The 55,689-nt window shown below is 63.5% G+C and carries 54 protein-coding genes and 1 tRNA gene (2 of these 55 running past the window's edge); 34 read left to right on the top strand and 21 right to left on the bottom strand.

What is annotated here, in order from left to right; translation table 11 throughout:
• From ACFFP0_RS04205 to ACFFP0_RS04195, 3 genes are all read right to left on the bottom strand, one after another.
• On the bottom strand, positions 1-672 hold the 5' portion of the coding sequence (locus ACFFP0_RS04205; protein ID WP_377256693.1) for a T6SS phospholipase effector Tle1-like catalytic domain-containing protein. It extends 540 nt beyond the left edge of the window; only the first 672 of its 1,212 coding nucleotides appear in the window; its start codon is at positions 670-672; its stop codon lies off the left edge, out of view.
• Positions 673-799: 127 nt separating this feature from the next.
• Positions 800-4,285 (bottom strand): carbamoyl-phosphate synthase large subunit, encoded by a 3,486-nt coding sequence (gene carB / locus ACFFP0_RS04200; protein ID WP_377256690.1) that lies wholly within the window; start codon positions 4,283-4,285, stop codon positions 800-802.
• 164 nt (positions 4,286-4,449) lie between these two features.
• Positions 4,450-5,256 (bottom strand): LytTR family DNA-binding domain-containing protein, encoded by an 807-nt coding sequence (locus ACFFP0_RS04195; protein WP_377256686.1) that lies wholly within the window; start codon positions 5,254-5,256, stop codon positions 4,450-4,452.
• 162 nt (positions 5,257-5,418) lie between these two features.
• Here ACFFP0_RS04195 and ACFFP0_RS04190 point away from each other — a divergent pair, with 162 nt between their 5' ends.
• The 3 genes from ACFFP0_RS04190 (at position 5,419) to ypfJ (ending at position 8,279) form a co-directional block, all read left to right on the top strand.
• Positions 5,419-5,901: a DUF2306 domain-containing protein gene (locus ACFFP0_RS04190; protein ID WP_377256683.1), complete on the top strand. Its 483-nt coding sequence runs from the start codon at positions 5,419-5,421 to the stop codon at positions 5,899-5,901.
• Between the two features lie 149 nt (positions 5,902-6,050).
• Entirely contained in the window at positions 6,051-7,262 is a 1,212-nt protein-coding gene (locus tag ACFFP0_RS04185; protein WP_377256679.1) for an MFS transporter, read from the top strand.
• Positions 7,263-7,376: 114 nt separating this feature from the next.
• A complete protein-coding gene (gene ypfJ, locus ACFFP0_RS04180; RefSeq protein WP_377256676.1) occupies positions 7,377-8,279 on the top strand; it encodes a KPN_02809 family neutral zinc metallopeptidase in 903 nt (300 codons plus the stop codon).
• An 808-nt stretch (positions 8,280-9,087) separates the two neighbouring features.
• On the opposite strand, the gene ACFFP0_RS04175 is transcribed toward ypfJ, so the two are convergent.
• Entirely contained in the window at positions 9,088-9,570 is a 483-nt protein-coding gene (locus ACFFP0_RS04175) for an SRPBCC family protein (RefSeq protein WP_377256673.1), read from the bottom strand.
• Between the two features lie 46 nt (positions 9,571-9,616).
• On the opposite strand from ACFFP0_RS04175, the gene ACFFP0_RS04170 reads away from it, so the two are divergent.
• Positions 9,617-9,940 (top strand): ArsR/SmtB family transcription factor, encoded by a 324-nt coding sequence (locus ACFFP0_RS04170; protein ID WP_377256670.1) that lies wholly within the window; start codon positions 9,617-9,619, stop codon positions 9,938-9,940.
• Positions 9,941-9,942: 2 nt separating this feature from the next.
• Here the strand turns inward: ACFFP0_RS04170 and ACFFP0_RS04165 are convergent, their stop codons facing one another.
• Together ACFFP0_RS04165 and ACFFP0_RS04160 are read right to left on the bottom strand one after the other, a co-directional pair.
• Positions 9,943-10,422, bottom strand: a complete 480-nt coding sequence (locus ACFFP0_RS04165) for a DUF2938 domain-containing protein (protein WP_377256668.1) — start codon at positions 10,420-10,422, stop codon at positions 9,943-9,945.
• Between the two features lie 158 nt (positions 10,423-10,580).
• Positions 10,581-11,576 carry an aldo/keto reductase gene (locus tag ACFFP0_RS04160; RefSeq protein WP_377256665.1) on the bottom strand — a complete coding sequence of 332 codons (996 nt, stop codon included), beginning with the start codon at positions 11,574-11,576 and terminating at the stop codon, positions 10,581-10,583.
• Positions 11,577-11,686: 110 nt separating this feature from the next.
• On the opposite strand from ACFFP0_RS04160, the gene ACFFP0_RS04155 reads away from it, so the two are divergent.
• The 3 genes from ACFFP0_RS04155 (at position 11,687) to ACFFP0_RS04145 (ending at position 15,497) form a co-directional block, all read left to right on the top strand.
• Positions 11,687-12,592 (top strand): LysR family transcriptional regulator, encoded by a 906-nt coding sequence (locus ACFFP0_RS04155; RefSeq protein ID WP_377256662.1) that lies wholly within the window; start codon positions 11,687-11,689, stop codon positions 12,590-12,592.
• A gap of 138 nt (positions 12,593-12,730) precedes the next feature.
• Positions 12,731-13,990: a TCR/Tet family MFS transporter gene (locus ACFFP0_RS04150; protein WP_377256659.1), complete on the top strand. Its 1,260-nt coding sequence runs from the start codon at positions 12,731-12,733 to the stop codon at positions 13,988-13,990.
• Positions 13,991-14,117: 127 nt separating this feature from the next.
• Positions 14,118-15,497 carry an MATE family efflux transporter gene (locus ACFFP0_RS04145; protein ID WP_377256656.1) on the top strand — a complete coding sequence of 460 codons (1,380 nt, stop codon included), beginning with the start codon at positions 14,118-14,120 and terminating at the stop codon, positions 15,495-15,497.
• Between the two features lie 45 nt (positions 15,498-15,542).
• On the opposite strand, the gene ACFFP0_RS04140 is transcribed toward ACFFP0_RS04145, so the two are convergent.
• A complete protein-coding gene (locus ACFFP0_RS04140; RefSeq protein WP_377256653.1) occupies positions 15,543-15,893 on the bottom strand; it encodes an antibiotic biosynthesis monooxygenase in 351 nt (116 codons plus the stop codon).
• A 107-nt stretch (positions 15,894-16,000) separates the two neighbouring features.
• Positions 16,001-17,224, bottom strand: coding sequence for a glutamine-hydrolyzing carbamoyl-phosphate synthase small subunit (carA, locus tag ACFFP0_RS04135; protein ID WP_377256650.1), 1,224 nt, complete (start codon positions 17,222-17,224; stop codon positions 16,001-16,003).
• A 319-nt stretch (positions 17,225-17,543) separates the two neighbouring features.
• On the opposite strand from carA, the gene ACFFP0_RS04130 reads away from it, so the two are divergent.
• From ACFFP0_RS04130 to rpoD, 4 genes are all read left to right on the top strand, one after another.
• Entirely contained in the window at positions 17,544-17,996 is a 453-nt protein-coding gene (locus ACFFP0_RS04130) for a GatB/YqeY domain-containing protein (protein ID WP_377256646.1), read from the top strand.
• A gap of 477 nt (positions 17,997-18,473) precedes the next feature.
• Positions 18,474-20,471, top strand: coding sequence for a DNA primase (dnaG, locus tag ACFFP0_RS04125; RefSeq protein ID WP_377256643.1), 1,998 nt, complete (start codon positions 18,474-18,476; stop codon positions 20,469-20,471).
• Positions 20,472-20,561: 90 nt separating this feature from the next.
• Positions 20,562-20,909 (top strand): GFA family protein, encoded by a 348-nt coding sequence (locus ACFFP0_RS04120; RefSeq protein WP_377256640.1) that lies wholly within the window; start codon positions 20,562-20,564, stop codon positions 20,907-20,909.
• 415 nt (positions 20,910-21,324) lie between these two features.
• Positions 21,325-23,385 carry an RNA polymerase sigma factor RpoD gene (gene rpoD / locus ACFFP0_RS04115; RefSeq protein ID WP_377256637.1) on the top strand — a complete coding sequence of 687 codons (2,061 nt, stop codon included), beginning with the start codon at positions 21,325-21,327 and terminating at the stop codon, positions 23,383-23,385.
• Between the two features lie 67 nt (positions 23,386-23,452).
• On the opposite strand, the gene ACFFP0_RS04110 is transcribed toward rpoD, so the two are convergent.
• From ACFFP0_RS04110 to ACFFP0_RS04100, 3 genes are all read right to left on the bottom strand, one after another.
• Complete coding sequence (locus ACFFP0_RS04110) at positions 23,453-23,692, bottom strand: DUF2798 domain-containing protein (protein WP_377256634.1); 240 nt, start codon at positions 23,690-23,692, stop codon at positions 23,453-23,455.
• Positions 23,693-23,876: 184 nt separating this feature from the next.
• On the bottom strand, positions 23,877-24,221 hold the full coding sequence (locus tag ACFFP0_RS04105; protein WP_377256631.1) for a DMT family transporter: 345 nt from the start codon (positions 24,219-24,221) through the stop codon (positions 23,877-23,879).
• Positions 24,218-24,790, bottom strand: a complete 573-nt coding sequence (locus ACFFP0_RS04100) for a TetR/AcrR family transcriptional regulator (RefSeq protein WP_377256628.1) — start codon at positions 24,788-24,790, stop codon at positions 24,218-24,220. Before ACFFP0_RS04100 ends, ACFFP0_RS04105 begins: the two co-directional genes overlap by 4 nt.
• A 129-nt stretch (positions 24,791-24,919) precedes the next feature.
• Between ACFFP0_RS04100 and ACFFP0_RS04095 the strand changes: the two genes are divergently transcribed.
• From ACFFP0_RS04095 to ACFFP0_RS04065, 7 genes are all read left to right on the top strand, one after another.
• Complete coding sequence (locus ACFFP0_RS04095) at positions 24,920-26,104, top strand: DUF930 domain-containing protein (RefSeq protein WP_377256625.1); 1,185 nt, start codon at positions 24,920-24,922, stop codon at positions 26,102-26,104.
• Positions 26,105-26,413: 309 nt separating this feature from the next.
• A complete protein-coding gene (gene recQ, locus ACFFP0_RS04090) occupies positions 26,414-28,273 on the top strand; it encodes a DNA helicase RecQ (protein ID WP_377256622.1) in 1,860 nt (619 codons plus the stop codon).
• A gap of 69 nt (positions 28,274-28,342) precedes the next feature.
• Positions 28,343-29,383 carry a zinc-dependent alcohol dehydrogenase family protein gene (locus tag ACFFP0_RS04085; RefSeq protein ID WP_377256619.1) on the top strand — a complete coding sequence of 347 codons (1,041 nt, stop codon included), beginning with the start codon at positions 28,343-28,345 and terminating at the stop codon, positions 29,381-29,383.
• A 104-nt stretch (positions 29,384-29,487) separates the two neighbouring features.
• Entirely contained in the window at positions 29,488-29,865 is a 378-nt protein-coding gene (locus ACFFP0_RS04080; protein WP_377256616.1) for a DUF427 domain-containing protein, read from the top strand.
• A gap of 117 nt (positions 29,866-29,982) precedes the next feature.
• Positions 29,983-30,336, top strand: a complete 354-nt coding sequence (locus ACFFP0_RS04075) for a DUF1428 domain-containing protein (protein ID WP_377256613.1) — start codon at positions 29,983-29,985, stop codon at positions 30,334-30,336.
• A gap of 50 nt (positions 30,337-30,386) precedes the next feature.
• A complete protein-coding gene (locus ACFFP0_RS04070) occupies positions 30,387-30,809 on the top strand; it encodes a secondary thiamine-phosphate synthase enzyme YjbQ (RefSeq protein ID WP_377256610.1) in 423 nt (140 codons plus the stop codon).
• A 138-nt stretch (positions 30,810-30,947) separates the two neighbouring features.
• Positions 30,948-31,301: a hypothetical protein gene (locus ACFFP0_RS04065; RefSeq protein ID WP_377256607.1), complete on the top strand. Its 354-nt coding sequence runs from the start codon at positions 30,948-30,950 to the stop codon at positions 31,299-31,301.
• A 31-nt stretch (positions 31,302-31,332) separates the two neighbouring features.
• On the opposite strand, the gene ACFFP0_RS04060 is transcribed toward ACFFP0_RS04065, so the two are convergent.
• Positions 31,333-31,408 (bottom strand) — tRNA-Ile (locus tag ACFFP0_RS04060).
• A gap of 245 nt (positions 31,409-31,653) precedes the next feature.
• Between ACFFP0_RS04060 and ACFFP0_RS04055 the strand changes: the two genes are divergently transcribed.
• Both ACFFP0_RS04055 and ACFFP0_RS04050 read left to right on the top strand, forming a co-directional pair.
• Positions 31,654-32,400 carry an SIMPL domain-containing protein gene (locus tag ACFFP0_RS04055; RefSeq protein WP_377256604.1) on the top strand — a complete coding sequence of 249 codons (747 nt, stop codon included), beginning with the start codon at positions 31,654-31,656 and terminating at the stop codon, positions 32,398-32,400.
• Between the two features lie 253 nt (positions 32,401-32,653).
• Entirely contained in the window at positions 32,654-33,253 is a 600-nt protein-coding gene (locus ACFFP0_RS04050; RefSeq protein WP_377256601.1) for a hypothetical protein, read from the top strand.
• Positions 33,254-33,317: 64 nt separating this feature from the next.
• On the opposite strand, the gene ACFFP0_RS04045 is transcribed toward ACFFP0_RS04050, so the two are convergent.
• Positions 33,318-34,232, bottom strand: coding sequence for a DUF6282 family protein (locus ACFFP0_RS04045; protein ID WP_377256598.1), 915 nt, complete (start codon positions 34,230-34,232; stop codon positions 33,318-33,320).
• 174 nt (positions 34,233-34,406) lie between these two features.
• On the opposite strand from ACFFP0_RS04045, the gene ACFFP0_RS04040 reads away from it, so the two are divergent.
• From ACFFP0_RS04040 to ACFFP0_RS03980, 13 genes are all read left to right on the top strand, one after another.
• Positions 34,407-35,387: a Bug family tripartite tricarboxylate transporter substrate binding protein gene (locus ACFFP0_RS04040; protein ID WP_377256595.1), complete on the top strand. Its 981-nt coding sequence runs from the start codon at positions 34,407-34,409 to the stop codon at positions 35,385-35,387.
• 75 nt (positions 35,388-35,462) lie between these two features.
• Positions 35,463-36,389 (top strand): DUF6282 family protein, encoded by a 927-nt coding sequence (locus ACFFP0_RS04035; RefSeq protein ID WP_377256592.1) that lies wholly within the window; start codon positions 35,463-35,465, stop codon positions 36,387-36,389.
• Positions 36,382-37,194, top strand: coding sequence for an amidohydrolase family protein (locus ACFFP0_RS04030; protein WP_377256589.1), 813 nt, complete (start codon positions 36,382-36,384; stop codon positions 37,192-37,194). The genes ACFFP0_RS04035 and ACFFP0_RS04030 overlap by 8 nt, the downstream gene beginning before the upstream one ends.
• 15 nt (positions 37,195-37,209) lie before the next feature.
• Positions 37,210-37,707 (top strand): nuclear transport factor 2 family protein, encoded by a 498-nt coding sequence (locus tag ACFFP0_RS04025; RefSeq protein WP_377256586.1) that lies wholly within the window; start codon positions 37,210-37,212, stop codon positions 37,705-37,707.
• Positions 37,708-37,752: 45 nt separating this feature from the next.
• The gene (locus tag ACFFP0_RS04020; RefSeq protein WP_377256583.1) at positions 37,753-38,238 is read left to right on the top strand and encodes a tripartite tricarboxylate transporter TctB family protein; all 486 of its coding nucleotides are present in this window, start codon (positions 37,753-37,755) and stop codon (positions 38,236-38,238) included.
• Between the two features lie 7 nt (positions 38,239-38,245).
• Positions 38,246-39,757: a tripartite tricarboxylate transporter permease gene (locus tag ACFFP0_RS04015; RefSeq protein WP_377256580.1), complete on the top strand. Its 1,512-nt coding sequence runs from the start codon at positions 38,246-38,248 to the stop codon at positions 39,755-39,757.
• 215 nt (positions 39,758-39,972) lie between these two features.
• On the top strand, positions 39,973-41,196 hold the full coding sequence (locus ACFFP0_RS04010; protein ID WP_377256577.1) for an MFS transporter: 1,224 nt from the start codon (positions 39,973-39,975) through the stop codon (positions 41,194-41,196).
• A gap of 124 nt (positions 41,197-41,320) precedes the next feature.
• On the top strand, positions 41,321-42,205 hold the full coding sequence (locus ACFFP0_RS04005; protein WP_377256574.1) for a helix-turn-helix domain-containing protein: 885 nt from the start codon (positions 41,321-41,323) through the stop codon (positions 42,203-42,205).
• Positions 42,206-42,296: 91 nt separating this feature from the next.
• Positions 42,297-43,178: a beta-keto acid cleavage family enzyme gene (locus tag ACFFP0_RS04000; RefSeq protein WP_377256571.1), complete on the top strand. Its 882-nt coding sequence runs from the start codon at positions 42,297-42,299 to the stop codon at positions 43,176-43,178.
• Complete coding sequence (locus ACFFP0_RS03995; protein ID WP_377256568.1) at positions 43,178-43,648, top strand: PaaI family thioesterase; 471 nt, start codon at positions 43,178-43,180, stop codon at positions 43,646-43,648. Before ACFFP0_RS04000 ends, ACFFP0_RS03995 begins: the two co-directional genes overlap by 1 nt.
• 111 nt (positions 43,649-43,759) lie before the next feature.
• Positions 43,760-44,527 (top strand): HpcH/HpaI aldolase family protein, encoded by a 768-nt coding sequence (locus ACFFP0_RS03990; RefSeq protein ID WP_377256565.1) that lies wholly within the window; start codon positions 43,760-43,762, stop codon positions 44,525-44,527.
• Between the two features lie 23 nt (positions 44,528-44,550).
• On the top strand, positions 44,551-45,465 hold the full coding sequence (locus tag ACFFP0_RS03985) for a cupin domain-containing protein (protein WP_377256562.1): 915 nt from the start codon (positions 44,551-44,553) through the stop codon (positions 45,463-45,465).
• 35 nt (positions 45,466-45,500) lie between these two features.
• Positions 45,501-46,415, top strand: coding sequence for a DUF6282 family protein (locus tag ACFFP0_RS03980; protein WP_377256559.1), 915 nt, complete (start codon positions 45,501-45,503; stop codon positions 46,413-46,415).
• A 19-nt stretch (positions 46,416-46,434) separates the two neighbouring features.
• Here ACFFP0_RS03980 and ACFFP0_RS03975 read toward each other — a convergent pair whose 3' ends face one another.
• The 8 genes from ACFFP0_RS03975 to ACFFP0_RS03940 form a co-directional block, all read right to left on the bottom strand.
• Positions 46,435-47,613 carry an alanine racemase gene (locus ACFFP0_RS03975; protein ID WP_377256556.1) on the bottom strand — a complete coding sequence of 393 codons (1,179 nt, stop codon included), beginning with the start codon at positions 47,611-47,613 and terminating at the stop codon, positions 46,435-46,437.
• A gap of 66 nt (positions 47,614-47,679) precedes the next feature.
• A complete protein-coding gene (locus tag ACFFP0_RS03970; protein ID WP_377256553.1) occupies positions 47,680-49,548 on the bottom strand; it encodes an adenine deaminase in 1,869 nt (622 codons plus the stop codon).
• A complete protein-coding gene (locus tag ACFFP0_RS03965) occupies positions 49,545-50,204 on the bottom strand; it encodes a helix-turn-helix domain-containing protein (RefSeq protein WP_377256550.1) in 660 nt (219 codons plus the stop codon). The genes ACFFP0_RS03970 and ACFFP0_RS03965 overlap by 4 nt, the downstream gene beginning before the upstream one ends.
• A 14-nt stretch (positions 50,205-50,218) precedes the next feature.
• Entirely contained in the window at positions 50,219-51,154 is a 936-nt protein-coding gene (locus tag ACFFP0_RS03960) for an N-carbamoyl-D-amino-acid hydrolase (protein ID WP_377256547.1), read from the bottom strand.
• A gap of 3 nt (positions 51,155-51,157) precedes the next feature.
• Positions 51,158-52,243: an ABC transporter ATP-binding protein gene (locus ACFFP0_RS03955; protein WP_377256544.1), complete on the bottom strand. Its 1,086-nt coding sequence runs from the start codon at positions 52,241-52,243 to the stop codon at positions 51,158-51,160.
• Between the two features lie 4 nt (positions 52,244-52,247).
• Positions 52,248-53,036, bottom strand: coding sequence for an ABC transporter permease (locus ACFFP0_RS03950; RefSeq protein ID WP_377256541.1), 789 nt, complete (start codon positions 53,034-53,036; stop codon positions 52,248-52,250).
• Positions 53,037-53,043: 7 nt separating this feature from the next.
• Positions 53,044-53,880, bottom strand: a complete 837-nt coding sequence (locus ACFFP0_RS03945; RefSeq protein ID WP_377256538.1) for an ABC transporter permease — start codon at positions 53,878-53,880, stop codon at positions 53,044-53,046.
• Positions 53,881-53,910: 30 nt separating this feature from the next.
• Positions 53,911-54,936 carry an ABC transporter substrate-binding protein gene (locus tag ACFFP0_RS03940; protein ID WP_377256535.1) on the bottom strand — a complete coding sequence of 342 codons (1,026 nt, stop codon included), beginning with the start codon at positions 54,934-54,936 and terminating at the stop codon, positions 53,911-53,913.
• A gap of 161 nt (positions 54,937-55,097) precedes the next feature.
• On the opposite strand from ACFFP0_RS03940, the gene ACFFP0_RS03935 reads away from it, so the two are divergent.
• Positions 55,098-55,689, top strand: the 5' portion of a protein-coding gene (locus tag ACFFP0_RS03935; protein ID WP_377256533.1) for a GFA family protein. 122 nt of this gene lie beyond the right edge of the window; 592 of the gene's 714 nt are visible here — the first part of the coding sequence; its start codon is at positions 55,098-55,100; its stop codon lies beyond the right edge, outside the window.

Raw genomic sequence — 55,689 nt, 5'->3', positions numbered from 1 at the left:
GTGCCGGACATATTCGACACTGGGATTCTTGCGGGTGAAGGGGTGCGTCTTGAACTGCGGATACCATTTGCCCGGCTCGATGACCGAAGCCACCGTATCGAAAAGCCCGAGCAGCTTGATCGGCGGCCGGTCGTTGCGGAGCATCCGCTCGTAGAGCCGCATGCTGAGGAAGGCGGATGGCGCGTCGCCTTCGCCGGCAGCATCTCCGCCGTTCCGCTCTTCCATGGCCGGAATGCCCTTGTAGGTCCGGTAGGCATAGTCGAGCAGGTTGAGATGGTATTTGCCGGTCAGGCCGAAGGCATGGATGAACCCCGCAAGGACGCGCGCCGAATATGCCCCACGGCTGAAGCCGAAGATGTAGATGCGATCTCGGTCCGGATGGCGGCCGTTGGCGTCGGCAGGCCCCCGGTCGTAGTTCTCGACGAGAAAGCGGTAGGCTTCCTTGACATTCTGGTCCAGGCCCCAGCCGGTGGCGAGCCCCCAGACTTCGAAGGATTTGCGGTAGAAGCGCGACCAGGCGTTGGCCGCGCCGAAGGTCCCGACGCCGGGGTCGTAGTAGACGATCTGTTCGTCCGACCGCTTGAGCGTGCCGAACAGCCTGAGAACGTTGGTGCGGCCGGCCGCGATTTCGTTCGACGTGCCGTCGAAGAGAATGACGATATTCTTGGACATGTCTCCCCCCGAATGCCCTGTCTAACCGTAGCATCCGAGGCGGTGAAATTCAATTCAAGGTAGGCTTTCCGCTGGAAGGCCAGCATCTCTTGCGATGCAGGCCTTTCGCAGGAAGCCTCGTGTTCGCTCAGAAGTAGTCCTGTAGTGGCCGGACTTCGAGGTTGCCGGCCTTGAGCGCCTTGATGGCCATGGCTGCGGCCTCGGCGCCGGCCATGGTGGTGTAATAGGGCACCTTCTGCATCAGCGTGGCGCGGCGCAGCGACTTCGAATCCGAGATCGCCTTGTTGCCGTCCGTCGTGTTGATGACGAGCTGGACCTGGCGGTTGCGGATCGCGTCCTCGATATGCGGACGGCCTTCCAGAACCTTGTTGATCTTGGCTGCGGTGATGCCGTGCTCGCCGAGGAAGCGGGCCGTGCCGCCGGTCGCGAGAACCTTGAAACCGATCTCGGTCAGGATGCGGATCGCCGGGAGCACGCGAACCTTGTCCTCGTCGCGGACGGAGACGAAGACCGTTCCGTCGCGCGGCAGTTCGACATTGGCGCCGAGCTGCGACTTGGCAAACGCGAGCGCGAAATCGGTGTCGAGGCCGATGACCTCGCCGGTCGAGCGCATTTCCGGGCCGAGCAGCGTATCGACGCCGGGGAAACGGGCGAACGGGAAGACGGCTTCCTTGACGGCGATGTGTTTCAGCGCGCGCGGATCGGGTTTCGTGCCGTAGGCGGCGAAGACCGGATCGAGCTTTTCGCCGGCCATGACACGGGCGGCGATCTTGGCGATCGGCGCGCCGATGGTCTTGGCGACGAACGGGACGGTGCGCGAGGCGCGGGGGTTCACTTCCAGCACGTAGATCGTGCCGTCCTTGATGGCGAACTGCACGTTCATCAGGCCGCCGACATTGAGCGCCTTCGCCATGGCCTTGGCCTGGCGCTCCAGTTCGTCGATCATGTCCTTCGAGAGCGAGCGCGGCGGCAGCGAGCAGGCGCTGTCGCCCGAATGGATGCCGGCTTCCTCGATATGCTCCATGATGCCGGCGACATAAACGTCGGTGCCGTCGCAAAGGCAGTCGACATCGACTTCGATGGCGTTGGTCAGGTAGCTGTCGAACAGAAGCGGGTTCTTGCCGAGCAGCGTGTTGATCTGGCCGGTCTTGTCGTTCGGGTAACGCTGCTTGATGTCTTCCGGCACGAGGCCCGGAACGGTATCGAGCAGGTAGGTCTGCAGCATCGATTCCGAGTGGATGATCTGCATGGCGCGGCCGCCGAGCACGTAGGAGGGGCGCACGACCAGCGGGAAGCCGATCTCGGCCGCGACGAGCCGGGCCTGCTCGACCGAATAGGCGATGCCGTTGTTCGGCTGGTTGAGGTCGAGCTTCATCAGAAGCTTCTGGAAGCGGTCGCGGTCTTCGGCGAGGTCGATCATGTCCGGCGCGGTGCCGAGGATCGGGATGCCGTTCTTTTCGAGCGCCTCGGCGAGCTTCAGCGGCGTCTGGCCGCCGAACTGGACGATGACGCCGACGACTTCGCCCTTTTCCTGCTCGGCGCGCAGGATCTCGATCACGTCCTCGGCCGTCAGAGGTTCGAAATAGAGGCGGTCGGAGGTGTCGTAGTCGGTCGACACGGTTTCCGGATTGCAGTTGATCATGATCGCTTCATAACCCGCATCCTTCAGCGCGAAGGCGGCATGGCAGCAGCAATAGTCGAACTCGATGCCCTGGCCGATGCGGTTCGGGCCGCCGCCGAGGATGACGACCTTCCTGGCGGCCGAGACTTCAGCTTCGGAGCGGAGCGCGCCGACGAAGGGCGTTTCGTAGGTCGAGTACATGTAGGCGGTCGGCGAGGCGAACTCGGCCGCGCAGGTGTCGATGCGCTTGAAGACCGGGCGCACGCCGAGGCTGTTGCGCAGCTCCGCGATTTCCTTCGGGCGTTTGGCCGTCAGGCTTGCGAGGCGGGCGTCGGAGAAGCCCATGGCCTTCAGCATGCGCAGGTTTTCCGCGTCGGCCGGCAGGCCGTGCTCGCGGATGCGCGCTTCCATGTCGACGATCGCCTTGAACTGGGCGATAAACCACGGGTCGATCTTGCAGGCTTCGTGGACTTCCGCCTCCGACATGCCGAGGCGCAGCGCCTGGGCGACCTGGCGCAGACGGTCCGGGGTCGGCGTGCCGATTGCGGCGCGGATGGCGTTATGGCGGTCTTCGCCGTCTTCAAGGCCCGGGATTTCGATCTCGTCGAGGCCGGTCAGGCCGGTTTCGAGGCCGCGCAGCGCCTTCTGCAGCGATTCCGCGAAAGTGCGGCCGATCGCCATGACCTCGCCGACCGACTTCATCGCGGTGGTGAGGACCGGCGAGGCGCCCGGGAACTTCTCGAAGGCGAAGCGCGGGATCTTGGTGACGACATAGTCGATCGACGGTTCGAACGAGGCGGGCGTCGCGCCGCCGGTGATATCGTTTTCCAGCTCGTCGAGCGTGTAGCCGATCGCGAGCTTCGCCGCGACCTTGGCGATCGGAAAGCCGGTCGCCTTGGAGGCGAGGGCGGACGAGCGCGACACGCGCGGGTTCATCTCGATGACGACGAGGCGGCCGTCCGCCGGGTTGACGGCGAACTGCACGTTGGAGCCGCCGGTCTCCACGCCGATCTCGCGCAGCACCGCGATCGAGGCGTTGCGCATGATCTGGTATTCCTTGTCGGTCAGCGTCAGGGCCGGCGCGACAGTGATCGAATCGCCGGTATGGACGCCCATCGGATCGATGTTCTCGATCGAGCAGATGATGATGCAGTTGTCCGCCTTGTCGCGGATCACCTCCATCTCATACTCTTTCCAGCCGAGCACCGACTCCTCGATCAGCACCTCGGTGGTCGGTGATGCGTCGAGACCGCCGGAGACGATCTCGAAGAATTCCGATCGGTTGTAGGCGATGCCGCCGCCGGTGCCGCCGAGCGTGAAGGAGGGACGGATGATCGCCGGCAGGCCGACATGGTCGAGCGCCTGGGCGGCGATCGCCATGGCATGGCTCATGTAGCGCTGCTTGCGGTCGCTCTCGCCGAGGTTCCACTGGTTTTCCAGCGCATCCAGCGCCTTGTCGAGCTCGGCGCCGGTGAGGGTCTCGCGCAGCTTGGCGCGCTCGGCCTCGTGGGTCTTGCGGTCGGCATCCTTGATGTCGGTGGCGTTCGCCAGCATCGAGCGGGGCGTTTCGAGCCCGATCTTCGCCATCGCCTCGCGGAAGAGGGCGCGGTCCTCGGCCTTGTCGATGGCGGCGGGCTTGGCGCCGATCATCTCGACATTGTAACGGTCGAGCACGCCCATTCTCTTGAGGGAGAGGGCGGTATTCAGAGCCGTCTGGCCGCCCATGGTCGGCAGCAGCGCGTCCGGGCGCTCCTTGGCGATGATCTTGGCCACGACTTCCGGCGTGATCGGCTCGACATAGGTCGCGTCGGCGAGGCCCGGATCGGTCATGATCGTCGCCGGATTGGAGTTGACCAGGATGACCCGGTAGCCTTCCTCCCTCAGCGCCTTGCAGGCCTGGGTGCCGGAATAGTCGAATTCGCATGCCTGGCCGATGACGATCGGACCCGCGCCGATGATGAGGATCGATTTGATGTCTTGGCGCTTGGGCATGGAGGTCTTTCCGCTTTTTCCTGCGCGAAAAACCGGCCAGGGCGAAGATTTGCCGGCCGGGTGCGCAGTTCGTGGTCTTTTCAGGCTAGAAGCGGCTTATAGGCAAATGTTTTTCCGAACGGAACCCCATAAATCGCCAAATCGACAGGAATCGACATCGCGGGTCAAAGTGTGCCGAAACGGTTCCTGACAGCGTCCAGATTGGGGCGGCTGACGGGAATTTCCGCGCCGTCCTTCATGACCACGAAGAGCTTGCCGTCGTCGCGCCTGAGCCTTTCCACATGCCGGTCCGCCACCCAGTGGGAGCGGTGGACCTGCAGGCCGGACGTGCCGCCGAGCTCCTTCAGCGCGTCGGCGAAACGCATGAGGACGAGTTCGCGGCCGCGGGTCGTCACGACGTCGGTATAGTGGTCGGCGACGGACAGGCGGACGAGCGGGCCGCGGTTCTGCGGCTTGAGACGGGCGAGGATTTCCGGTTCCGTTGTCGATGGCGGTGGCGGCGAGGGGGCTGCCGGCGGGGAGGCGGAAACCGCGGCGATCTGCCGGTGCATCGACATGTAGGTGAGCAGGCAGAAGAGGGCGCAGAGCGGCAGGGCGAAGAGCGCGCGACGGAGGCCGCCGTCCATCTCGTTCCAGCGGCCGGTGAAGGTGAAGTCGATCGCGCCCAGCGCGAAGCCGATCGGCAGCGCCGCCGCCAGCGAGCCGATCATCATCCGCGCCAGCGTATGGCGCAGGTACGGCCGAAGCAGCACGTCGGCCATGACCGAGAACAGGATGGCGATCGTCCAGGCGACCGCGTGGACGATCAGCCAATAACCGAGCCGCATGCCCGGCATCATCCGTTCCGACGTGCCGTAGGGACCGGTGACGGCGAAGATCAGGACGACGAGCGCGAAGGTCGTCCAGAAGCGCCAGGAGCGGAGGAAAAGCTGCAATTCACGAAGCGTGGAGCTGAAGAACGTGTGAATCACGAAGTTTATCCGCCGTCTGCGCCATTCCGGTTGAGGATGGGCCAGTCATGGCCGAAACCGCCTTCAAACGCAATCGCTCCGGGGTTCGGTCGCCGACGAATTCCAGGCACGAATTCCGAGCAGACGAATTTCGGGCAGACGAATTTCAGGAAGGTGCCGCCCATGAATCTCCAGCCGCTTCTCGAAGCCCCGGCCGCCGTGCAGATCCACGTCGCGGCGGTCCTGCCGGCCGCAGCGCTGGGCGCCCTCATCCTTCTCAACCGCAAGGGAACGTCCCTGCACCGGCTGCTCGGCAGGGTCTGGATGGCGCTCATGGCGGCGGCGTCGCTTTCCAGCTTCTTCATCCACGAGATCGACCTGCTCTACGGTTTCAGCCCCATTCACCTGCTTTCGATCTTCGTGCTTGCCGGCGCCTGGCGGGCGATCGCCGCGGCCCGCGCCGGCAATATCCGGGCGCACAAGGCGGCCGTGACCGGCATGTATTTCGGCGGCATCGTGATCGCCGGGCTTTTCACGCTGGTTCCCGGGCGCATCATGAACGCCGTCGTCTTTTCCGGAGGCCCCGGCTGGGGCCTGCCGCTCGCCATCGCCGCCATCGCCGGACTGCTGTTCCTGCAGTGGAGGCTGGCCGAGCGCAGAGCTTGATTTCCGTCAAAAATTTTCCGAACCGTACCGTAAGCCGCGTTGCTGTCATGGACAGCCGCGCGTTGCGGGATTAGTGCTGCAGGAAAGAAAACTTGCAGCAACGGCCATCGTGTCCAGCGTCGCGACGACCGCTTGCGCGGAGGAACCCCATGGCCGATGCAACCTCGAAACCCGTCGCCGCCGCAGCAGCGGAGGTGACCGTGCTGCCGATCATCCTGGCAGTCAGTTTCTGCCACATGCTCAACGACATCATGCAGTCGATGATTTCGGCGATCTATCCGATGCTGAAGGCGGATTTCGCGCTCGACTTCTGGCAGATCGGCATCCTGACGCTTGCGTTCCAGTGCACGGCCTCGCTCCTGCAGCCCGTGATCGGCATCGTCACCGACAAGAAGCCCTATCCCTATTCGCTGCCGGTCGGCATGGGATCGACCTTCATCGGCCTCTTCCTGCTGGCCTGGGCGCATTCCTATCCGATGCTGGTGGTCGCGGCGTCGCTGATTGGCATCGGCTCGGCGGTCTTCCATCCGGAATCGTCCCGCGTCGCGCGGCTCGCTTCCGGCGGGCGCTACGGTTTCGCGCAGGCGACCTTCCAGGTGGGCGGCAATTTCGGCCAGTCGATCGGCCCGCTGCTGGCGGCCTTCATCATCGTTCCGAACGGGCAGGGAAGCGTAGCGTGGTTTTCGGTCATCGCCATGCTCGGCATCGTCATCCTGACCTGGGTGGCGCGCTGGTACAAGGCCCACATGCTCGCCAACAAGGGCCGCAAGCGGATACTGAACGCGCACAGCCTTTCCCGGCGGACGGTGGCGACGGCGCTCGTCGTACTGGCCCTGCTCACCTTTTCCAAGAACATCTACATGGCGAGCATCGGCAGCTATTACACGTTCTTCGTCATCGAGCGCTTCGGCGTGACGGTCCAGCAGTCGCAGATCATGCTCTTCATCTTCCTCGGCGCCGTGGCGCTGGGGACGGTCATCGGCGGCCCGATCGGCGACCGGTTCGGCTCCAAGGTGGTGATCTGGTTCTCGATCCTCGGCGCGCTGCCCTTCACGCTCGCCATGCCGTTCGCCAACCTGCCGGTGACGATCGCGCTGTCGGCGATCGTCGGCTTCATCATGGCTTCCTCCTTCCCGGCGATCGTCGTGATGGCGCAGGAACTGGTGCCCGGCCGGGTCGGCATGATCGCCGGCATCTTCTTCGGGCTTGCCTTCGGCATCGGCGGCATCGCGGCGGCGGTCCTCGGCGTCTTTGCCGACCATTACGGCATCAGCTTCGTCTATACGGTCTGCGCCTTCCTGCCGGCCTTGGGGCTGCTGACGGTCTTCCTGCCGGGCAAGAAGGCCCTGCGGATCGCCTGAGTGCGGGCCGGCGTGACGCGATAATGGTTGGAAAGGGAAATCTGGCGGCTCGATTTTGTCGTTTTTTGCGCTATATCGCGTGACGAGCGTGATTTCGCCAGAGGAGAACCCGCGATGGAATGGAAAGGCCGCCGTCAATCGGACAATGTCGAGGACCAGCGTGGAGCCTCGATGGGCGGCAGCCCGCTTGGCAGGGGCGGCATGCGCATCCCGATCGGAGGCGGCGGACGCCGCGGCGGCGGGATCGGCATCGGCGGCATCGTCGTCATCCTGGTCATCTGCTGGATCACCGGCATCAATCCGCTGACGCTGCTTTCGGGCGGCGACACCGGCCTGCAGGATTCCGGCTACCAGCAGTCGACGGGCGGCGCGCCGGCAAACGACGAGACGACCGCCTTCGTGCGGACGGTGCTCGCCGAGACCGAGGATACGTGGAGCGGCATCTTCCAGGCGAATGGCGGCAGCTACGAGAAGCCGACGATGGTTCTGTTTTCCGGCCAGGTCAGTTCCGCCTGCGGCTTCGCCTCCTCAGCGACCGGCCCCTTCTATTGCCCGGGAGACCGCAAGGTCTATCTCGACACGGATTTCTTCCGCGAACTCGACCAGCGTTTCGACGCGGCCGGAGATTTCGCCGAAGCCTATGTGATCGCGCACGAGATCGGTCACCATGTGCAGAACCTGCTCGGCATCCTGCCGCGTTTCAACCAGGCGCGCCAGCGCATGAGCGAGGCGGAGGCGAACCGCATGTCCGTGCGCGTCGAGCTGCAGGCGGACTGCTTCGCCGGCGTCTGGGGCAAGTTCACGGAGCAGAAGGGCATTCTTGAACGCGGCGACCTCGAGGAGGCCCTGAATGCCGCCCAGCAGATCGGCGACGATACGCTGCAGAAGCGCAGCCAGGGTTATGTCGTGCCGGAAAGCTTCAACCACGGCACGTCCGCCCAGCGCATGCGCTGGTTCAAGCGCGGCTTCGATACCGGCGACATGAAGGCCTGCGATACGTTTTCCGGGGAAGTTTGAGGGCTGCGTCCTCCGGTTATCGAGTGCCAGCCCGAGACCCAAGCTAACCTGGTGGGTCAGCTTCACCCCCTCTGCCCTGCCGGGCGTCTCCCCCACAGGGGGGAGATCACAAGCGGCATGGCCTTCCCGCCTCTCAAGCACCTCCCGAGTAGAACGGTTGCTTGTTTGGGGAGCCGGTGCTTCCCATCCGATCTCCCTCCTTGTGGGGGGAGACGCCCGGCAGGGCAGAGGGGAGCGCTATGAGGCAAATCAAGGCCGTGAGAGAAATCGGCCAGGAAAAACGCTGCCGTTCATCCCCGCCCTTTCGCGTCGTGCCTACAATAGCCCCGCTTCCGTCGCCGGAGTGTTTCGCGAGACGTTCGCGGGCAGGCGGAGGCCGGCGCTTCCATCGGAACCGTAACGTGCGGGGACGGTGGAAGAGGTGAAAGCCATGGGAGCGGAACGGGAAACCGGACTTCTCCCTATCAAGCCTCCCCCGGGCAGCCATGCCCGGTTCGGTTGAGCCGTCCAAGTGGCAAGGTTTCCCGAAAGGAGACCGCGAACGAAGCCATGCAGCGAGGCGAGATGATCACCTGTAGGGGCCGGAAGCCCTGACAAGACGCCGAAGGCCACGCGAATGCGGAGCCACCTTATACAAATCAATCGAGGTTCCGCATTCGTGTGGGCTCTCCGATCAGCGTAGCGTCCTCAAAAGCGGGAACCGGTTTTGGGGCGGGACGCAACGCAGACAATCGAATAAAGCCACGGGCTGCCCCGCCGCGTGGGGGGCACGCATGCCGATGGAAACCCGTGCCGCCCCGAAGGACGGTTACTTATACATTCCTTCGCGCAGGTTGATGCCGTATTCCACATAGGCCTTCATGGCGCAAAGCATCTGCGACCAGCCCTGGCAGTTGCCATAGGATGCCGTGAGGCCCCCGGGCGTGTCCTTCCAGCCTTCCTCGGCGATCGTCACCAGCGTGCGGTTGCCCTCCAGCGGCTCGAAGGTCATCGTGACGGTGGTGAAATAGTCCGTCGGCGTCACCTTTTCCGGGCCTTGCTCTGCCGCGTTGCCTTCATGGGCCGCCCAGCGCAGCACGATTTCCCTGTTCTTTTCGAGCCTCACCACATGCACGGGAAAGGCGCCCGGAAAATCGTGAAAATCCCAGGTCACGGTGGCGCCGGTCTCCAGCCGGCCCCTGGCGCCGCCGGTGGTGAAATAGCCCGAGAGCTGTTTCGGATCGGCGACTGCTTCGAACACCTCCTCGACCGGCTTCGAAATCCGGCCCGACACCTTGAATTTCAGTTCCATGATCTTCTCCCTTGTTTGCCCCTCCATTGTGTTATAAAAATATAACATGTCAAGGGATATGAAAAGCGATAGTGTTTTCAAGGCGTTGTCGGCACCGATTCGCAGGGAGATTCTGGACGAGCTGAAGGATCACCCCCGCACGACGGGCGATCTATGCGCCCGTTTTCCGGAGCTCGACCGCTGCACGGTGATGCAGCACCTGAAGGTTCTGGAGGGGGCGGATCTGGTGCTGGTAAGGCGCGAGGGGCGGGAGCGGTGGAACCACCTGAACCCGCTGCCGATCAAGGCGATCCACGATCGCTGGATCGGCGCCTATGCGGCGCGCGCCGTCGACATGCTCGACAGGATGAAGCGCGACCTGGAGGGATAGCTTCAGCGGATCAGCAGCGCGGTGCCGTAGAGGCCGAGCGCGAAGGCCGTGTGGGCGACGAGATTGAGGAGGCGGACCTTGTTCGGCACAGGCGTCTTCGATGCCGCCCAGCCGAGCCCCATTCCGGGCTGCATCAGGAACCAGCCGGCGGCGACCGTGACGATGCCGAAGATCCAGGCCGGAACGAAGGTCGGGGAGGTGAGCCAGTCCGTCCCGACGATCCAGGCGAAGATCACCCCATAGGCGATGCCGACGGCATAGTGACCCGCCCAGCCGAGCGCCAGTTCGTGCCGATAGGGTTCGGCCGCCGCGATGCTGTCATGGAAGGCCCTGCCCCGGGAAAGGTGCCAGAACCAGCGGCCGCCCGGCGCCCAGTTGGCCTTGGGTTGGCCGAGAACCCGGTGCAGCACCACCGCCCAGAGGTCCATGAGGATGGTGGCGCCGACGCCGATCAGGATGCCGCGCCAGAAAAGGTCTATCATGGGGAAGCCGTTGCGTGGATGTGCGGGGCTTCAGCTATAAAGCATCTTTCGGGTCCAGTAGAAGAGGAGGATCGGAAATTCGCCGGTCTTCCTCGTCTCGCCGCTCCGGACCTTCGTCATGGCTGCGGGCATTCGTCGTCTGCCATGCAGGCCATTCCTCATTTCTCGCTGTCCATGTGCGCGAGTTGCGCTTCGGGATACCGGGCGCCGGCGGCAGCGCCCTTCGGCACGGCTCTTTCGATCGCGGCGAGGTCGTCGGCGGTGAGCTTGACGTCCAGCGCGCCGAGCGATTCCCGCAGGCGGTCGCGGCGGCGGGCGCCAACGAGCGGGACGATGTCCTTGCCCTGCGCTGCGACCCAGGCGATGGCGATCTGGGCGACCGTGACGCCTTTCGTTTCGGCGATCCTGCGCAACTCCTCGACGAGCGCGAGGTTGCGGTCGACATTGCCTTCCTGGAAGCGCGGGCTGAAGCCGCGGAAATCGCCCTTCGCCGCGGCGTTTTCCTTCTGCCAGTGGCCGCTGATCAGGCCGCGGGAAAGAACGCCGTAGGCGGTGATGTCGATGCCGAGTTCGCGGCAGGTCGGCAGGATTTCGTCCTCTATGCCGCGCGAGATCAGCGAATATTCGATCTGGAGGTCGGCGATCGGGGCGACGCCCGCAGCCCGGCGGATCGTTTCGGCGCCCACTTCGGAAAGGCCGATATGGCGGATGTAGCCTGCCTTGACCAGATCGGCCAGCGCCCCGACCGTTTCCTCGATCGGCACGTTGGGATCGAGCCGGGCCGGCCGGTAGATATCGATGTGGTCGACGCCGAGGCGGGTGAGCGTATAGGCGAGGAAGTTCCTGATGGCGGCCGGGCGGGAATCGTAGCCGTTCCAGGTGTTGTCGGGACCGCGCAGCGCGCCGAACTTGACGCTCAGCAGGTATCTTTCGCGCGGGATGTCCTTGATCGCCTCGCCGATCAGCATCTCGTTGTGGCCCATGCCGTAGAAATCGCCGGTATCGAGCAGGTTGACGCCGGCGTCGAGGGCGGCATGGATCGTCGCGATGCTTTCGGCGCGATCGGCCGGGCCGTACATTCCCGACATGCCCATGCAGCCGAGGCCGATCGCGGAGACCTGTGGGCCGGTCTTTCCAAGACGACGCATTTCCATGGGAACTCTCCTTGTCCGTCGGATGAATTTGTCCTGCGCCTGCTTCTACGCCTCCGGGCTTTGTGCGATAATCTGGATAGTGATGAACAAGCTGTTTGGATTTTCGTACAATGAGCGATCTGCCGCTGGCCGAACTCGATGCCTTCGCAACGGTGGCGCGGCTTAAAAGTTTCCGGGCGGCCGGCAAGCTGCGCGGCGTTTCGGCCTCGTCGCTCAGCGAGGCGATGCGGCGGCTGGAGGCAAGGCTCGGCGTGCGGCTGCTCAACCGCACGACGCGGTCGGTGACCCTGACGGAAGCCGGCGAACGGCTGCTGGAGCGGCTGCGGCCGGGGCTGGCGGAGATCGCCGCTGCGGTCGACGGCATCAACAGCTTTCGCGACACGCCGGTCGGGCGGTTGCGGCTCAACGTGCCGAGCATCGTGGCGCGCAACATCCTGCCGGATATCGCCGGGCGGTTTCTCAGGCAATATCCGGGCATCACGCTGGAAGTGGCGACCAACGACGCTTTCATCGACGTGCTGGCGGAAGGGTACGATGCCGGCGTGCGTTATGAGGAATCCCTTCATCAGGACATGATCGCCATCCCCATCGGTCCGCGGGTGCAGCGGGTGGTCGGCGCGGCGGCGCCGTCATATCTCGCCGAGCATGGCGCACCGCGGCATCCGCGCGACCTTCTCCGGCATCGCTGCATCCTGCACCGCTTCGCGAGCGGCCGCATCGTGCCCTGGGTTTTCGAGGAGGAGGGGCGCGAATTCGCCATCCATCCGCCGGCCTGTCTGGTGGCCGAAACCACGGAACTGGAGGTCAGGATCGCGGTGCAGGGGCTCGGCATCATGTTCAGTTTCGAGGAATTCCTGGCCCCCGGATTCGAAAGCGGCGAGCTGGTTCCGGTGCTGGAGAACTGGACGCAGAGCTTTTCGGGGCCGTTTCTCTATTATCATGGCCGCAGCCACATGCCCGCGCCGCTCAGGGCCTTTGTCGACTTTCTCAAGGCCGATCAGCGGCGTGGCGGGTAAGCGCCGTCGGGCCTGCTCATTTTTCCATCAAAAACTTTGAAATGTTCACGTATTGTTTCCATTTTTGTTTGGGGCTATGTAGGCGGCGCGGCGACACGATCGTCTTTTTAGAAAACACCAGATCCTAGAGAGACATCGATGCTCGACCCGAAATTCGTCCGCCGCGGCCTTTTCCTCGTCTTCATGATCCTGTTTCTCGACGTCATCGGGATCGCGATCATCATGCCGGTGCTGCCGGCCTTCCTGCGCGAGCTGACCGGCGACGACATGAGCGCGGCCGCCGTCGATGGCGGCTGGCTGCTGCTGATCTACTCGGCGATGCAATTCCTGTTCGCCCCGTTTCTCGGAAACCTGAGCGACCGGTTCGGCCGCCGGCCGATCCTGCTTGCCTCGGTCTTCACCTTCGCGCTCGACAACCTGATCTGCGCGGCCGCGACCAGCTTCTGGATGCTGTTCGTGGGACGCGTGCTGGCGGGGATTTCAGGCGGCAGTTTTGCAACCTGCTCGGCCTATATCGCCGATATCAGCAATGACGAGAACCGCGCCAGGAACTTCGGCCTGATCGGCATCGCCTTCGGCGTCGGCTTCACGATCGGGCCCGTGATCGGCGGGCTTCTCGGCGAGCTCGGTCCGCGCGTCCCCTTCCTGGGCGCCGGCCTGCTGTCGCTTGCCAATTTCGTCGCGGCCTGGTTCCTGTTGCCGGAAACGCTCGACCGGGCACACCGCCGCAGGTTCGAGTGGAAACGCGCCAACCCGCTCGGTGCGCTGCGCCAGATGCGCCATTATCCGGGCATCGGCTGGGTCATGCTGGTCATGTTCCTCTACTGGCTGGCGCATGCGGTCTATCCTTCCGTGTGGCCCTTCGTCTCGGTGTATCGATACGGCTGGAGCGAGGGGCAGATCGGCCTGTCGCTTGGCCTGTTCGGCATCTGCGCGGCTCTCGTCATGGGATTCGCGCTGCCGAAGCTCGTGCCGGTTCTCGGCGAATGGAAAACGGCGGTGCTGGGGCTTTCCTTCTCCTGCCTTGGCCTCACGGGTTATGCCTTCGCCTGGGAAGGGTGGGTCGTCTATGCGGTGATCCTTGTAACGATGATCGAAAACGTCGCAGATCCGCCGCTGAGAAGCATTGCGGCCGGCAAGGTGCCGCCCTCGGCGCAGGGCGAGCTGCAAGGGGCGATGACCAGCCTGACCAGCCTGACGACGATCATCGGGCCGGCGATCTTCACCCAGCTCTTCAGCGCCTTTACCGGCGACCGGGCAAAAGTGGAATTCGCGGGAGCGCCCTACCTGATGGCGGCGATCTTCATGGCCGTGGCAATTCTGGTGTTTTTGACGCGGATTTCGCGAAAAAAGCCGGAGAATTCGCTCGGAAACGAGTTTTCCCATCAGATTTCTTGAAGAAACGACGAAAAAATCTGCTGTATCGCACGTAAGTCTTGCCGCACGGATGGCGCTCCTCTATAGGCTGTGCCATCCGCCGCTGACCAGTTTCTGGAAGCGGCTTTTTTCGTCTGCGGAGGAGCCCATGTCGAGCCGATCCATAAGCTTCGAAGCTGTTGCTGCCGGGAATTCGTGGGCCTCGCATCTGCGTGCCACGTTCGCGCTCGGCGTGCCGCTCGTCGGCGCGCAGCTTGCCCAGATGGCGATCCACACCACCGATGTCATCCTTGTCGGGTGGCTCGGAACGACCGAACTTGCTTCGGTGGTGCTCGCGACGCAGATGTTCTTCCTGGTCTTCATCTTCGGCACCGGTTTCACCGCCGCCGTGGTGCCGCTGGTGGCGCAGGCGCTCGGCCACAACGATCCGGTGGGTGTCCGCCGTTCGGCGCGCATGGGGCTCTGGATCGTGTTCGCCTATGGCGTGCTGACCGCGCCGCTCCTGTGGTTTTCGGAGCCGATCCTGCTCCGGCTCGGCCAGGCCCCGGATGTCGCAGCGCTTGCGCAGAGCTATCTCAGGATCGCCCAGTGGGGGGTCTTTCCGGCGCTCGGCCTGATGGCGATCCGCAGCTTCGTGACAGGGCTGGAGAAGGGCGGCATCGTGCTTTACGTGACGATCGGCATGTTCCTTCTGAACGCTGCGATCGCCTATACGCTGATCTTCGGGCATTTCGGCGCGCCGGTGCTCGGGCTGCACGGGGCGGCGATCGCGGCCGTCAGCGCCAATCTCTTCGGTTTCCTGATCGCCGTCACCTATGTGGAGAGCCAGCCGAAGATGCGCGCCTACGAGATCTTCGTGCGCTTCTGGCGGCCGGACTGGGGCATGGTGCGGGAAATCGTGGGCCTTGGCCTGCCGATCAGCTTCACCATCCTGGCGGAAACCAGCCTGTTCTCCGCGGCATCCCTGCTGATGGGCATGATCGGCAAGCTGGAGCTCGCCGCGCATGGCATCGCGCTGCAGCTCGCGTCCATCGCGTTCATGATCCCGCTCGGCCTTGCGCAGGTCGCGACCGTGCGCGTCGGCCTTGCCAATGGCCGCAACGACACCCTCGGGGTGAAGCGCGCCGCGATCGCCGTGCTGGTGGTGGGGATATTCTTTACCGCGATCGGCAGCGTGCTTTATGCGACCGTGCCGCGCATGCTCGGCGCGCTCTTTCTGGATACGCGGCAGGCGGATGCGGAAGCCGTGCTGGCGCTTGCCGTGCCGCTGATCGCAATTGCCGGGGCCTTCCAGCTCGTCGACGGCTTGCAGGCGGTGGGGGCAGGGCTGCTGCGCGGCGTCAAGGACACGAAGGTGCCGATGATCCTGGCGCTGATCGCCTACTGGCCGATCGGGTTCGCCTGTGCCTGGATATTCGCCTTCCCGCTTGGCTTCCGGGGAGAGGGGGTCTGGTTCGGTTTCGTTCTCGGCCTTGCCGCGGCGGCTGTCCTGCTTTGCGGACGGTTCTGGCTCCTCGTGCGGCGCTGACGAAGAGTGGTCCGCTGAATTAGCGGACCGGTGAACGGCGGTGGATCAGGCTGCCGCAAGCGCGCGCAGGGCGACCGGAAAATAGAAGCCGACCGTGGATTCGACACCGAGACGCCGGCTCAGGGCCTGGCGGTCGATGCCGGCTTCCTCATCCGATCCGGCGACTGCCGCGATGACCGGCTGGAGGACGTGTTCGCCCTCGAATTGCAGGATGGTGATCAGGTTGAACGCTCCAAGGCCCGAACTCTGTTCCAGGACCATGTCGTCGATGAAGCCCGGCTGCGCACGTATCACCTCGTGCGTCCTTCGAATGAGCTCCATGAATTCGTCGCGGGCATCCGCCGGAACGGAGAAGTTGTTGATGCGGACGACGTGTTCTTTCTGAATCCTGTTCATATGAAAGGCCCCTGCTCGGTTTGGAACAGGGGCCTTTATGGAACCTCAAGCAAGGTTGGGGTCAATAGGGTTCGCGTATTTTTCGATCAGGCCCCGATCGGCCTTGATCAGCGCTTGGCGAGCGCCGCTTCGCCCTTCTTCTCGCGCACCAGATTGATGAAGCGGCGGAAGAGATAGTGGCTGTCCTGGGGGCCTGGCGAGGCTTCCGGGTGATGCTGGACGGAGAAGACCGGCTTGCCGGCGATGCGCAGACCGCAGTTCGTGCCGTCGAAGAGCGAAATATGAGTCTCTTCAACGCCTTCCGGGAGGGACTTCGAATCCACCGCGAAGCCGTGGTTCATCGAGACGATCTCCACCTTGCCGGTCGTATGATCCTTGACCGGGTGGTTGGCGCCGTGATGACCCTGATGCATCTTTTCGGTCTTCGCGCCGAGCGCAAGGCCGAGCATCTGGTGGCCGAGGCAGATGCCGAAGGTCGGAATGTCCGTCTTGAGAATGTCGCGGATCACCGGAACGGCATATTCGCCAGTGGCGGCCGGGTCTCCCGGGCCGTTCGACAGGAAGATGCCATCGGGTTTCAATGCCAGGATGTCCTCGGCCGACGTCTGGGCCGGTACGATGGTCACCTTGCAATCGAGGCCGGAGAAGAGGCGCAGGATGTTGCGCTTGACGCCATAGTCGATGCAGACGATGTGATATTTGGCGTCTTCCTGCTTCAGGCTGGCATAACCTTCGTTCCAGACCCATGGCGTTTCGTTCCACTGCGAAGACTGGCCGGAGGTCGCTTCCCTGGCGAGGTCGAGACCTTCCAGGCCACTCCAGCCCCGGGCCTCCGCCTTCAGCGTCGCGATGTCGAAGACGCCGTTGGGATCGTGGGCGATCACCGCGTTCGGCGCGCCATTCTGGCGAATCCAGGCGGTCAGCGCGCGGGTGTCGATCCCGGAAAGGCCGATGATGCCACGGGCTTTCAGCCAGGCGTCGAGATGCTTCACCGCGCGGTAGCTGGAGGGTTCGGTGATGTCGGCCTTGAAGATGACGCCGACCGCGCCGCGCCGGGCGGCTGGCGTCAGGTCCTCGATATCCTCGTCATTGGTTCCGACATTGCCGATGTGCGGAAAGGTGAACGTGACGATCTGGCCGAGATAGGAGGGGTCGGTGAGGATTTCCTCGTATCCGGTGAGCGCGGTGTTGAACACCACCTCGGCCGGCACCTTGCCGGTTGCGCCGATCCCGGTTCCCTCGATCACCGTGCCGTCGGCAAGGACGAGCACTGCGGTGGGTTTCCTGGTGGTCCACGGGGAGGTCGAAGCGGCGGTCGCGGTCATGTTCATCCTTCTGCCTCACCGGTCCCGTCCCTTGAAGAGACAGGCTGTGAAGGCCATTTATGGTCGCAGGAAAGGGCCGCGCAGGAATTCCGGCGCAGGCCCTGACAATCTAAATCTCGTGCAGGTGCCGGAAAATAGACAAAGCGGGCGGAGCGGTCAATCTCGCAACCCGAAGAATCCATGGCGTTTGTTGACGCCGGAATTCAAGGGCTTCGGTGAACCGGATTGATCGGCCTGCGTCGGTCGTCTATGACGGCAGCGTGAATGACAAGGAAAAGCGGCCATTTACCGAGTCGGCCTCAGGCTTTTCCCAAGGAGAAGAACGATGATGCGCGACAAGCTTTCCGCAGCGCTCAAGGATGCCATGAAGGCCAGGGATACCCGGCGGCTGTCGACCGTCCGGCTGATCCAGACCGCCGTCAAGGATCGCGATATCGCCAACCGCGGTTCCGGCAAGGACCAGGCCAGCGACGACGATATCCTGCAGATCCTCCAGAAGATGGTGAAGCAACGCGAGGAATCGGCCAAGATCTACAAGGATGCCGGCCGCGCGGAACTTGCCACGCAGGAGCGTGAGGAAATCGGCGTCATCAAGACTTTCATGCCGGAGCAGCTTTCGGACGAGGCGGTGCGCGAGCTTATCGCCGCGGCCGTCGCGGAGACGGGCGCTCAGGGCTTGCGCGACATGGGCAAGGTCATGGCCGTGCTGAAGGAAAAATATCCCGGCCAGATGGACTTCGCCAAGGCTTCCGGCGTCGTCAAGGATCTTCTGAAATAGGCGCTCTCATCCTTTGAATCCAGAGCATCCCGCGCTCAGGCGATTCCACCTGAACGCGGGATGCTCTGGCGGAACACAAAAGGCGGGAATCCGGGTGGCCGGACCCCCGCCTTTTTGCTCTCCTACGCCTCTCGCCGGCCGACTTCGAACTCGCGGCCGGGAGAAAGAACGGAGTGTCGCGATACGCTGCGACAGCCGCTCGAAGAGCCCCGGAATACTTGATCTCAAGCGTCTCGCGATCTTTCGGGATCGTTCTCCACGCCTTTAAGGAACATGCTTAGGCCCTGACTTCGCCGCGCTGCAAATTACAAAAAGATAATCTCGCCGGCTCGTGACCGGTCCTCAAAAAGCCTCAGATCGAGGCGTGAAATCGAAGATTCCATCCGGGGCCGGCCCTGTGAATAGCGGGCAGCATTTTCCTTGGCGGTGGCATTCGTCCGGGCCGGCGCTTATATGGAAACTGGCCCAGAGGTGAAGATGCGCTTTTCCAACAGTTTCCTCGACGAAATCCGTGACCGCGTGCCGATATCGACCGTGATCGGCCGCCGGGTGACGTGGGATCGCAAGAAGACCAACGTCCCGCGCGGGGACTACTGGGCCTGCTGCCCCTTTCATGGGGAAAAGAGCCCGAGCTTCCATTGCGAGGACCGCAAGGGGCGCTACCACTGCTTCGGCTGCGGCGTTTCGGGCGATCATTTCCGCTTCCTGACCGATCTCGAAGGGCTGAATTTCCCGGAAGCCGTGCAGCAGATCGCCGATCTGGCGGGCATCGCCATGCCGCAGCCGGACCCGCAGGCCGAGAAGCGCGAGAAGGAGCGCACCTCGCTGCTCGACGTCATGGAGATGGCGACGCGGTTTTTTCAGGACCAGCTCCAGAGCCCCGGCGGGGCGAAGGCGCGGGCCTATCTGCGCGACCGGGGCCTGGCCGGCCGCACCATCGAGACGTTTCGGCTCGGTTATGCGCCGGAAAGCCGCAACGCGCTGAAGGAGTTTCTCGCCGGCAAGGGCGTGCCGAAGGAGCAGATCGAGGCATGCGGCCTCGTGCGGCATGGCGACGACATTCCGGTCTCCTACGATTATTTCCGCGACCGGATCATGTTTCCGATCCTGTCGTCGCGGGAGAAGGTGATCGCCTTCGGTGGCCGCGCCATGTCGCCCGATGCGCCCGCCAAATACATGAACTCGCCGGAAACCGAGCTCTTTCACAAGGGGCAGGTGCTCTATAATTTCTCCCAGGCCCGGCGCGCGGCGCAGGCGACCGGCGGACGGAGCGGGGAGGGCGCCACGATCATCGCCGTCGAGGGCTATATGGACGTGATCGCGCTCCATCAGGCGGGCGTGGAGAATGCCGTTGCCCCGCTCGGGACGGCGCTCACCGAAAACCAGCTCGACCTGCTGTGGAAGATCTCGCCGCTGCCGGTCCTGTGTTTTGACGGCGATGGCGCGGGGCTGCGCGCGGCAAGCCGGGCAGCCGATCTGGCCCTGCCTTTCCTGAAGCCCGGTCGTTCGGTGCGTTTTGCGCTTCTGCCGGACGGCAAGGACCCGGACGATCTGGTCAGGCATGAGGGCCGTGCGCCCTTCGACAAGGTGCTTTCCGAAGCAAGGCCGCTCGTCGACATGGTCTGGCAGCGCGAGGCGGCTTCGGGCCATTTCGACACGCCGGAAAAGCGCGCCGAGCTTGAGGCCCGGCTGCGGCAGATCGTTGCGGTCATCGCCGACGAGAACGTCCGCCGCCACTACCAGCAGGAAATCCGCGACCGGTTGAATGCTTTCTTCTCGCCGGCGCCGAGAGGCGGCAACGAGCGGCGGCAGGGTTTTCAGCGCGGCGGCCGCCAGGGGCAGGGCGGCGCGCCGCAGGGGCCGCGCGCGGCGGGACGGGGCGTCGGGGTATCCGACCGGCTTGCACGGTCCGGTCTCGTGCGGGGCTATCGGGAACTGCCGGCGCTGCGGGAAAGCGTGCTTGCGCTCACCATCGTCAACCATCCGCAGCTCCTGCTGGAGGAATATGACGAGATCGCCGCGATCGATTTCGAGAACCGCGACCTGCAGCGCTTCTGGTCCGCGATGCTGCCTGCGGCGGCCACCGCCGGCGCAAACCTCTCCCGCGATTACCTGATGCGGCGGCTGGTGTCCGAGGGGTTCGACACCGTTCTGAAGTCCCTCGACCAGCAGGTGCGCAACGCCCGGCTCTGGACGGCGACGGAGGAGGCTGCGCCGGAGGATGCCCGCGAAGGTTATCGCCAGTCGCTTTCGCTTCACAAGCGCACCAAGGCATTGCGTTTCCAGAAGATCGAGCTGGAGCGCGAGATCGCCCAGGCGACCGAGGCGGGCGATGCGGGCGAGATCGAGCCGCTTTTGCGGGCGCTTTCGGAAGTGCAGCTCGAAATCCTGCGCATGGAAAACCAGGAAGCGATCATCGACGGCTTCGGCGTGCTTTCCGGCCGGGTGAAGGGGGCTGCGGTCAGTCACGGTTGAGAGCCGGGATCATTTGCGGCGCCTGCACTTGCCGAATGGCGGTTCCGCCCTAATCTACGCGGCGTGAGTCGGATGGGGCCGGGGAATTACATGCGGATTTCGGGAAACTGTCATTGCGGCAGGATCGCCTTCGAGGCGGAGGGCGAATTCAATCAGGCGGTGGAATGCAACTGTTCCTTCTGCAGAAGGAAGGGCGTGCTGCTGGCCTTCGTGCCGCGCGATCAGTTCGAGCTCAAAACGCCGCGCGAAGACCTTTCCACCTACCGCTTCAACAAGCAGGTGATCGCCCACTATTTCTGTGCCCATTGCGGCGTGGCGCCTTTCAGCGAGGCGGCCATGCCGAATGGAACCGAAATGGCGGCGATCAATTTAAGATGTGTGCCGGAAATCGACCTTACGGCGCTGACGGTAACCCAGTATGACGGTGCCTCCCGCTGACGGATACGCCGCCCGGAAGGGTGTGTCTTTTATGTGGACACAAACTCTTGTCTTTCAGGGCATGCGGACTACATATCGGGTTAAATCTGGTGAACGTACCCCTATTAGGCCCGTTTTGATCGGGTTTTTCCACTTTTCCTGGGCATGGCCTCCGGAAAGGCTTGACGGAACGTTAATTTGTGGGAATCACCATTTCAAGGCAGAATAGGCGGAGTGGGTCAATAGCACCGAACATGACCGGTGATCTTGTGACAGGACGGTCCTGCGTCAAAAGCGGCCGCCGAATGGTAATCGGGAATTAAAGGTCATTCCGTTACGTGTTGAGCAGTGATTCGCGGCGAAGGCGGTAATACCGGCTTGAGCCGATGGCCACGAAGCGCGGCGAACGTGGCGTTCAGGGAAAGCGACGAAATACATGGCAACAAAAGTCAAAGAAAACGAAGAAGCAGATAACGAACGCGAAGGCACGCAAGACGGTCCGCTTCTCGACCTTTCTGACGACGCGGTCAAGAAGATGATCAAGGCCGCCAAGAAACGTGGCTATGTCACCATGGACGAGTTGAACTCGGTCCTGCCTTCGGAGGAAGTCACCTCCGAGCAGATCGAGGACACGATGGCGATGCTCTCCGACATGGGGATCAACGTCGTTGAGGACGAGGAGGCGGAAGACGCCGCCGCCGGTGACGAGGACGAAGGCGACAGCGACGGTGACGACAACGAGGGCGGCGAACTCGCCACCACGTCCAGCACCGCGCTTGCGACCGCCAAGAAGAAGGAACCCACCGATCGTACCGACGATCCGGTGCGCATGTACCTGCGCGAAATGGGTTCCGTCGAGCTTCTGTCGCGCGAGGGCGAAATCGCCATCGCCAAGCGCATCGAAGCCGGTCGCGAGACGATGATCGCGGGTCTCTGCGAGAGCCCGCTCACCTTCCAGGCATTGATCATCTGGCGCGACGAACTCAACGAAGGCACGACGCTGCTGCGCGAGATCATCGACCTCGAAACGACCTATTCGGGACCTGAGGCAAAGGCTGCGCCGCAGTTCCAGAGCCCGGAAAAGATCGAGGCCGACCGCAAGGCGGCGGAAGAGAAGGAAAAGAGCCGCAAGGCTCGCATGACCGCCGCCAACGACGACGACATCACCGCTGTCGGCGGCGAGGGCCTGCCGATCGAGGAAGAGGAAGAGGACGACGACGAGTCCAGCCTCTCGCTCGCCGCGATGGAAGCGGAACTGCGCCCGCAGGTCATGGAAACCCTCGACCTGATCGCCGATACGTACAAGAAGCTGCGCAAGCTGCAGGACCAGCAGGTCGAGCAGCGGCTTGCCGCGACCGGCACGCTGTCGTCCGCCCAGGAGCGCCGCTACAAGGAGCTCAAGGACGAGCTGATCACGGCGGTGAAGTCGCTGTCGCTGAACCAGAACCGTATCGACAGCCTCGTCGAGCAGCTCTACGACATCAACAAGCGCCTTGTTCAGAACGAAGGGCGCCTGCTGCGCCTTGCCGAATCCTACGGCGTCAAGCGCGACAGCTTCCTGGAACAGTACCAGGGCGCCGAGCTCGATCCGAACTGGATGAAGTCGATCGCCAATCTGGCCGCCCGCGGCTGGAAGGAATTCGCGCGCGCCGAGAACACGACGATCCGCGATATCCGCCAGGAGATCCAGAACCTGGCGACGGAAACCGGTATCTCGATCTCGGAATTCCGCCGTATCGTGCACATGGTGCAGAAGGGCGAGCGCGAGGCGCGCATCGCCAAGAAGGAAATGGTCGAGGCGAACCTGCGTCTCGTCATCTCCATCGCCAAGAAGTACACGAACCGCGGCCTGCAGTTCCTCGATCTCATCCAGGAAGGCAATATCGGCCTGATGAAGGCGGTCGACAAGTTCGAGTACCGTCGCGGTTACAAGTTCTCGACCTATGCCACCTGGTGGATCAGGCAGGCGATCACCCGTTCGATCGCCGACCAGGCCCGTACGATCCGCATTCCGGTGCACATGATCGAGACGATCAACAAGATCGTCCGCACCTCGCGCCAGATGCTGCACGAGATCGGCCGAGAGCCGACGCCGGAAGAGCTGGCCGAAAAGCTCGCGATGCCGCTTGAAAAGGTCCGCAAGGTCCTGAAGATCGCCAAGGAGCCGATCTCGCTCGAAACCCCTGTGGGCGACGAGGAAGACAGCCATCTGGGCGATTTCATCGAGGACAAGAACGCGCTCCTGCCGATCGACGCCGCCATCCAGGCGAACCTGCGCGAGACGACGACCCGCGTTCTGGCTTCGCTGACGCCGCGTGAGGAACGCGTGCTGCGCATGCGCTTCGGCATCGGCATGAACACCGACCACACGCTCGAAGAGGTGGGCCAGCAGTTCTCGGTTACCCGTGAACGTATCCGCCAGATCGAGGCGAAGGCATTGCGCAAGCTCAAGCACCCGAGCCGCAGCCGCAAGCTGCGCAGCTTCCTGGATAGCTGAGCGGTTCCACGGACGAAGAATCGGAGACCCGGTTTGCCAAAGGCAGGCCGGGTCTTTTTGTTTGAGGTCAGGCCGGCCTGACCAGGGCCTGGACGATCCGTTTCGTCACGGGAAGGGCGCACAGGAGCGTTGGGAACGCGATCACCCAGGAAAGCGCCCAGGCGGACATCCAATTTGGAACCAGTCCGGAACCGAAGCCGAGATTCTTGACGGTGGCTACGCCTGAAACGACGAATGTCATCAGGATGGACAGGATCATCGGCATGAGAATGCCCGCGTATCGTGCGGGCAGGCGCGTAAGTTTCATGATTCTTCTTTCTGACGTGGTCGGTCGCAACCGGTCTTGCATCCATGTTCGATCGACGGCTCGACGACCTGGGTGGGATGCGTTGCTTCACGTCATACGCTTACGGCTGGCGGCCGCCAGCGGACCGTTCCCTAGTCGGAAAACGGCCCGCTGGCAAGAGCGTGCCCAAGAGGGGAAGATCCGGTCAGTGAGAGACCGTATTCGAAAACACGTTCACCACCACCACGCCGGCGATGATCAGGCCGAGCCCGATGATGGCGGCGGTGTCGAGCGTCTGGCGGAAGAGGACGAGGCCGACGGCGGAGATCAGCACGATGCCGAGCCCGCTCCAGATCGCGTAGGCGATGCCGACGGGCAGCGTGCGAAGCGCGATCGACAGCAGATAGAAGGCGATGGTGTAGCAGAGCGCCATCAGCGTCGTCGGCAGCGCCCGGGTGAACTGCTGGCTCTGCTGCAGAAAGGTCGTGCCGATGACTTCGAGCACGATGGCGCCGGCAAGCGAGCCGTAGGTGAGCAGGGCGGGGTTCATTCTTGTCCCTCTTCTTGTGTCATTCGTTTCAGGCGGTCGCGAAGTCCGGCCAGTTCGTGCGCCGGTATGCCTTCCGCTTCCGTGAGGTTGGCGAGCCAGATGCCATCAGCCGCATAGCGCGCCAGCTTGAAGATCGGATGACTGTCCGTCCCGGCATGGCGTTCAAGCCGCCTTCGCATCCAGTCCGACCAGAGCGCGCGCAGCCTTGCATTGGTCATGCAGGAGATCGACAGCGCCGCCCAGGGGCTCTTCGCGCCGTCGCGCGTCACCTGGAAAAAGGCCTCGACATAGGCGCGGGTGAACCGCCCCCGGTCCCCGGCGTCTTCCGCCATCAGCCGCTCGATCTCTTCGTCCAGCTTTCTAAGCATGTCCTCGAAGACCGCCTCGATCAGCGCCTGCTTGCTCGGGAAGTGGTGCAGCAGGCCGCCCTTGGTGACCGATGCCGCATCGGCGACCGCCTGCAAGGTGAGGCTCGCCAATCCCTCGTCCACGGCGCATCGCGCCGCGTGGTCCAGGAGGGATCGCCGCACCTGCTCCGGCTGTTTCTCGCGCCTGTGTGCTTCCGACATGGTTTAAACATACCGGATGGTAGGTTTCTTTGCAATGCGATCGGGACATGGCTGGAATGCGGGAAGGGAAGGGCTGGCGGGTGGCGCCGATGAGAGCGGGCAAGCGAGGCTGCAGGAAATTGTTCTGTTTTGAGCAGATGGGACTCGATCCCGCCGCCCTTCCATCTTACATCGGCAACCATGGCAGACGAACATGACGAGAAGCGCAGCGACAGGGGGTGGGGCATTCCGGCTTCGATCCTGATACATGCCGTTTTCGCGGGCGCGCTGTTCTTTCATCTGCCCCTCGATTTTTCGGAGCCGCAGAAGGAGGAGAGCGTGAGCGTCGAGATCGTTCCGCCTCCCGAAGAAGCCGAGCAAGCGGTGGAGAAGCCGAAACCGGAGGAAGCGCCCAAGGAGGAGGCGAAGAAGGAAGAGCCACCTCCGCCTGAGCAGAAACCGGAAGAGGCTCAAAAGGAGGCGCCGCCGCCATCGCCCCAGCCGCCCGAGGAGGAGGCAAAACAGCAGCCGGAACCGCCGCCTCCCGCACAGCAGGAAGAGGCGGCGCAGCAACCGCCGCCCGGGAACGAGCAGGGGCGGGGGCAGCCGTTGCCGGTGCTTCGCCCCGTCTTCGAATTCGGTGAAAAGGATAGCGGGCCGCGGAAATCCGAAGCCGGCAACGCCCCGCAGGAGGCGGCAACGCCGCCTGCCGAAACCCGGCCGGATGGCGAAACCGCCGAGCAGCCGAAATCGTCACCCGAGGAGCCGGTCGCAGCGGAGACGCCACCCGCCAATCCGGTGCCGGACGATGTCAATGTGCCGGAGGTCGATGTCGCGGCAGCCAATCCGCAGCGGAACGATGCCATTTCGGAAACCCTGCCGGATTCCACGCATATGGATATCGTGACACCGCCGCCTGCGGCTTCGGCGACGAAAGAACCGTCAAAGGCGCCGGTTTCCGAGAAGCCGGCCGAGATGACGGAGGCGAAGACGCTGTTTTCGCAAAGCGAAACGGGCGATGTCATGGCGACGACGGCGATGGGCAACGTGCCGCGCGGCGTGCGCGCCGGCCAGCTCTGCGCAACCGAATTGCGGGAACAGCTCCGGCATGCCTCCCCATCCTACCGGCCGGAACTGCTACCGGCCTATCGCCTGCCGAAGGGCACGGTTCTCGAGGTGAAGCGCGGCGCTTTCCGGGCCAGCGCGCAATGGTACGATCTCAGCTTCAGGTGCGAGGTGAACGAAGAGGCGACCAGGGTTCTTTCTTTCGCATTCGATATCGGCGCTCCTGTGCCGCAGGGGGAGTGGCGCAAGCGCGGCTTTCCGGAATTCTGAGTGGATGATGACGGATGTCGCTGGGTCTCCTCCTCGCTGCCTCAGGCAATCCGGGAACCGGGCAGGCCCCTCGTTTCGCGGATCAAAGAACGCACCGCCGCGATGTCCTCCTCCGGTATTCGTCCCCATGTCGATATCGAGTTCGGCCTCTGGAGCGCCGTGCGTCCTTTCGGACGCACGGCGCTCTAACCTATTGAATCGACGCATCGTGCTTTCCGAAAATCGATTCCGATTTTCGGGCCGATGCTGCAATGCTCGCCGCTGCCGCCCCATCCGTGCATAATGCGGGTCTTCCACGAAAGCGATTCCATGCCACAGACCCAGAGCAGCGCCGATCCCCTGTTTGACAATCAAGGCGTGAAAAACCCGCTTGCCGTCCTGAAGCGGGTTTATGGCTATTCCGCCTTCCGGGGCAAACAGGCCGCCGTCGTCGATCGGGTCGTGTCGGGCGGCGATGCGGTCGTGCTGTTCCCGACCGGGGCCGGCAAGTCGCTCTGCTTCCAGATTCCGGCACTTTGCCGCGATGGCACCGGCATCGTCATCTCGCCGTTGATCGCGCTGATGCGCGACCAGGTGGAGGCGTTGAAGCAACTCGGCGTGCGTGCGGCGGCGCTCAATTCATCTCTCACGCGCGAGGAGTTTGTCGATGTCCGCCGGGCGATTGCCGGCGGCGATCTCGATCTCCTTTACGTGACGCCCGAGCGCGTCGTCACGCCCGGCTTCAGGGAGCTGATCGGCGATGCCAGGATCGCGCTGTTTGCGATCGACGAGGCGCATTGCGTCTCTCAGTGGGGGCATGATTTCCGGCCGGAATATCGTGAGCTCGGCCAGCTTGCCGAACAATATCCCGGCGTGCCGCGCATCGCGCTGACGGCGACGGCCGATCCGCATACCCGCGAAGACATCATCGACAGGCTCGCCCTGCACTCGGCGGAGGTTTTCACGACCTCGTTCGACCGCCCGAACATTGCCTATGAGATCGTCGAACGCGACCAGCCGCGCCAGCAGCTTCTGCGCTTCCTGACGCGCCACAAGGGTTCGAGCGGCATCGTCTACTGCCTCTCGCGCGCCAAGGTGGAGGATACGGCCGAATGGCTGAACGGGCAGGGCGTTCGCGCGCTCGCCTATCACGCGGGCATGGACCGTGGCGTGCGCGACGCCAACCAGGATGCCTTTCTCAAGGAGGAAGACCTCTGCCTGGTCGCGACCGTTGCGTTCGGCATGGGAATAGACAAGCCGAACGTGCGGTATGTCGCGCATCTCGATCTGCCCGGCTCCGTCGAGGCCTATTACCAGGAAACCGGCCGGGCCGGGCGGGACGGGCTGCCTTCCGACGTCTGGATGGCCTATGGCATGGCGGATGTCATCCAGCGACGCCGGATGATCGACGAAGGCACGTCGGGTGACGATATCAAGCGCGTCGAACGCGCCAAGCTCAATGCGCTGCTTGCCATCTGCGAAACCCCCGGCTGCCGCCGGCAGGCGATCCTTGCGCATTTCGGCGAGGCCCATGCGGGCCAGTGCGGCAATTGCGACACCTGCCTCAAGCCGGTCGAGACCTGGGACGGGACGGAGGCGGCCATCAAGGCGCTGGCGGCGATCTACCGGACGGGGGAGCGTTTCGGCACCGGCCATCTGATCGACGTGCTGCTCGGCACCAGGAACGAAAAGACGACCCGCTTCGGCCATGTCGACATGCCGGTCTTCGGCGTCGGCAAGGATATTCCGTCCAAGACCTGGCAATCGGTCTATCGCCAGCTCCTCGCCGCCGGCCTCGTCAGCGTCGACCACGGTGCCTTCGGCGCGCTGAAGCTGGAGCCCGAGGCCCGTGCGGTCTTCAGGCGCGAGCGGGAGGTTCGCTTCCGCAAGGACCGCCCGACAACCGGCAAGGCGGCGCGAAGCGCCTCCCCAGGTTCGGCGAACGCCAAGTCTCGGCTGGAGGGTGCCGACATGGAGCTTTTCGAGGCGCTCCGCGCGGCCCGGACGGCGATCGCCAGGGAGCTTTCCGTGCCGCCCTATGTCGTCTTCCCGGACACGACGCTGGTCGCGTTCGCGACGGAGCGCCCGACAAGCCGGGAGGCGCTGCTCGGCATTTCCGGTGTCGGGCAATCGAAGCTGGAGCGTTATGGCGACGCCTTCCTGAAAGTCATTCGCGCGCACGGGCGATAGGGGCGAACACCTAGTTGATCGCCCTGCCGCGCCGACTATGCTGCGGCCACATTGTCCAAGAGGCCCGCCATGAAAGCCATGTTCTACGATGCCTTTGAAAAGGCGCCGGAAATCCGAAACCTTCCCGATCCGGAGCCGACATTCGGCGGCGTGGTGGTCAAGGTCGGCGCGACGGGGCTGTGCCGCAGCGACTGGCATGGCTGGATGGGGCACGATCCCGATATCCGCCTGCCGCATGTGCCGGGCCATGAGCTGGCCGGAAAGGTTGTCGCCACCGGCAAGGGCGTCATGCGCTTCAAGGTGGGCGACCGTGTGACCGTGCCGTTCGTTTCCGGCTGCGGGCATTGCGCCGAATGCCATTCCGGCAACCAGCAGGTCTGCCCCAACCAGTTCCAGCCGGGCTTCACCCACTGGGGTTCGTTCGCCGACTATGTGGCGATCGACTATGCGGATACCAATCTCGTGCATCTGCCGGACGAGATCGACGATGCGACCGCCGCAAGCCTCGGCTGCCGTTTTGCGACGTCCTTCCGCGCGGTTGCGGACCAGGCCCGCACCGGCCCGGGAGACTGGGTCGCCGTACATGGCTGCGGCGGTGTCGGCCTTTCCGCGATCATGATCGCCACGGCGCTTGGAGCCAATGCGATCGGCATCGACCTTGCCGAGGACAAGCTGGCGCTTGCCCGCCAGTGCGGCGCTGTCGCGACGATCGACGCAAGCTCGGTGCCGGATGTCGTAGAGGCGGTGCGCGAGATCACCATGGGTGGCGCGCATGTCTCGATCGACGCGCTCGGCCATCCGGTCACCTGTTTCAACTCGATCAAGAACCTTCGCCGCCGCGGCCGCCATGTCCAGGTCGGGCTGATGCTCGGCGAGCACGCGACGCCGGCGATCCCGATGGCGCAGGTGATCGGCCACGAGCTGGAGATCTATGGCAGCCATGGCATGCAGGCATGGCGTTACGATGCCATGCTGGCGATGCTGAAGAGTGGCAGGATGAAGCCGCAACAGCTCATTTCCAAACGGATCGGCCTCGAGGACGCAGTGTCGGCGCTGATGACGATGGACAGGGCCGAAACGCCCGGCATCAGCGTCATCACGACATTCTGAACGAGAGCCATTGTTCGCTTTCGCGGCCGGAGCATTCCGCTTCTACCGCTTGGTCGCAGGCTTCCGCGCCCTAGATCATGCGTCCTGAACCGAAAGGACGAGCCATGGTCACGCAAGCGCAGAAGTTACCGGGTCCCGATCATCCGATCACCGTCGAACACAATCCGGCAAGGGCGGTGGTGAAGCTCGGGGGCAGGGTAATCGCGGACAGCATCAATTCGCTGACGTTGCGGGAGGCATCCTACCCGCCGGTGCACTACATACCGCGTGAGGATGTCGATATGTCGCTCCTCCAGCGGAGCGACCGCCAGAGCTACTGCCCTTACAAGGGCGACGCTTCCTATTTCAGCATTCCATTGGGCGGCCAGCGGTCGAGGAATGCCGTGTGGTCCTACGAGGAACCCTACGAACCGGTGGCCGGCATCCGCGAGCATCTCGCCTTCTACCCGGATCGCGTCGATTCCATCGAGCAATCCGTCTGAGGGGCATCCCGGAAGCGTATCCTCGCGGACGGCCGGATGAAAAAAATCCGGCTGTCCTGTCGGTTGTGGCTTTGCTCGTCCGTCCTATGTTCGTTCATGCAACAAGGAGGACTGACCATGCATTACGTCGATGGGTTCGTTCTGGCGGTGCCGAAGGCCAATCTGGAGCGCTACAAGGAGATGGCGCGTCTTGCGGGGAGCGTCTGGAAGGAAAATGGCGCAATCGACTATGTGGAATGCGTCGCCGACGATGTGCCTTATGGGGAACTCACGTCGTTTCCGCGCGCGGTGCAGGCCAAGGAGGATGAAGTCGTCATCTTTTCCTGGATCACCTATGAAAGCCGCGCGCGCCGCGACGAGATCAACGGAAAGGTGATGGTCGATCCGCGGCTTGCCGGCGACGAATGGAAGCAGGTCTTCGACGGCAAGCGGATGATCTATGGCGGTTTCCAGAGTTTTCTGGAACTCTGATCCATCGGTAAGGTGCCGTTCCCCTCAGGTGCGTCTTCGAAAGGACTTTCATGCCCCAGACCGTGTTCTCGATCTCCACCCGCGGCCAGGGGCTCTATGAATTCACCGGGGCGGCGCAGGATTTCGTGCGCCGCCAGGGCGTGGAAGAGGGGCTGCTGACGGTTTTCGTGCGGCACACGTCCTGCTCGCTGATCATTCAGGAAAACGCCGATCCGGACGTGCGCCGCGATCTCGGGACGTTCTTCTCCCGTCTCGTGCCGCCGACGGACGACCCGCAGATGCGCTGGGTGACGCACACGACCGAGGGACCGGACGATATGCCGGCCCATATCAAGGCAGCGCTCAACGCCGTCTCTCTGGGCGTGCCCGTCAACGGCGGGCGGCTGATGCTCGGCACCTGGCAGGGCATCTATCTCTTCGAGCATCGGGACCATCCACATGTCCGGCAGGTGGTTCTTCATCTGTCTCCATGAGCCGGATATGAACGAGTGCTGAATGATGGATTCGGACCTTGTTCAGATGCGGGCCTCTAGGGTCGCGACAATCGCCGGAAAGGCGAGATAAACAACTTTATGGCCCGGAATTTCCGGCCTGGTTTCGGACAAGCACCCATGACCAGCATGATCGTCAAAGCCGGCATCGCAGCTCTTATCGCGCTCACCGGCCTTTCCGCGACGGCGCCGACCGCAGCCGCCGCAGGTTCGGATCTCGGCGTCTACGTCCAATATCGGGACCACGACCGCGACCGCCACTGGCGTCCCGATCATCGCTGGCGGCCCGCGCCCCGGCCGCGCCCCGGTTGCGCTCCGCGGCTCGCCGAGCAGAAGGCCAGCCGCATGGGCCTTCGCCGCACCCGCGTCGTCGACGTCTCCCGCCGCACCGTTACCGTCGTCGGCTTCGGATGGCGTGGCCGGGACCGTGTGGTTTTCGGCAACGTTCGCGGCTGCCCGGTGATCCGCCGCTAAAGGGCGTCGATTGATGACATCGACAATAGAATGGTGGGCCCGGAGGGACTCGAACCCCCAACCAAGCGGTTATGAGCCGCCGGCTCTAACCATTGAGCTACAGGCCCGCCATAAGGCAAGGGAAGGCGCAATGGTTCGCCTTCCCTCCACGGTCGCTCTAGCGCAATTCCCCAAAAGCTACAAGTCGTTGCCGCAATAGCTTCACAATCAGCCGGCACGTAAGATCCTGCCCATGTGCAAATGCCGGGTTGATTCTCGTCCGGCGTGTGTGCGCATGAGGCAAAACCAACATCGCGGCAGGATGGAGCCGAGAAATCCCCTGCCGCCCGAACAGATCCGGGAGAACATCCATATGCGCCTTGCGCTTTCATCGTCGCGTCTCGTCCTGGCAACCCTTTTTGCAGGCGCAATAGCCGCCACGGCCGGCCAGGCATCGGCCCAGGAGCCCCGCCCCCGCGATCCCATCATCAGCGTTTCGGGTGAAGGAGAAGCCTCGGTCGCGCCCGATATGGCGATCCTGACGCTTTCAGTCGTTCGCAACGGGGAAACGGCCGAGGCCGCGCTCTCGGCCAACAGCACGGCCATGAAGGAAGTGCTCGCAGCCCTGAAGGCCGAAGGCATCGCCGACCGGGATATCCAGACGAGCAATTTTTCCATCTATCCTCAATATCGCCATTCCGAGCCGAAGAACGGTATCACCGAGCCGCCGCAGATCGTCGGCTACGAAGTCGCCAACACGCTCACATTGCGGGTCCGCGACCTCCAGAAGCTCGGCGGCCTCATCGACCGTTCGGTCAAGCTCGGCGTCAACCAGGGTGGCCAGATCGTCTTCACCAACGACAAGCCGGACGAAGCCATGACCGAGGCGCGCAAGGCCGCGGTCGCGGAAGCGCTCGCCAAGGCGAAGACGTTGACGGAAGCGGCAGGAGTCAAGCTCGGGCGCGTCCTTGAGATCAGTGAAAATGCCGTCCGCCCCACGCCGCAACCGATGATGCGCATGGCAATGGCCAAGGATATGGCGGCCGAGGCGGTTCCCGTCGCGACCGGCGAGAACACCTACACGGTCATGGTCAACGTCACGTTCGCCCTGGAACGATAATCGCGAAAGGCAAACGTCTTCGCCGGTCGTATCGACTGGCGAGGGCACTTTTTCCGTCAGCGGGCGATGGAGACGGAAAGGCCGCAATCGCTTCGGGTGTGGGATACCGAAACGCGCGGGCGGTTTTTATCATCCGGCCCCGACGGCTCGGTATGGATCGGGCGCCAGCTTCGGATCAGGCCCGAAGCCATGCCAATTGGGCGTATCGATCCGTTTCGTTGACATGCTCTCGTAAATTTTCCACTGTCGGCCCATGACCTGCCTTCAGTGTAAGCTCATCAAATATTCCAGCAGTTCCTCGCCGTTTGCGAATATTTCGGGGCCCTTCGTCTATGCATTGTTTTCCGATTGCATCGCCCGAAAGGCCTATACTCTGGACCCCTCAATCTACGTCTTCAAGCTTGGATTTTCCGCCGGCAATCAGGATCGGTTCCGGTCCATAGTCGATGGCTGGCGTTATAAGGGCAAGAGCACGCCGCCGCTGGGTAATTGTCGGAACTGGAACAAGATCGGCACCTGGAAGATGAGGACGGCGGAAGCGTTTGAGCGCAAGTTCATCAAACTTGCCAAGGAGAGAATGAGAATTCTTCCGCCTCACGTATATCTGGGCGAACAAGCGGAAAATTTATCTCCACATTCCAACGGCGAAACCGAGATCTACTGGTTCAACAACCAGGATTTTGCCGACATGGCTCTCTACCAGGATCGGGTCTGTACCGAGGAGCCGGGGAGCGTGACCGCTTTGCTGCAGATCTTTCGGGCTATCAAAGACCGAAACGACGCGTTCAAGTCCAAACTTGCAGGGGCGGGGGCTTCAAGTTTTCCCTTTGCCGGTTCGAAGTCCTCAAGGTAACGAGGGGCCGCTGTCACGCCGTACGGCAGGGCTCTCGCGACCATTCAAGTCGCGGGTGATCGATTCAATGCCTGGAGGGGCGAATTCCCATGAGCGAGCAGGCGTTCGATGAGGTCATTCGCCGCGTCTCTTCCGGTGTGAAGCCGCTGTCGAGGCAGAGTTTGATGACGGAGCGAAATCCCTCCACGGGCCGCGGGTTCATCGGCTGGCCGAGGTCGGAGCCGAGGATGGTCTGTTCCAGGCCGCCGGCCTTCACATAATCGTGCAGTTCCTCGGCGGTGAACTGGCGTGACGGACAGTCGATCAGCATGCAGGCGCAGTGCTCCAGATGGACCCCCATAGAGGCGAGCTCGCGCAGGTCGGCAAGGTCGGCGTCGATCCAGAAGGTTGGATGCGAGACGAGCAGGCGCCCGGCGCCGCGCTTTTTCGCCTCCGTGAACAGCGGGTACATTTCGCTGACATGCAGATGGCCGCCGCAGAGGACGGCGTCGTGCTCGGCGATGATGTCTATGATCTCCTTGACCTCGTCGCGCAGGACGCCGTTGACCGTCAGTACGCTCAGGCCCTCCGGCGGCAGCATTCCGAGCTTGCCGGCCAGATCGTAGTCGTGTGCGGTCCTCAGATGGTTGGAGGAGGAAAGCGTCGGCATCCAGACCAGTCGCGCGCCCATGTTCAGACCCACCTTGACGGCCCTCGGGTTCAGTCCGCCGAGAGCATTGTTGAGCCGCACGCCGGAGAGGATTTCCAACTCGCTGTCGATGGGGCGGTGGCGCTTGATGAGTTCCAGCACCGGGGTTGCCGAATAGAAGTGATCCTTGATCAGGACGGCGCGCATGCCGGCCGCTGCAGCCTCGGCGATCTCCTCTGCATGGTTGACCTTGCGGCCCATGACCGAGGGACCGCTGTGGCAATGTAGATCCACCGCGCCGCGCAGCAAAGTATCGACGGTCTGGTGGTCGTGGTTATGCTGCAGCGGCATCGACTGCCCCCAAAGGATGACCTGGCGTCAGTCAAGCCATGGGGTGCCGCAGCTTATTTCAAGGGTTGAAACAGATGCCTTGCCGCAATGGCCGAGGCCGAGGTTTCGATTATGATCCGTTGCCGACCGGGACAAGAAGCTGGAAGCGCCACCCGGCATGAGGGAGGAGAAACGATGCGCAAGATACTGAGATCCATCAGTATTGCCTTGCTGGCGCTTGCGGGCGTCAGCGCGACGAGCGGTGCCGGCCTGGCGGGAGAATGGCCGAAGGACAAGCCGATCACCCTGGTCCACGCTTTCGCGGCCGGCAGCGATTACCTGGCGCGGCTGGTCGCCGCAGCGCTTGAAAAAGGCGTAGGCCAGACGGTTATCGTCGAGAACAAGCCGGGTGCAGGCGGCGCCATCGGCACCGGTTATGCGGCGCGGCAGAAGCCGGACGGCTATACGCTGGTGACCGCCTATCCGGGACCGGCGGCCAATTTTACCAACACGATGCCGGGTCTTCCGTATAAGCCGCTGGAGGATTTCGAGCACATCATCCAGTTTTCCGTCGGCGACATGGTGCTGGTGGCCCGCAAGGATTTTCCGGCAGACAATCTCAAGGACTTGATCGCCTACGCCAGGGAACATCCTTCGCAGGTGAGTGCCGGCAACAACGGCATCGGCTCCTATGGCCACATGATCGAGACCGCGATCATGGACATGGCCGATATCGACATCAAGCTCGTCAGCTACAAAGGCAGCCCGCCGATCGTGACGGACATGCTTTCGGGCAGCGTCGATCTCTCCGTCGATTATCTCGGCGATGCCTATATCAAGCACATCGAGGCCGGCACGCTGAAGCCGCTCGCCGTCATCTCCGCCAGCCGGGCCAAGATCCTGCCGGACATTCCCACGCTCAAGGAGGCGGGGCTGGATCTGGTTGCCGTGCCGTGGGGCGGCATCATGGCCCCGAAGGGCACGCCTCCCGCGATCGTCAGGAAGATCAACGAAGTGCTCACGGAATATCTGAAGTCGGAAGATGCGATCAGGAAATTCGCCGTGGCGGGCCAGATCGCCGCGCCGACCACGCCGGAGGCATTCCACAAGATCGTCGTCGACGAGGAAGCGCTCTGGCGGGATATCATCGCCAAATACAAGATCCGGAGCGAATAGGTCCGCGGCATCTCGGAGGGGGGATGAGAGCGGTGGATGCATTGGCATATTCCAGAAGATCCGGGAGTGTATCCGATGTCGAGTGATGTCCTTGCCCGATCGCGCGCGCCTGCCGACACGCTGGCCGGCTGGCTTTTCGGAGCGGTCGACATGGCATGCGATCTCGAGGGCCTGACGCATCGGGCGACCGGCCTCGATCCGATCGAAATCGCAAGCGAGGCTCGGAAATTGGGAATGAAGGCCGTCGTCCTGCAGGCCCATGACTATTGCACGGCGCCGATTGCGGCCTATCTGGCCGACGCGGATTTCAAGGACGCGTCGATCACGTTGTGCGGCAGTGTCGCGATGAACATGGCTGTCGGCGGCCTCAACGTCCATACCGTGGAGCATACGCTGATGCTGGCGGGCAAGGTGGTGCACATGCCGACGTTTTCGGCGGAAAACTTCCTCAGGAGCCAGCGCTGGCCGTCGCGTCCTCCCGTGGGGCTCGACTGCGCCGGGCCGGCGCTGAGCGTGGTCGATGCCCGAGGCAGGGTGCTGCCGGAACTCCCGGAACTGCTGGAAGTCATCGCGGTGAGGGGAGGCGTTCTGGGGGCAGGGTTCCTGCATGCAAGCGAAGTGCTGGCACTGTTCGGGGCCGCCACCGCTTGCGGGGTGAACCGGCTGCTGGCGGTGGACCCGATGCGCAACAACGGCGCGCGCCTGGGCGACGTGGATGCCATGCTGGGCCAGGGGGCCTGCATCATGATTTCGGCGGCAAGCCAGAGGCCTGACCGTGAACTCGCGGCCAAACTGGCGCTGGCACATCCTGACCGGCTCATACTCGGTCTGCACCCGGAAGAGGCGGCCGGTTCTCTGCGGCTCCATTATGTGGCCGCGCTGAAGAGGTGGCTGGAAGTCGGCTTGGGCGAAACGGAGATCCGGCGGGCGATCAGGGACAATCCGCGCCGGCTGCTCGATCTGGATGAACACACGACGCTCGGGACGCATCTGCATGGCTGAGAGGGATAGCGAACCGCCGCTGGTGGATGCGCATTTCCACATCTACACGACGAACCTGCCGCTGGCGCCCGATGCCTGGCACAAGCCGCCGGAAGATGCGGATGTCGGGAAACTGATCGGGCTGCTCGACGGGCATGGTATCGCGCTGGGCGTCGTTGCCGCCGCCAGCCTGTATGGCGAGTATAACGACCATGTTCGCGATGCCTTGCGCAAATACCGTCGTCTGAGGGCAACGGCAATCGTTTCTCCATCGGTCGGCATCCACGAACTGGAGCGGATGCGGGACGACGGTTTCGTGGGAATCAGGCTGATGTGGCGGACGCTTGCCGAGGCGCCGGATATCGCGTCACCGGAATATCGCCGGCTGCTGCGGCGGGCCGCCGATCTCGGCTGGCATGTCCACCTGATCGAACGGGCGGATCGCCTGCCGGCGATGATGCGGGAGATCGAGGCGGCCGGTGCGCGCATGGTGATCGACCATATGGGCATGCCGGAGGCCGGCAAGGGTGTGGACGATCCGGGCTTCCGGCTGGTCCTCGATGCGATCGACCGCGGCAATACCTGGGTCAAGCTTTCGGCGGGCTACCGGTTCAAGCCGCTTTCGGCGGCCATGGACTGTGCGCAGGAGCTTGTGAAGCGCACCGGCGGGGAACGGCTGGTTTGGGCAAGCGACTGGCCGTTTGCCGCTTACGAAAACCGCGTCACCTACGGAGAGACCGTGGCGGCGCTTTCCGAATGGGTGCCCGACCCCGCCATGCGGCGGCGCATCGGCGGGCGCAACGCGCTCGAACTCTACTTCATGTAACGGCTGGAACCGCAAATGAATGCATTAACGGAACTGACAGTCAGGGCGGAGGTTCTGTCTTTCGTCACCGAATACTGGAACGAGGTCGATACCAACTGGGGTGCGCACGCGCATATGATGTTTGCCGAGGATGGCGTGTTCGGCTCCGGTCCTTCCGCCTTCGTCGGCCGTGAACAGATCAAGGCGTTCTACGGCTGGCGCCGCAGCCGCGGCGATCGCGTCGCACGTCACCTCATCAACAATCCGATGATCTCGATCGAGAGCGCGGACCGGGCGACGATCAGGTACATCATGACGATCTATGCGGTCGACGGCCTGCCCGTCCTGCCGGTCAGCGCGCCCAACAGCATTTCGGAGGTTTACGAAGTGCTGGTGCGCGATGCGGAGGGCCGCTGGAAGATCCGGTCGAAGACCTTCACCCAACTTTTCAAGGGGGAGGAGCCGACGACCACCATGCCGGCGCATGTGCGGGAGAGCCTGTTGTCAGGGGCGGTGCAGCGGGATCAAGGCTAGCGTCAGCGTAAGACCGATCGAAATGCCGTCGAGGAGGAGAACAGCATGAGCATCGAGACGAGACAGCCGGAGGAGCACGCGCTCAGTCGCCGGAACGTCACCTTTGCAGCCATCTTCGTGTGTTTCAGCGTGGCTGTCGGCATTTATGCCTATCGTACGCTGAGCATCGGCACGGCGGCGGAGATGGGGGCAGGATTCTTTCCGGTCGTGCTGTCGATCGTGCTGGGGTTCCTGGCCCTGGCCGTCGCCTTCACGCCGATTTCATCCGGGGCTTTGCCGCTCAGGTTCGCCTCCATCAAATCGTCCGTCCTGGTGCTGGGAGCTCCGCTCGTCTTCGCCGCGACGATCCAGTCGCTCGGGCTGGTCGCCGCCGTCGCGCTGACGATCTTCTTCTCCAGCTTCGCCAGCCGTTTCGCCACGTTGCGGCAGTCTCTCCTGCTTTCCGCCGGTTTCACCGTCTTCTGCGTCGCGGTGTTCCACTACCTCCTGAACCTGCCGATCCCCCTCTGGGGCGACCTGATCACGGGTTAGAAACGCCATGGATATCTTTGCCAATCTCGCGCTCGGCTTCGGGGCGGTTCTCGAACCTTCCAACCTGATGTTCTGCTTCATCGGCTGCCTGCTCGGCACCGCCGTCGGCGTTCTGCCGGGGATCGGGCCGCTCGGCACGATCGCCATCCTGCTGCCGGTGACATTCGGTTTTGCACCGGAAGCCTCGATGATCATGCTGGCGGGCATCTATTACGGCGCCCAGTATGGCGGTTCCACCACTGCGATCCTGATCAACCTGCCCGGCGAGGCGACATCTGCGGTGACAGCCATCGACGGCTACCAGATGGCGCGTCAGGGCAGGGCGGGGGCGGCGCTCGCCATCGCCGCGATCGGCTCCTTTTTCGCCGGTTGCGTCGCCACGCTGGTCATCGCGCTCTTTGCCGTGCCGCTCACTTCGCTCGCTCTCAGCTTCGGCCCGTCCGACTATTTTGCGCTGATGGTGCTGGGCGTCGTGGCCTCGATCGCGCTGGCGCATGGTTCGGTGTTGAAGGGCCTCGTGATGATCGTGCTCGGCCTGCTGCTCGGGTGCGTCGGAACGGACGTCTACACCGGCAGCATGCGCCTGACGCTCGGTACGCTCGATCTGGCGGACGGCATTCCGATCATCGCGTTCGGTTCGGGTGTCTACGCAATCGCCGAAATCCTGCGGGGGCTGGAAGACGAGAAAGAACAGGAACGCGACGTGCTGACCACGCGGGTGACCGGATTGATGCCGTCCTGGGCCGATATCAGGGAATCGGCCGGGCCGATCGTGCGCGGCACGGGGCTGGGTTCCATTCTGGGTATTCTGCCGGGTGGCGGCGCCATGCTCTCCTCGTTCACGTCCTACGCGCTGGAAAAGAAGCTGTCGCGCCATCCGGAACGGTTCGGCCACGGCGCGATCGCGGGTGTCGCCGGACCGGAATCGGCCAACAATGCGGGCGCGCAGAGTTCCTTCATTCCCATGCTGACGCTCGGCATTCCCTCGAACGCCATCATGGCGCTGATGATCGGCGCCCTGATGCTTCAGGGCGTCGCGCCGGGTCCCAATCTCGTCAACGAGAAGCCGGTGCTCTTCTGGGGCGTGATCGTCTCGATGTGGATCGGCAACCTGATGCTGGTGATCCTCAATCTGCCGCTCGTCGGGCTCTGGGTGCGGTTGCTCTCGGTGCGCAACCATCTCCTCTTCCCGGCGATCATCGGCTTCTCGGCGATCGGCGTCTACAGCGTCGGCAACAATCCGTTCGATCTCGTGGTCATGGCGGTGTTCGGCGTGGTCGGCTACGGTCTGACCAAGCTCGATTGCGAGCCCGCGCCGCTGCTGCTCGGCTTCGTCCTCGGACCGATGCTGGAAGAATATCTGCGCCGCGCCATGCTGCTTGCCGACGGCAATCCGCTCGCCTTCTTCCATCGGCCGATCACCGCGGGCCTGCTGCTCATCTCGGCGGTAACGCTCTTCGCCGTGCTGTTTCCGGCGATCCGCAGCCGTCGCAAGGTCGTGTTCGCAGAGGATGACTGATCGTCTGACCCGGGCCGGCGCGCGATCCGGTCAATGGCGTCGATTGTGTTTCATGCCTTGAAATCGCCAGGCGGTGGAGGTGGACCACCGGTTGTCCGGCGGTCTATTTCATCGGGGTGCGAGCCGTCTGGCGGGCCGCCGCCCACCATCCGCTCCGATGTCCATAGGTGAAACTTGCAACGCCTGCCGAGTTTCCATTTCTCCCGGTTGTGTCCATGAAGGTTGCAAAGGTCGGGTGCTACAATCCGTTGCTTGCTCTGAAGGACCTGCATTACCGCCGTTTCGCCATCGGCAGCATCGTATCTGTCCTCGGCATGTGGATGCAGAAGATCGGTGTCGCCTGGCTCGCCTGGGAGCTCAGCAAATCGCCTTTCTGGCTGGGGCTGATCGCGGCTGCCGACATGCTGCCCTCGATCTTTCTCAGCAGCTTTGCCGGTTCGCTTGCGGATGCGCATGACAAGATCAAGGTGCTGCGGTCCGCCCAGTCGGTCGCCATCCTGCAATCCGTGGCGCTTGCAGTGCTCTCCTGGCTCGGGCTGACCACGGTGGAGGTGCTGTTCGGGCTGACCCTGGTGCTGGGGATTTCCGGCAGCCTGGAGCAGCCGGCGCGGCTGTCGCTGATCCGGGAGATCGTGCCGCCCGACTATCTGCATGCCGCCGTCGCCTTGAATGCGTTGAGTTTCAATCTGGCCCGTTTCGTCGGCCCGATCATCGCCGGCGTGCTGATCAGCGAAATCAATGTGGGCGTCACATTTGCAGCGAGTGCCGTGGCGATCGCCTTCTTCTCCTATGCGCTCGCGGTGATTCGGGTGCAGAAAGGCGTCGATCGGCCGCCCGGCGTCGTGCGGGGAGCGGGAACCGCCGACGGCTTCCGCTATGTGCTCGGCGACAAAAGCCTGCTTGCCACGCTTGGGTTGATGGGGATGACCGGCATCAGCGTCAACGGGATATTGCAGATGCTGCCGGCCGTCTCCGATGCCTTGTTCGGGAGAGGCATAGACGGTTTTGTCGGACTGATGGCGGCTTCCGCTTTCGGTTCGGTGGTGTCCGGCGCCATAACGCTCTCGCGGCCGCCGGGTACGCGCGGCGCTTTCGGGATCGCGCTTGCCGCGCTTTGCGCAACGGCCGCCCTTGCGGCGCTCGCGCTGACGCCCAGCTTTCACATCGCCCTCATCGCCATCTTCTGCATGTCCTTTGCAAACATGTATGCGGGGATCGCCGGCCAGGCCTTGCTGCAGATGGAAAGCGAGCCGGGCAAGCTGGGCCGGGTGATGGGAATCTACAGCATGATCATCCGGGGCGGGCCGGCGGTCGGCAGTTTTCTCATCGGTACGGCGGCCACTTTCGTGGGTATGGCCATCCCCGTTGTCGGCGTGGCCGTGCTGGCCGCCTGTTATTCTGGCCTCGTCGTGCTTGCTTTCCGGCGACCACAAAGCTGACCTCCGGCATTTCATCCCTTGAAATGGATCAAGAAGCCTCTGGCGCAGCCGATGGGTCGGGACTACCTTTCATTCAGGCATCGGTTGGGAGACCGGTGCAGAGGAATTCTGGGAGGAGTTCTGAATGTTCGATAGCGAGTTGAAGGAGAGGCCGGCCAAATCTCCCCAGCTGCCGAAATACAACGATCTTCATTGCAGGGCGAATTCATTGCGTGGCAGCGTCGACGAACACAAGGCCTCCTATGCCCCTGTCGAATCCGCGCGCCGGGTTCTCCTGCTGTTGCAGGCGCTCAATGCGCAGCGCATTGCCACGATAGGCTCGCTGCATCAGGTGACGGGGCTTTCCAAGCCGACGATCGTCCGGATGCTCGAAACCCTGATCAGCGAAGGTTATGTGGTGCGCGACAATTTCGTCGGCGGCTACAGCGTCACTTCCAAGGTCGTTTCGCTCGCCTCCGGCTTCAACGGCGCGCCGCTGCTGATCGAAGCCGCGCGGTCGCGGGCCGTCGCGCTGACCAACACCATCAAGTGGCCCGTCAGCCTCGGGACGCTGCGGGACGGTCATGTTCTGGTGAGCTTCACCACGGCGCCGATCAGCCCCTGGGCTTATCCGTTCCCCGTACTGCACCGGTTCCTCGACCTGGAGCTGACGGCTATGGGGCAATGTTATCTGACCTTCTGCGATGACGAGGAACGCGCCCTGCTTCTCAACGCGCTGGCCCAGCAGCGCCGCGAGCAGGGCAGGCCGTTCGATGCGGCGCGCGTGCTGCGGGAACTGAGGACGACCCGAAAGCGCGGTTATGCCAGGGTGGGCGGGCCGCGCCGGGTCTTCGACTTCGTAGCCGTTCCGATCCTCGACGGGCAGCGCTGCTCGGCCTGCATGGGGGTCGGCTTCTACCGCACGGCGGTGCCGCAGGACCGCATTCTGGAGACCGTGGTTGAGCCCATGCTCGAAGCCGCATCCGCCATCGAGGTGGATATGCGCAGCCTGAACGGCACCGGCTACTAGACGCCATTTCAACCGATATCCGCCGGACATTGCTCGATCAGGGGCAGGCTCGGCTATGGCCATCGCGCCGCCAACCCGAGGAGAGACCTCAATGAAGCGCAGGGTGATACTGACATGTGCCGTCACGGGCGGCAGCGCGCTGTCCAGGAACAGCCAATACGTGCCGATCACGCCCGAGCAGATCGCCAACGAGGCGATCGCGGCGGCGAGGGCCGGCGCGGCATCGGTGCATGTCCATGTCCGCGATCCCGAGACCGGCTCCCCTTCGATGCGGTTCGATCTCTACGAGGACGTGATGCAGCGCATCCGCCGCTCCGGCATCGACGTCATCATCAACCTGACCGCCGGGCCGGGCGCGGGTTACGCCCCGACGCTGGACGAGACGGCGGTGCCGCCGGTTCGCTCGCCGGGCGTCCGGACCGATCACGTTTCGCGCCTGCGCCCCGATATCTGCACGCTTGACGTCGCCACGATGAATTTCGGCGACCGGGCCATCGTTAATACGCCGCCGCATCTGATCGCCATGGCGAAGGTCATCCAGACGGCCGGCGTGAAGCCGGAGCTGGAAGTGTTCGACATCGGCCATGTCGGCGTGGCGGTGCGGCTTCTTGAGGCGGGCCATCTGCCCAGGCCGCCGTTCTTCCAGTTCTGCCTCGGGATTCCGGGCGGGGCTCCGGCCACGACTGAGGCGATGCTCCTGATGCGTTCGCTCATTCCGCCGGGCACGCCCTGGTCGGCCTTCGGCATTTCGCGCGCCCAGATGCCGATGGTCGCCCAGTCGGTGATCCTCGGCGGTCATTGCCGCGTGGGACTGGAGGACAATCTCTTCCTCGAACAGGGTGTCCTGTCCGAGGGCAATGTGCCGCTCGTCAGGCGCGCGGTGGAAATCATCAGGGCGCTCGGGGCCGAGCCCGCAACGCCGGCCGAAGCGCGCGAGATTCTGTCGCTCGAAGCGGCGAGGGCGGCTGCCTGATGACGAGCGATCCCTATCCGGTTTCCGAAACCGCCTTCAATCCCGCTGCCGCGGGCTGGTCCAGGCGCAGGGCCAATCCCTTTTCCGAGTTGATCGGACCTTTCTGGCAGAAGCAGCAGGAGGATGGCCGGTTCATGTTCGGCATGCTCTGCACGCCCGGCACGCTCAACAACGCGGGCGTCATGCATGGCGGCGCGCTCGCGACTTTCTGCGATCAGGCACTCGGCGGCACGCTTTTCGAGACGCTGTCGCGGGCGCAAGACTCTGATGCGCCGCCGGTGCGGTCGGTAACCGTCCAGCTCAATGTCCAGTTCCTGGCGGCGGTGCGGCCGCTTGACTTCATGATCGCCCGCTGCCGCATCACCCGGCAGACACGGACGCTGGTGTTTCTGGATGGGCTTGTAGACGTGGGCGGCGAGGCGGTCGCGTCGCTGCAGGCCGTGTTCAAGCTGGTGAAGCCGCAGGCCTAGATGCGGTCGCCGGCTTGTATTTCAGCCGTTGAAAAGGCCGGACGCGGCGCCTCGCATGCCGGGGAGAGACGCGGCAGAGTGGCGCGACAAAACGCATCGGGAGGAGAAAGAATGCCACGGACGGAGTTCACTGCCCGCTTCAAGGCACGCCAGCAATTGCTCGGCGCATTCGTCAAAACACCCACCAGCCATGCCTCGGAAATCCTGGGTGGTGCGGGTTTCGATTTCGTCGTGATCGACGAGGAGCATGCGCCGATCGACCGGTTCACGACCGACCAGATCCTGCTCGGCTGCCGGGTGAGCGACATTGCCGGCCTCGTCCGGGTGCCATCGTCGGCTCCGAGCGCCATCCAGTCGGTGCTGGATTGCGGCGCGACGGGCGTGCTCGTCCCGCATGTCGCCTCCGCCGACATAGCCCGTGCCGTCGTGGCTGCAAGCCGGTATCGTGGCGGTGCCCGCGGTTTTTCCAATTCGCCGCGCGCAGGCGGTTACGGCGCCACCGGCATGTGGGCGCATATCGAGGCGCAGGATCGCGATATCGCGGTGCTGGCGATGATCGAGGACCGCGATGCGATCGACGTCATCGAAGACATCGTGGCGGTCGACGGACTCGACGGGATTTTCATCGGTCGCGGCGACCTGACGGTTTCGCTCGGCGCCACGTCGGCCAGCGAACCTGCGGTCAAGGATGCGGTCGCCCGCATCATGGCCGCCGCCCGCAACGTCGGCAAACCTATCTGCGTCATGGTCGGCTCGGTGGACGAGATCGGGCCGTTCCGCGCCGAAGGGGCGAGCGCCTTCATCGTCTCCTCCGATCAGGGTCTCTTGCGCTTGAGCGCCAACCGTATCCGCGCCGAGTTCAGGGCGGCCGCAAACTGAAACGATCACGTCAGGACATGAACATGTACGCAGCAAACGACCCAAGGGCGGCGCTCAACACGGCAACGGCCCGCAGCAATCCTGCACCCACGGCCTACAAGGGCGCGGAATATGCCCGTTTCTACGATGCCCCGCCGCAGGAAGCGACGGGCGGCAGCGAGACCTACTACGCGCGTGGCCAGAACCTCGTGGTGGCGCATACCAGGGGCAAGGCCGGTCTGATGCTTTCCCGGGTCAACCAGCCCGATGAATATGTGGTTCTGCTGCCTAACCGGAATACGCCGGTCGAAGTCCGCTGGAACGGCCGGAGCATCGCGGTCGACGGCTATTGCATCGTGGTGGTGCCGCCGGGCGACAGCGAGGTGCATCTGAAGGGCGATGGCGAGGTGGTCCGGCTGGTCACGACGCGCGCCGGGGATCTCGTCGCCAAATGCTCGAATGCAGCCTCCTATATCGATCCCGATCCGAACGTGCCGCCGTTTCAGGCGTGGCCCGATCCGGCCAGCGGCCACAAGCTGCGCCGGTACAGCCTCGATGTTCCCCCGGAACCCGGCCGATTCGGGGTCATATTCCGCTGCTCGACGATCATGGTGAACTTCCTGCCCGGCAGCGGGCCACGCGACATCACGAAGATGTCGCCGCACTTCCACGACGATTTCGAACAGTATTCGCTCTGCGTGGCCGGCTCCTACATCCATTACCTGCGCTGGCCGTGGATCAGCGATCTCAATGCCTGGCGAGCGGACGATGCCGAGCTCTGCGCTGCGCCGTCCGTTGCCGTCATCCCGCCGCCGGCCATCCATACCTCGCGGTCCATGGACCCGGTGAAAAACGTCCTGGTCGATATCTTCAGCCCGCCGCGCGCCGATTTTTCCGCCAAACCCGGCTGGGTGCTGAATGCCGATGACTATCCGGCGCCGGACAATATTGCGCGCTGAACCAGACTTTTCAGCTCTTATGGGAGTGCCCAGACGTGACAGAAGCTTCCCCAGCCGCCATTGACCGAAATGCCGAAATCGTCGATCTCCTGGTCGGTGCCGTCGATCTCCACTGCCACAGCGGGCCGGCCGTCTTTCCACGCCTGCTGGATCACTACGAAGCGATGGTGGAGGCATCGGAGGCCGGCTTTTCCGCGCTTGTCTACAAGGACCATTTCTATCCGGGCATGGCGCATGCCAAGCTGCTCGAAACGCTCTATCCGGATACCGGCGTGCGCCTTTATTCGGGCGTTGCGCTCAACAATGCGAGCGGCGGCATCAATCCGCACGCGGTGGACCATGCGGTCAAGCTCGGCGGCAAGATCGTCTGGATGCCGACATTCGCGGCGGCGAACCACATCGACAAGAGCGCCAACGAGACCAAGAACTATCCGAAGAGCGTCAATCCGATGCTGCCCCCCATTCCGCTCAGCGTGCTGGACGAGAACGGCAGGCTGACGAAGGAAACCAACGAGGTGCTCGACGTCATCGCGGCGGGAGACATCATTCTCGCGAGCGGGCATCTTTCGGCGGACGAGTTGAAGGTGCTGTATCCCGAAGCGAAACGGCGCGGCGTGAGGAAGATGATGATCAATCATCCCACCTACGTCATCGGCTGCTCGGACGATGATATCCGCGAACTCAGCCGGCTCGGCGTCTATATGGAACATTCGATCTGCATGTTCATCCCGAACGAGCGAGGTCCGTCCAAATGGGATGCCGCGGAACTGCGCCGTCTCGTGGATGTCGCCGGGGTGGAGATGACCATCTTCGGCTCGGATCTCGGACTTGTGAAGATGCCGCGTCCGGTCGAGGGGTATCGCGCCATCGTCAACGACCTGCTCGACCTGCAGATGTCCAGGTCCGACATCCGCAGGCTGGTGGGCACGAACGCGGCGGGTTTGCTCTAGGTGGTTTGTCTGATGGCATCTAGCCTTTGATCACCGGCCGGACAAAACCCTCGACGGCGATCTCCAACGGAGTGGCGCCATCTCTCCTGAGACCCAGCAGGCCGCCGCTCAGATTGGCGACCGGGCAGCTGTGGTTCGGCAGGATGAGTACGGGCGTGCCGATCGCCGGCCGGCTGCCGCCGTGATCGAGGAAGGCATGTTCCTCCGAAAGCTTGACGACCGGAAGCGGCGATCTGCCGTCGTCGATCCAGGCCTCGCCGAAGGACGTCGTCGCGGACGTGCCATGGGCGCCGAGATCGGACGACAGCGTCTTCGAGCCGACATTGGCTATCGCATAGCGGTCGTTGGCCGTGACGATCCGGGCTGCGATGCCAAGGGCCAGATCGGAACGTCTGGCGATACCGAGCCGGACGGCCGTGAGATCGAGGAAGACATAGTTGCCGGGGCGGATTTCGTCGATGCCGTCGAACCCGGCATGGGCGAGGAGAGTGGGCGTGCTGCCGACCGATATGCGGGAGACCGGAATACCGCTTCGTTCGAGCTTCGCGCGCAATTCCGTCAGCAGGGCGAGTTCTTCCGTGGCGATCGCCCGGATGGCATCGGGGCTTGACGCACCATAGGCATGGCCGGCATGGGAGAGGAGGCCGGCAAACGAGAGGTTTTGGTAGCGGTCGATCATCGAGGCGAGCGCGACTGACTGCTCGCTCCTGGGATCGACGCCGCAACGATGGAGGCCGACATCGACCTTGAGGAAGAGGTCGACCGGCAGGCCTGCCGTGCGGGCAGCATCAGACATGGCCTTGATGCCTTCCGCGCTGTCGGCGATGAAGCGGAGCCGACCCGGCGCACCGGCGAGCCGCAGCAGGGTGGCGATCGTTTCAGGCGCGATGATCGGATAGGCGACCGTGACCGGGCCGAGGCCCGCTGCGAGCAGCATTCCCGCCTCGTGCGGGCGGGCGACGGTGAAACCCTGGGCGCCCCTGTCCATCTGGGCTCTTGCAATCGCCAGGCTCTTGTGGGTCTTCACATGCGGATGGAGTGCCGCGTTGCCGGACGCGATCGCGGCGGCCTTCTCCAGATTGCGATCGAGCGTTTCCATGTCGAGAACGACGCGCGGCTCTTCAAGGCTGTCGAAGCTCGGAAAGCGGCGGGAGAGATCGGGCGATGCGTCTTCGGCGGAAGGGGCGGGCACGTTCATGCTATACTTTCAATATGCAGGCGGGCAGTGCGAAAGACCTGCCGATGGAAGGTCGAAGGGCCGGTCTCAGAAGACCACGGGATGGGTCTCGCCGGTCTGGACGTTGACGAGCCCCTGGGGCGCATAGTCGCTCGGCGCGACCAGGACCCAGCGCCAGGGCGCGCAGGTGAGCGTCGCAAAGGCGAGGCGTTCGGGAAAGCCCGGGAACCAGCGCGGCTGGAAAGTCGGTTCATACATCCATTCGACCTTCTCTCCCTCGGCATAGAGCGCCTGCATTTCCTCATGCAGTTCCCCGGCCGGGCGGCAGCTCATCAGGCCCGCGACCTCGTAGCGGACGCGGGCGACGACTTCACCCTCGCGTACGAGCGCCCAGCCGCCATCGTTGTCGGCGACCGCATTCACCGCCTTCGCCATGGCCGTGTCGGAGGAACCGACACACCAGATGTTATGTTTGTCATGGGCCATGGAGCAGGCAAGCGCGGTGTCGGGCGTCGCCGGCCCGCATCCGAGCCAGAACATCTTCGACACGCCGCCGGTGCCGGAGAAGCGGTCTATGACGGAGAATTTCGTGATGTTGCGGGCCTCGTCGCGCAGGACGCGACCGTCCTTCACCGGCAGTTCGAAGGTCAGGAAGTCGTCGGTCCAGTGGAAGGGGCGAAGCACCGCGGCCTTCATCGTCTGCCGTCCCGGTTCCGCCTCGATGGTGAAGTCGTCGGCACTGAGTTCGCGGCCGATGTTGATCGTTTTCCGTGCCCAGTCCGGCCAGTCGATCTTCGGCACTTCAGGAAGATAAATCTTGCCCTCAGACACTTGGCGGCCGTCCGCCCACACTTTCGCGATCTCGAACCTTTCGACGTCGGAGAGCAGGACGATGTCGGCATAGCGGCCGGGCGCGAGCGAGCCGACCCAGGGCGTAAGGCGCATGTGCCGCGCCGGATTGATGGTGACGCACTGAATGGCGATTTCGGGCGCGAGCCCGGCCTGGATGGCGAGCCTGACGTTATGGTCGGTCGCGCCGAGCTTGAGCGTGTCGGATGCGGAGCGGTCGTCGGTCGTCAAAGCCACCTGCGACCAGTCGGCAAGCCCGCGGTCCAGAAGCCCCTTGATGACTTCGGGCAAGCTGTGCGGGCGAAGCTCCATGAAGAGGCCGTGGGTGAGCTTTTCCCAGAATTCCTCGACCGTCCAGGCCTCGTGGTCGGAGGAAAGGCCGGCTGCGGCAAAGGCGTTTATGGTCGGCAGGTCGCGAATGCCGGCCGCATGACCCTCGACCACGGCACGCTTTTCGAACGTGGCGCGGATCATGCCCCAGAGCCGCTCGTAGGAGGGGTTTTTCGGGTTCCAGACAGCGGGCCAGTCCATCACCTCGTCGAGGCCGGCGGTCATCAGGCTTTCCTGCAGGAAGGCCTTCTGCTCGTCATAGCCGAAATAGCCGCCGCCGTGTTCGTAGGCCGTCGGCGGAACGGCGGAGCCCGGCAGCGGGAATATCTTGAGCGGAGAACCGGCCTCCCGCGCCTTCAGCCAGAATTCGAGCGTCCTGGCGCCGTTGACATTCGAAAATTCGTGGCTCGCCTCGCATGTCCAGGTGTTGCCGCGCGGCAGCACCAGGGCGGCCTCCCATTCGGGCGTCAGATGCGAGCTCTCGATATGCTTGTGCACTTCGCCGAGACCGGGAATGGCGGCAAGGCCGGGCTCGTGCACGCGGAGGCCGACTTCACCGGGATAGCTGCCTGCCTTGCCGACATAGGCGATGCGGCGGTCCTTGATGATGATTTCCTGGTCGTCCGCCCAGGTACGGGTCGCGACGTCGAGGAGCCGTCCGACACGAAGCGCGACGTCGGCCTTTTCCTTGCCGAGCGCGACGAGGGTGAGACGCTGGCGAATCCGCACTTCGCTGGCGGCGTCGATGGTGATGTCTTCGATTTTCGGCTTGGTCACGAAATGTCCTCGCTGGAGCGGATGGTCGTGCCGGGGCGTTCCAGGCAGACGGAAAGAATGCGGGCCGGAAGTTCGCTGTTGGACGAAAAGCCGTGTTCGCTGGCGCTGTCGAAATAGACGCTGTCGCCCGTCCTGAGCACGATCGGCGCGTAGGGCTCCATGAAGAAGATCACTTCGCCGGACAGCACATAGACGAACTCCTCGGCCTTATGGGCGCTGCGCACCGTTTTCTGGCCGCCGGCGCGCCTCGGAATGTCGATGACCATCGGCTGCATCGACTTCGCGGCAAGGCCCGAGGCAAGCGCTTCATATGCGCCCATCCTGTTCACGTAGGTGGTGCCTTCCCCGGCGCGGGTGATGACGCGGGCGGCGGAGGCGAATTTCTGGGTCGAACCGCCGATCAGATCGGCAAAATCGATTCCAAGGCCTTCGGCGAGGCGGACGAGCACGCTGTAGGCCGGGGTGGATTGATTGTTCTCGATCTTGGAGAGCGAGGAGATCGAGACGCCCGTGCGTCGCGAGACCTCGGCAAGCGTCCAGCGGTTCTCGAAGCGGATGCGCGACAGGATCTCGCCGACCGGCATCCCGACCGGCCGGTCGGCGGTGCGCCCGTCGGTGGCGATGGGCATGTCGCGCTCGCCGTTGTTCCGTGCCATCTGCGGCTTCTCCTTCACACCTCGACGACCGGTCCCTTGCGCTCGACGATCAGTCCGTATTGTGACGGTTCGCGATGGCGGGCGAAATCGAAAATAGTGCGCTTGTAGAGCGTGCCCATGTCGAAATCGCATTTGGCGCTGATAAGCTCGTCTCCGGTGGTGGAGGCCATGGCGACGATCTGGCCGGAGGGTGCGACGATCATCGACAGCCCGATCATGTTCGATCCTTCCTCGCAACCGGCCTTGGCGGCGGCGGCGATCCATGTGGCGTTCTGATAGGCTCCGGCCTGCAGGGAAAGCTGGTGATGAAAACCGGTCAGCTGGTCGAAGTCAAAGACGCCGGTATGGTCGTCGGGGGTGTTGTAACCGACGCAGACGAGTTCGGCGCCCTGCAGCGCCATGACGCGATAAGTCTCCGGCCAGCGGCGATCGTTGCAGATGCACATGCCGACGACCCCGCCCATCGTGCGCCAGACGGGAAAGCCTAGATTGCCGGGCTCGAAATAGCGCTTTTCCAGATGCTGGGAGGTGCGGCCCTCGACCGGCCCGGCATGTCCCGGGAGGTGCACCTTGCGGTATTTGCCGACGATCCGGCCCCTGGCGTCGACGATGATCGCCGTGTTGAAGCGGCGCGTGCGGCCGTCCTCCTGCGCGAGCTCCGCATAGCCGATGTAGAAGCCGATGCCGAGATCGCTTGCGGCCTCGAAAAGCGGCCGTGTTTCCGGCCCCGGCATTTCGGGCTCGAAGAAACTGTCGATCTCAGCCGGGTCGTCCAGCACCCAGCGGGGAAAGAAGGTGGTAAACGCGAGTTCGGGGAAGACGACGAATTCAGCCCCGCGCGACTTTGCCTCGCGAAGGAGTTCGATCTGGCGCCTGACGACGGTCGAACGGTCGTCGTCACGGGCGATCGGTCCCATCTGGGCGCAGGCGAGGTTGATGAAGCGGCTCATCGGTCAAGGGTCCTTCTTCTTGCCCAGTTCTTCATGAGGCAGAACGGTGCTGTAAAGCGGATTGATGGAAAGGTGAACGGCCGCGCCTGCCTCAAACGGAGCCTCGATCGCTCCCAATGCGACGAGCGTGCCGGCCGGACTTTCGCAATGATACTGGTAGCTGCGTCCGAGGAAGGTGCGAAGGCCGATGGTGGTTGCGACGCCGCTGCCGGCGGCGCCCGGCGTCAGGCCCTCGGGCCGTGCCGCGATGAGGCCCCGATCCGGGATATTGCCGTAGTCCGCGGCCGAAATCACGACCTTGCTGCTGCCATCGAATTCGATCAGGACCCTGCCGTCGGCCAAGCGGTCGGCGACACGGAAGGGCAGGATGTTCTCGAAGCCGACGAAACGCGCGACGAAGGCGTTGGCCGGACGGCGATAGAGCGTTTCGGGCGTGTCGAGCTGGACGATCCGTCCGGCATCCATGATCGCCACCTGGTCGGAGATGGAGAACGCCTCCTCCTGGTCGTGGGTCACATAGACGGCCGTCCGTTTCCCGGCCATCTGCAAACGGCGGATCTGGACCCGCATATCGACGCGCAGCTTGGCGTCGAGATTGGAGAGCGGTTCATCGAACATCATCAGCGGCGGGTCGATGACGAGCGCCCGGGCAAGGGCCACGCGCTGCTTCTGCCCGCCGGAGAGCGCGGCCGGCAGCCGGTCGGCGAGGTGGCTCATGCCGACGATATCCAGCATTTCGAGCGAACGTTTGCGCCGCTCCGCGGGAGCGATGCCGCGCTGCTTGAGGCCGAAACCGACATTGTCGATGACGCTCAGGTGCGGCAGGAGCGCATAGTTCTGAAAGACGAGGCCAATGTCGCGGCGGTGCGGCGGAAGGTTCGTCAGCTCCGTTTGCCCAAGCCGGATCGAACCGGTCGAGGGTTTCAGGAAGCCGGCGATCAGCCGGAGCGTCGTCGTCTTGCCGCAGCCCGAAGCGCCGAGAAGAGAGATCAGTTCACCGCTTTTGACCGTCAGGTTCAGGTCGTCGAGGATGCGGATCGGGCCATAGTGGGCGGAGACGCCGACGAGCGAGAGGGTGGGGCTGGTCATCGGTCTATTTCATGACTTTCGACAGGCCGAGCGTGCGTTCGACGATCACGATGACGATCGCCGTCAACAGCATCAGGAGCACCGAGACCGCCGCGACCGACGGATCGAAATGCTGCTCGACATAGGTGAAGAGGTTGATGGGAAGCGTGCTGATGCCCGGCCCGGTGAGGAAGAGCGAGACGGACACGTCGTTCATGGAGGTGATGAAGGCGAGGATGAAGGCTGCGACGATGCCCGAACGGATATTGGGAAGCACGACGACGAAGAAGGTCTTGAGCGGCGGGCAGCCGAGCGAGATCGCGGCCTCCTCGGCGCTGAAATCGAAGCTTGCGAGACTCGCCCCCACGACACGCACCGCATAGGGGATGGCGATGATCGTGTGGCTGATCAGGAGCGCCGTCATCACCGGCAGTTCCAGCGTCACGATCACGCTTTTCAGCAGGGAGAAACCGAAGACGATCTCCGGCACCAGCACGGGCAGGAAGAAGATCGAGCCGAACCAGCCGGGAATGGCCGAGCGGTAGCGCACCAGCGCATAGGCGACGGGAATGCCGACCAGCATGGCGAGGCCCGTGCCGAGCGTCGCGACGACGAGGCTCGTCTTGAAGCTTTCGATGAAGCTCCCGTTCTCGAGCACGAAGGCGAACCAGCGCAGCGACACGCCTTGCGGCGGGAAGGCGAGGAAGGTGCCTGTCGTCAGCGACGCGCCGAAGATGATGACGAGCGGTGCAAGCAGGAAGAAGAAAACGAGGTTCGCCATGAGGCGGACGAAGAGCGACGATCGTGCGGTCATGGCCGGGTCATCCTGCCGAAGGGTTGAGGCGACGGGCGGCATACTGGCCGAGGAGCACGACGGCGAAGGTGATGGCCACCATGACGACCGCGATCACGCTTGCGGAATCCCAGTCGAAACTCACCATCGCTTTTTCGTTGAGGAGCGTCGGCAGGATGGTCTCCGCCTCGCCGCCGAGGAGGCGGCCGGTCGCGAAGGCTGCGAGACTGCCCGTGAAGACCAGCACGCCGCCGACGAGCAATCCCGGCGCGATGAGCGGCAGGGTCACCTGGTAGAAGACGCCGGAGGGCGTGGCGCCGAGCGAGATCGCCGCGTCGACGACGCTCCGGTCGATCGCCTCGATCACGCCGATCAGCGAGAGGATCGCAAGCGGGGTGAAGAGATAGACGAGGCCGAGGATCAGCGACGTTTCGGTGAAGAGCAGCGGCAGCGGCTGATCGACGAGGCCCGATGCGAGGAGGGCGGAGTTCAGCATGCCGTTTCGACCGAGGATGACCATCCAGGCGAAGCTGCGGACGATGGCGCCGGTCAGGAGCGGAAAGACCGCGCAGACCAGCAGGATCTGCCGCCGCAGGCCGGTGGTCTGCGCTATCCTGCTTGCGGCCACATAGCCGAAGACCAGCGATATGACGGAGGTGACGAGCGCGATCCGCACGGAGCGCACGATCACGGTCACATTGTAGTCGTAGGCGAAGAACTGGCGGAAGAGGGCGAGGCGATCGTCCTGCGGCCCTATCGTGCCGGCAAACGTGCCTGTCACCGGCAGGACGAGGAGGCCGAGGACGATGAGCGTCCCCGGCAGCACCAGAAGATAGGGGAGAACCCGGCCGGGCTGGATGTTCATGGGGTGAGATCTCCCGCTTCCGTCTTCGGCCTACTTGCCGAAAACATCGTTCCAACGACGTTCCCAGTCGGCCTTGCGGGCAAGAATGGCCTTGAAATCCGGCTTGCGCAGCTTGGAGATCGCATCGGCGCCGTAGGCCATCTCGCCGACCTGTTCCGGCTTCAGCACGACGTTCCTGTTGACCGGGCTGTCGCCGACGGCCACGAATTTCTCCTGCACTTCCCTGCTGAGCTTGTAGTTGATGAACTGGTGGGCGAGCTCCGGATTGTTGGCGCGCTTGCCGATGTTGAGCGTGTTGAAGATGGCGTAATCGCCTTCCGAAAGAGGCGCCCATTTGGCATTCGGCACGGCCTTGTGGATTGCCGGAGCGGCAAAGTCCTGAACCGCCGCGACGATGACTTCGCCGGTCGAAAAGAGGTTCACCAGTTCCGAGCCGGTATTGTAGGTCTTGCGGACGTTGTCCTTGAGTTCGCCGAGGCTCTTGAAGGCGCCGTCCGGGTCCTTGAAGGCGTCGACGCCGGCGCGTTCGCCGGCGATAACGGCGGTCAGCGGGCCGGTCGTGGTGTTGAAGCCCGGAATGGCGACAAACCCCTTGAACTCCGGCCGCCAGAGATCCTTCCACGAGGTGATCGGCTCCTTGACCTTGGAGGCGTCGTACATGATGCCGTAATGGCCGGCCACATAGGCCGGGCCGTAGTCTTCGCCCTGGGGCGCCCTGGCGATGTCGTAGACTTCCTCAAGGTTCGGCACCTTGGAGCGGTCGATCTTGGCGAAGACGCCGGCGTCGATGCCTTGCTGGGTGAAGGCGTCGGTGATGAACATGACGTCGATGCCGCCACGCACCCGCATCTTGTTCAGCCTGTCGGCATTGTTGCCGGTGTCGATCACGACCTTACAGCCGCAGATGGCTTCGAAAGGCTTGTAGAGAAACTCGTTCGATTGTTCGGGCGTATATCCCCATTCGGAAACGACAAGGGTTTTCTCCTCGGCGATGACGACATTGGTACCCGCTGCAAGCGCGGCAACCAGGGATAACAGAGTGGGTACGAGACGCATGCAGGGGCTCCGTGAGATCCAGATCGCATATTGGAAGGGCAGATTTTCTGCGTGCCCACGCTATAGGCAGTTTTATTTCCCATGCAAGAAATTTTCTCTAGTTGGAAATATTCGTCCCGATTTTTCTGATTGGCTCCGGGGAAGATGGAGGGGCGAATCCTATGACCGCAACCCAATGCACATGCCCGGCCACCGCGGCGATGGCTGCGACGCTGGCAAATCGCTTCATGAACTGTCTATCGGAAGCCATATGCGTTGGAGAGGGGGCGCCGACATCCTCCGTTGTGAGACGTATCGAAGCATGGAATCGGGTACGTGATCCGCTTTCGAGGTTCAAGGCGAATTCCAGCCTTGGCCATGTTTTCAATTTTCTTTGGATACGGTATACGCATCTTGTCTCATTTGCAGCGCGCCGAGCTGCAGAGTTGGCGGAGGGGATCGACATGACGGATGAAGGGCAGAAAGCGGAGCTGATGGATGTCGATGGCGCCTGTCATTGCGGTGCGATCACTTTCACGGCCCGGATCGACCCCGATGGTGTTCACATCTGTCATTGCACGGATTGCCAGGCCTTGACCGGTTCAGCCTTTCGGGTGACTGCGCCAGGCCCGGAAGACGCTTTCCATCTGGTCTCGGGTTCGCCGAGCTATTATACGAAGACCGGCAGCAGCGGCGCTCCCCGCCTTCAGGCCTTCTGCGGCAATTGCGGCTCGCCGATCTATGCGACATCGCCCTCCGGCACGAACAGGACCT

Source organism: Neorhizobium puerariae (assembly GCF_042429745.1).
GTDB classification, from domain to species: Bacteria; Pseudomonadota; Alphaproteobacteria; order Rhizobiales; family Rhizobiaceae; genus Neorhizobium; species Neorhizobium puerariae.
The sequence above is the reverse complement of the archived record's forward strand: the minus strand, read 5'-3'. Positions and strand labels throughout refer to the sequence as shown.

Coding starts and splice junctions, on each gene's coding strand:
- ACFFP0_RS03985 (WP_377256562.1), top strand. CDS start 44,551: ATGTACGCAGCAAACGACCCAAGGGCGGCGCTCAACACGGCAACGGCC.
- ACFFP0_RS04150 (WP_377256659.1), top strand. CDS start 12,731: ATGCTCGACCCGAAATTCGTCCGCCGCGGCCTTTTCCTCGTCTTCATG.
- ACFFP0_RS04035 (WP_377256592.1), top strand. CDS start 35,463: ATGTCGAGTGATGTCCTTGCCCGATCGCGCGCGCCTGCCGACACGCTG.
- ACFFP0_RS04105 (WP_377256631.1), bottom strand. CDS start 24,221: ATGAACCCCGCCCTGCTCACCTACGGCTCGCTTGCCGGCGCCATCGTG.
- ACFFP0_RS04140 (WP_377256653.1), bottom strand. CDS start 15,893: ATGAACAGGATTCAGAAAGAACACGTCGTCCGCATCAACAACTTCTCC.
- ACFFP0_RS04010 (WP_377256577.1), top strand. CDS start 39,973: ATGAAGGTTGCAAAGGTCGGGTGCTACAATCCGTTGCTTGCTCTGAAG.
- ypfJ (WP_377256676.1), top strand. CDS start 7,377: ATGGAATGGAAAGGCCGCCGTCAATCGGACAATGTCGAGGACCAGCGT.
- ACFFP0_RS04025 (WP_377256586.1), top strand. CDS start 37,210: ATGAATGCATTAACGGAACTGACAGTCAGGGCGGAGGTTCTGTCTTTC.
- ACFFP0_RS04110 (WP_377256634.1), bottom strand. CDS start 23,692: ATGAAACTTACGCGCCTGCCCGCACGATACGCGGGCATTCTCATGCCG.
- ACFFP0_RS04020 (WP_377256583.1), top strand. CDS start 37,753: ATGAGCATCGAGACGAGACAGCCGGAGGAGCACGCGCTCAGTCGCCGG.
- ACFFP0_RS04170 (WP_377256670.1), top strand. CDS start 9,617: ATGTCAAGGGATATGAAAAGCGATAGTGTTTTCAAGGCGTTGTCGGCA.
- ACFFP0_RS04030 (WP_377256589.1), top strand. CDS start 36,382: ATGGCTGAGAGGGATAGCGAACCGCCGCTGGTGGATGCGCATTTCCAC.
- ACFFP0_RS04055 (WP_377256604.1), top strand. CDS start 31,654: ATGCGCCTTGCGCTTTCATCGTCGCGTCTCGTCCTGGCAACCCTTTTT.
- ACFFP0_RS04005 (WP_377256574.1), top strand. CDS start 41,321: ATGTTCGATAGCGAGTTGAAGGAGAGGCCGGCCAAATCTCCCCAGCTG.
- ACFFP0_RS04160 (WP_377256665.1), bottom strand. CDS start 11,576: ATGGAAATGCGTCGTCTTGGAAAGACCGGCCCACAGGTCTCCGCGATC.
- ACFFP0_RS04080 (WP_377256616.1), top strand. CDS start 29,488: ATGGTCACGCAAGCGCAGAAGTTACCGGGTCCCGATCATCCGATCACC.
- ACFFP0_RS04190 (WP_377256683.1), top strand. CDS start 5,419: ATGAATCTCCAGCCGCTTCTCGAAGCCCCGGCCGCCGTGCAGATCCAC.
- ACFFP0_RS04120 (WP_377256640.1), top strand. CDS start 20,562: ATGCGGATTTCGGGAAACTGTCATTGCGGCAGGATCGCCTTCGAGGCG.
- ACFFP0_RS04040 (WP_377256595.1), top strand. CDS start 34,407: ATGCGCAAGATACTGAGATCCATCAGTATTGCCTTGCTGGCGCTTGCG.
- ACFFP0_RS04015 (WP_377256580.1), top strand. CDS start 38,246: ATGGATATCTTTGCCAATCTCGCGCTCGGCTTCGGGGCGGTTCTCGAA.
- ACFFP0_RS04100 (WP_377256628.1), bottom strand. CDS start 24,790: ATGTCGGAAGCACACAGGCGCGAGAAACAGCCGGAGCAGGTGCGGCGA.
- ACFFP0_RS03960 (WP_377256547.1), bottom strand. CDS start 51,154: ATGAGCCGCTTCATCAACCTCGCCTGCGCCCAGATGGGACCGATCGCC.
- carA (WP_377256650.1), bottom strand. CDS start 17,224: ATGAACATGACCGCGACCGCCGCTTCGACCTCCCCGTGGACCACCAGG.
- carB (WP_377256690.1), bottom strand. CDS start 4,285: ATGCCCAAGCGCCAAGACATCAAATCGATCCTCATCATCGGCGCGGGT.
- ACFFP0_RS03975 (WP_377256556.1), bottom strand. CDS start 47,613: ATGAACGTGCCCGCCCCTTCCGCCGAAGACGCATCGCCCGATCTCTCC.
- ACFFP0_RS04130 (WP_377256646.1), top strand. CDS start 17,544: ATGATGCGCGACAAGCTTTCCGCAGCGCTCAAGGATGCCATGAAGGCC.
- ACFFP0_RS04070 (WP_377256610.1), top strand. CDS start 30,387: ATGCCCCAGACCGTGTTCTCGATCTCCACCCGCGGCCAGGGGCTCTAT.
- ACFFP0_RS04175 (WP_377256673.1), bottom strand. CDS start 9,570: ATGGAACTGAAATTCAAGGTGTCGGGCCGGATTTCGAAGCCGGTCGAG.
- ACFFP0_RS03995 (WP_377256568.1), top strand. CDS start 43,178: ATGACGAGCGATCCCTATCCGGTTTCCGAAACCGCCTTCAATCCCGCT.
- ACFFP0_RS04145 (WP_377256656.1), top strand. CDS start 14,118: ATGTCGAGCCGATCCATAAGCTTCGAAGCTGTTGCTGCCGGGAATTCG.
- ACFFP0_RS04085 (WP_377256619.1), top strand. CDS start 28,343: ATGAAAGCCATGTTCTACGATGCCTTTGAAAAGGCGCCGGAAATCCGA.
- ACFFP0_RS04185 (WP_377256679.1), top strand. CDS start 6,051: ATGGCCGATGCAACCTCGAAACCCGTCGCCGCCGCAGCAGCGGAGGTG.
- ACFFP0_RS03940 (WP_377256535.1), bottom strand. CDS start 54,936: ATGCGTCTCGTACCCACTCTGTTATCCCTGGTTGCCGCGCTTGCAGCG.
- ACFFP0_RS04155 (WP_377256662.1), top strand. CDS start 11,687: ATGAGCGATCTGCCGCTGGCCGAACTCGATGCCTTCGCAACGGTGGCG.
- ACFFP0_RS03965 (WP_377256550.1), bottom strand. CDS start 50,204: ATGGCACGGAACAACGGCGAGCGCGACATGCCCATCGCCACCGACGGG.
- ACFFP0_RS03955 (WP_377256544.1), bottom strand. CDS start 52,243: ATGACCAGCCCCACCCTCTCGCTCGTCGGCGTCTCCGCCCACTATGGC.
- dnaG (WP_377256643.1), top strand. CDS start 18,474: ATGCGCTTTTCCAACAGTTTCCTCGACGAAATCCGTGACCGCGTGCCG.
- ACFFP0_RS04000 (WP_377256571.1), top strand. CDS start 42,297: ATGAAGCGCAGGGTGATACTGACATGTGCCGTCACGGGCGGCAGCGCG.
- ACFFP0_RS04065 (WP_377256607.1), top strand. CDS start 30,948: ATGACCAGCATGATCGTCAAAGCCGGCATCGCAGCTCTTATCGCGCTC.
- ACFFP0_RS04165 (WP_377256668.1), bottom strand. CDS start 10,422: ATGATAGACCTTTTCTGGCGCGGCATCCTGATCGGCGTCGGCGCCACC.
- recQ (WP_377256622.1), top strand. CDS start 26,414: ATGCCACAGACCCAGAGCAGCGCCGATCCCCTGTTTGACAATCAAGGC.
- ACFFP0_RS03945 (WP_377256538.1), bottom strand. CDS start 53,880: ATGAACATCCAGCCCGGCCGGGTTCTCCCCTATCTTCTGGTGCTGCCG.
- ACFFP0_RS04075 (WP_377256613.1), top strand. CDS start 29,983: ATGCATTACGTCGATGGGTTCGTTCTGGCGGTGCCGAAGGCCAATCTG.
- ACFFP0_RS04045 (WP_377256598.1), bottom strand. CDS start 34,232: ATGCCGCTGCAGCATAACCACGACCACCAGACCGTCGATACTTTGCTG.
- ACFFP0_RS03950 (WP_377256541.1), bottom strand. CDS start 53,036: ATGACCGCACGATCGTCGCTCTTCGTCCGCCTCATGGCGAACCTCGTT.
- ACFFP0_RS04050 (WP_377256601.1), top strand. CDS start 32,654: ATGACCTGCCTTCAGTGTAAGCTCATCAAATATTCCAGCAGTTCCTCG.
- rpoD (WP_377256637.1), top strand. CDS start 21,325: ATGGCAACAAAAGTCAAAGAAAACGAAGAAGCAGATAACGAACGCGAA.
- ACFFP0_RS03990 (WP_377256565.1), top strand. CDS start 43,760: ATGCCACGGACGGAGTTCACTGCCCGCTTCAAGGCACGCCAGCAATTG.